This window comes from Herbaspirillum sp. VT-16-41, from assembly GCF_001994935.1.
GTDB classification, from domain to species: Bacteria; Pseudomonadota; Gammaproteobacteria; order Burkholderiales; family Burkholderiaceae_D; genus Herbaspirillum; species Herbaspirillum frisingense.
Map to the genome: position 1 here is coordinate 1 of NZ_MUXB01000020.1, position 54,203 is coordinate 54,203.

Below are 54,203 nucleotides of genomic sequence, written 5' to 3' on the forward strand. Positions count from 1 at the left end.
CCTCGCGAGTTCAGACGGGCTGCAGCATCAGTAACTTAACGATGTCTGAGTGTCCTGAATTGCGGGGGCAACTACAGGGCTTTTTTATTTCTGGTGCTCACATGATCGTCGACATGGGTTTGAATAGTCCGCTGGGTTTGTCGGACACCTGGACGGAATGGTGCGATGTCGAGATCACGAAGGATGGCAGTGACCGGCCTGTGAGCATCGTTGCAACTCGTTCGGATGGCGCGGTCTACACCAAAACCATCGTCTACAGCACCGGCAAGACGAACGTCTCCAAGTGGACGAGGACCGCATGAACATCCTTTCGGCATTAATTCAGGCGTCAATCTGGGGTGGTTCATCTTCTGCGTCCGTTTCCCCCAGCAGTCTTTTCGAAATCAGTGATTGGATCAACAACACTGATCGCCCGAATTTCAAGGTGGGCATGCATGGTGGAAAGCATGACGTCATGCCTCACCGCCCCCAGCGCGTTCGCAGCCTGGGTAACTGGCGCTCCAAGGCGGACGTGTACAACGCCACTGGCGCCTATGTGGATGTGGCGCAAAGCACTCCCTTGTATGGCGCCGTTGGGGGCGCGGAAGTGCAGTTGACCCTTGCTACTGGGAACAGCGCATCAGTTGCCTTTGATGCCACTCAGGTTAAGGGCGCCGGTAACGAAATTGACGTCTCCAATGCAGTCATCGGTTTCGTGTTCCGAGGCATCCTCAATACGAACCTGTACGTTGGCACCTTCAACATCCAGCTGTTCGACACAGGAAGCCCCGCGGCTGTCCCGGCAAGCTATCTGCAGTCCAATAGTACCGGTTTCGAAATGCAGAACTGGAGTACCAACGAAGGGGTTACGGAGGGTCGCGCTCAGCGCCTGGGCATCGATATCAACCAGTTCACCATGACAGGCACGGTTGATAAGACCAAGATCAAGTGGGGTCGCGTCAACCTGGGCGCGTCTGGCGGCACGATCACGATTGCGCCGCTGGGCATTGATGTGGTGCAGCGCGCCAGCACCAAGGGCCGGGTTAGCTTCTCGTTCGATGATGGTGGTTACTCGCAGTATACTTTCCTGGCGCCTCTGTTCCAGCGCTACGGCATGCGTGCCACGGCATATCTGTCGCCCCTGGCCACCATTCTGGGAACTACGAATGCCAACTATCAGACCGTGCAGCAGGTCATCAACCTGCTCGAGCGGTTCAGCTGGCAGATCGGCAGCCAGGGCTTCACCACCGAAGCCGCGACAATTCTGGGCTGGACGAATGATCAGCTCATGGCCGAAGGCAACAAGCTGCGCGCTATGCATGCGGCGCTGGGCGTCTGGGGTGGTATTGACGGCAGCTATTTCGGCGGCGTGAACCATGGCAAGGTCGGTGTCTATGATGCGCTCTTCCGTCGGCATTTCCGCACCATGCGCAGCTTCCGCAATGGTCGAGCATTCGCTGCGGGAGCTATGACACCCATCGGCGAGACGCTGCCATTCGGTGATCCGTCGATCATCCGGGCGTTTAACTTCAGCTCTGGTTATGCCACGGGCGACGCTTACACCATGTGGAAGGGCCTTGTTGACCAGGCCATTGCCAACAAGGGCGTGGCGTTCTTTGCAGGTCATAGCGAATTCACTTCGACCGCGTCCACCCTGTATCCCGACCTGGTCAATCTGTTGTCGTACTGCGAGCAGCAGGTCGCGGCCGGTAACCTGGAATGCAACACCGTCGGGGAGCTTGTGTCGCTGGTCAACACCTATGCGTGAAGTCGAGGGAGCGCGATGGCCAAGCTAACGATGCTGAAGCCTCGCTTGCTCCCGACTTCGACAAGCCGTGTCCCCGTGCAACAAACTGCTGTAGGTGGCACACCGCGGATTCGCGGTCGGCAGTGGATGAAGATGAAGACCGATGCCTTGGTTGCGTCAGATGGCTGGTGTGTCATGTGTCTGGCTGAAGGCATAGAAACTCTTGCTGTTGAGGTGGATCACCGAGATCCGCTGTGGCGAGGCGGCTCCAATGATCAGGGCAATCTCCAAGGTTTGTGCAAGGATCACCATGACGAAAAGACGGCGCGTGAGGCTGCCGAGCGGGCCAGGGGAGGCTGACGCGAGGTCAGCTCCCACCGGGGGTATCGAAAGTTGACGAGGCGAATCCTCGGAAACCGCATTCCCTCCCACGCGCAGAAAAAATCCCCTTTTAGGAGTTTTGTTAATGGCTTTAACAGCTAAGAAAAAGCTGTTTGCCGATGCGGTAATACGCGGGAAGTCCAATAAGGACGCGGCTATCGAGGCCGGTTACAGTGCCGCGACTGCCTCGGCAGCAGGCTCGCGACTTGTTAAAGACCCCGCTGTCGCTGAATATCTGAAAAAGTGCCAAGCGGAAACTAAAGAGGCGCCGCCCAAGCCGGCGGCTAGCTCTTTTGATATCAATCGGGCGCTGCAATACAGTGACCCTCAAGCGTTCTTGTTGGCAACAATGAATGATCCGCTGACCGAGGGTAAGCTGCGCGTCGATGCGGCCAAAGCGCTGATGCCTTTCATGCATCAGAGGTTGGGGGAGGGCGGGAAAAAGGATGCGAAGGACGAGGCGGCGAAGAAGGCGGCCAGCAAGTTCGGCGCGCTGCCTCCACCCCTGAGGCTGGTCAATAAGAGCTAGTAGAAACAATAGACGGAAACTCCGATGCCTGCTTGGTCCACTGCCTGCCCAGACTGGGGCGCAAAACTGAAGGGCGGCGCGTCGATCATTCCGCCGCCCATTTTCCCGGAAGAGGCTGAGCGAGCACTTGCGATCTTCAAGCAGCTCAAGATTGTGGATGCGCCAGGCTCCCCAACGTTTGGAGAGGCGGCCGCGCAATGGGTATTTGATCTGGTTGCATCTGTTTTCGGCGCGTATGACCCTGAGAGTGGTCGCCGGCTGATTACGGAGTGGTTCGTTTGCATCCCCAAGAAGAACAGTAAGTCCAGTTTGGCGGCGGGCATCATGATGACCGCATTGATTCTGAATTGGCGTCTATCCGCCGAATACACCATCTTGGCCCCGACCATCGAGGTGGCTAATAACAGCTTCGCGCCAAGCCGAGACATGGTGAAGCACGAGGAGGAGCTTGATGATCTCTTCCAGGTCCAGACGCATATCAAGACGATCACGCACCGCACTACCGATGCGACGCTGAAGGTTGTTGCTGCAGATGCAAATACGGTTGGCGGCAAAAAGAGTGTTGGTACGCTGATCGACGAGTTGCACCTTTTCGGCGAACAGGCTGACGCGGAGCAGATGTTCCGTGAAGCTATAGGTGGCTTGGCGTCGCGTCCGGAGGGGTTCGTGATCTACCTCACGACCCAGTCGGCAGAGCCGCCGGCCGGTGTGTTTCGCGAGAAGTTGCAGTATGCGCGGGATGTGCGTGATGGAAAGATTCATGACCCTCGGTTCCAGCCGGTGATTTTTGAGCATCCGCCAGAAATGGTGGCTTCGAAGGCCCATCTGCTCAAGGAAAATCTGGCGCTGGTCAATCCGAATCTTGGCTATTCGGTAGATGAGGAATTTCTCTACCGGGAATACGACAAGTCCAAGGCTGGGAGTGAAGAGTCGTTTCGGGGCTTCCTTGCGAAGCATGGCAACGTCGAAATCGGCCTGGCGCTGCGGTCGGACCGCTGGTCAGGCGCTGACCAGTGGGAGGCGCAGGCCAAGCTGCCAGGTCTACAACTGCGCGACCTGCTGGAAGAATGTGAGGTCATCGATGTCGGCGTCGATGGCGGCGGTAATGATGACTGGCTTGGGCTTGCGGTCGCTGGCCGGCATAAGAACACCCGGGAATGGTTGCTATGGACGCACGCCTGGGTCAATCCACCGGCTCTGGAGCTTCGGAAGTCCGAGGTGCCGGCTTGGCGGGACTATGCGAAGTTGGGCGAGCTGACGATTTGCGATTCGGTCGGGCCTGACGTCATCGCGATGGCGGAAATGGTCGCATCCATTGAGCAAGCCGGCCTCCTGGATAAGGTAGGTGTGGACCCTGGCGGTATGGGTGGCATTCTGGACGCGCTGATCGAGGCTGAGGTGCCGCAGGACAAGATCGTAGGTATTTCGCAGGGCTGGAAGCTTGGCGGCGCCATCAAGACCACGGAGCGCAAGCTGGCCGAGGGCGTGCTGGTGCATGGCGGCCAGAAGATGATGAATTACTGCGTCAGCAATGCCAAGGTGGAGCCGAAGGGGAACGCCATTCTGATCACCAAGCAGGCATCTGGTACCGCGAAGATCGATCCCTTGATGGCCACTTTCAACGCAATTTCTCTGTTGTCGCTGAATCCAGCGCCGGCAATCAACACAATCTACGAGCGGCGCGGCATTCGCTACGTGTAAGGAATCCATGGATCTGTTCAAAATTTTTCGCTCGGCGAGTTCGAGCGGGGGAGCAGTGCGCCCACGCGCCGAAGATCCATCGGGCGGACTGGTCTTCAATGGGCTGAATGACCCGGCATTTCTGGAATATGTGAGGGGTGCGCAGGCGGCCGGCGGCCCTGGCGCACTGAAGGCGCTGCGCAATATGGCGGTACTCCGCTGCGTCACGCTGATTTCGGAAGCTATCGGCATGCTGCCGTTCAATCTGATGTACAGCGACCCGGGGAAGGGTAATGCGACGGATCACCCGGCCTTCCGCCTCCTCAAATATCGCCCGAACAGCTGGCAGACGCCGCTGGAATTCAAGCGGCTGATGGAGTTTCACCTGATGTTCAAGGGCAATGCCTATGCCCGCGTCATCAAGTCGGGGTCTCGGCCCATCGCCTTGATCCCGATGCATCCGGATCGAGTGGATCCGCAGCTGTCCGACACCTGGGAAATGACGTATGTCTTCACCAGGAATGACGGGCAGCGCATTGTTCTTCCGGCCAGCGAGGTCTTCCACCTTCGCGACCTGAGCGAGGACGGAATTAAGGGGCAATCCCGCGTCCGCCTGGCTGGCGGCGCAATCGATCTGGCCTTGAAAGCAGAGGAAGCCGCGTCCCGCACCTTCGAATCTGGCGTCATGGCAGGCGGCGCTTTGGAATTCCCGCATGAGTTGTCGGACCGGGCTTATACCCGCCTCAAGGATTCCATGCGCGAGGAGCATAGCGGCGCCGAAAACTCCGGGAAATTCATGATCCTGGAAGGAGGCGGCAAGGCTGGCAAGTTCTCGGACACGGCATCGGCAGCCCAGCATGTCGAGAACCGCGGCATGCAGATCGAAGAGGTCGCCCGCGCTTTCGGTGTGCCTCGCCCGCTGATGATGATGGATGACACCGCCTGGGGCAGCGGCATCGAGCAGCTGGCCATCTTCTTCGTGCAATACGCACTGGCCTTCCGGTTCACGAACTGGGAGCAGTCGGCCGCCCGCGTACTGCTGACCGAGTCCGAACTGGATCAGGTGCAGTTCAAGTTCAACGAGCGCGCTCTTCTGCGCGGGACGTTGGAAGCGCAGGCGAACTTCTTCACCAAGGCGCTGGGCGCAGGCGGTCAGGCGCCCTGGATGACGCAAAACGAGGTGAGAAAGCTCAGCGACCTGCCCGAGTCGGACGAACCACAAGCCACTTCCCTGAAGAATCAAATGTCAAAGGCACCCAACAATGAGCCACCTAAAGCTTCCTGAAATCAAGGCCGACCACCGGCTGAGCGGTGAATTCGAAATGCCGGACGATGCGCTGGAGCGCTGGGACCCCGAGATCCGTGCCGCTAAGGAAGATGCCGACACGTCGATTTCCATCTATGGTGCCATCGGAGATACCTGGGACGGCAACGGCGTGACCGCTCGCCGCATCTCGGCCGCACTGCGCACCATTGGCGAGCGTGATGTTACGGTCAACGTGAATTCGCCGGGCGGCGACTTTTTCGAAGGCGTGGCGATTTACAACCTCTTGCGCGAGCACAAAGCGAAGGTGACCGTCAATGTGCTGGGCCTGGCCGCCTCCGCCGGCTCCATCATCGCCATGGCGGGTGACGAGATCAGGATGGGTGAGGGGACTCACCTGATGATCCACAACGCCTGGGCGGTGGTGGTCGGCAATCGCCACGATCTGGCTGATTCAGCCGAAGTCATGGCGACGTTCGACGCTTCCATGGCGAGCTTGTACGCCGCCCGCACCGGTCTCTCGTCGAAGACGGTAGCCGACATGATGGATAAGGAAACCTGGCTGACGCCGGCAGACGCGATCCGGGACGGTTTTGCGACAGGCATGTTGTCGGCCGCCGATATCAAGGCGGACCCCAAGGCCAATGGCCGCCAGCATGCCAAAGCACTTATCGAAAAGGCCATGGCCAAGGCCGGCTACTCCCGCTCCGTCCGCAAGGACGTTTTCAAGAACCTGTTTTCCGGCACGCCTGGCGCTGCCGACCCACCGGCCACGCCCAGCGCTGGCACCAATGAAATGGCAGCGCTGCTGCAATCCACCATCAACACATTGAAAGGTCAATGATGCAACAATCGAACATCATCACCCGTCGTCGCGGCATCATGGGCGTGCGCGCTGACACCGGCTCCCTGCCGCCTGAGCTGCGCCAGTCCGTGGAGGCCATGAACAAGGCTTTCTCGGACTTCAAGGCCGAGCACACCAAGCAGCTGGACGACATCCGCAAGGGCCTGCCGTCGGCTGACCAGACCGCCAAGGTCGAAAAGATCGGCGCCTTCATGGACGAGCTGCAGAAGCAAATCGCAGATGCCCATACCAAGATCGCCGCTTCCCAGATGAACGGTGGCGAAAAGAAGCTGCGCGACGCCGAATATACCGGCGCTTTCCAGGCCCACATGCGCTCCGGTGATGTCCAGGCTGCTCTGAGCAAGGGCTCGGCGGAAGACGGCGGCTACACCACGCCCATCGAATGGGATCGCACCATCATCGACAAGCTGGTTCTGATTTCGCCCATGCGAGGACTCGCATCGGTCATGAGCACATCCAAGGCCGGTTTCAGCAAGCTGTTCAACATGCACGGTACGGGCAGTGGCTGGGTCGGTGAGACTGCCGCCCGCCCCGAGACCAACAGCCCGAAATTCAAGTCGCTGACCTTCTCGCACGGCGAAATCTATGCCAATCCGTCGGCCACCCAGCAGCTGCTGGACGATTCCGAGATCGATATCGAGAAATGGCTGGCGGGCGAAGTTGAGACCGAGTTCGCCAAGCAGGAAGGCGCGGCCTTCGTCTCGGGCGACGGCACCAACAAGCCCAATGGCGTACTGACCTACGTGACCGGTGGCACCAACGCCGCCTTGCACCCGCTGGGCGCTATCGGCCTGGTCAACAGCGGCTCGGCCGCCGCCCTGACTTCGGACGGCATCATCGACCTGATCTACAGCCTGCCCTCGGCGTTCGCTGGCAATGCCAGCTTCATCATGAATCGCAATACCCAGGGCGCCATCCGCAAGCTGAAGGATGGTCAGGGTAACTACCTGTGGCAGCCGTCCTACATCGCCGGCCAACCAGCGACCCTGAATGGTTACCCGCTGGTCGAGGTGCCGGATATGCCGAACATCGCCGCCAATGCCGTGCCGATCCTGTTCGGTGACTTCAAGCAGGGTTACCAGATCATTGACCGTATCGGCATCCGCGTGCTCCGCGATCCGTACACCAACAAGCCCTATGTGCAGTTCTACACCACCAAGCGCGTGGGCGGCGGCCTGCTCAACCCTGAGCCGCTGAAGGGCCTGAAGGTCTCGGCCTAATCAGGTCAGGGTCAATCTGAGGGGGAGGGCGCGATTCGCGCTCTTCCTCTTTCATAGGAGAAATGTATGAGCTTGCGAGTTTTTGCGAAGGCATTCGAAGGCGTGCGCGATGGGGAAATCTATCCGTCGCAGTTCTCTAAGGGCGATGAGTGCCCGCCCGAGCTGGTGGCGGGGGCGCTTGCTCTCGGCGCCTTGGAGCGCGCCATTGATGAAATGACCGTCCCACAGCTGAAGGCGGCGCTGGATGATCTGAAGATCACCTATGCCCAGAACGCCAAGAAGGAAGAGCTGGTCGAGCAGTTGAAGGCGGCCGAGCAATCGAAGGCGGCAGAGGCGAACTGATGGGCCTGGTCAGCAGGGACATTGCGCTCCAGCATTGCAAGGCAGATTCGGGCGCCGAAGATGAGCTGATGGATATTTACCTGGCTGCAGCGGAGCAGGCGGCTGCGGATTATCTGAATCGGCAAATTTTCGCGGACCAGGCTGCGCTTGATGCTGCGGTAGCGGCCGGCACCGGTGGCGTCGAGCCCATCGTGGTGGATGCAGCCATCAAGGCCGCGATCTTGCTGACCTGCGGGCACTTGTACGCCAATCGGGAGGATGTGGTGATTGGTGCGAGCGCAGTGGCTCTTCCCAACGGTGTGCAAGCCCTGTTGCGCCCGAAACGTAACAACATGGGGCCATAGCATGCGCGCCGGAAAGCTGAATCAGCGCATCACCATCCAGTCGCGCTCTGCTGCCAATGACAGCGTCGGCCAGCGGGTTCTCGTGTGGGGCGAATTCGCCAGGATCTGGTCGGACGTGCGCCTGCAGAATGGCAAGGGAGTTGTCACGGCTGGGAGGGAGGCCGGGGTGATCGCTGGAAGCATGCGTATCCGCCCGCGCAGCGACCTCACCACTGACATGCGCGTGCTCTGGGGCGGCCAAATTTTCGATATCAAGGCTATCGTGCCTTTCCCGGATGGCATGAGGGACTGCATGGACTTGGTCGTCGAGTCGGGAGCAAACAATGGCTGATTTCTCAGGAATGGCAGAACTGGAGGCGGCTATCGCAGCCAAGATCCGTCAGGCGCAGGCCGCGCTACCGGAGTTGGTCAAGGCTGGTGCCGCGCCTATCTTTCAAGAAATCGACAAGCGCATGCCACGGGATACCGGGGCTACCGAGCACGCGCTGGAGACCACTGTCGTGGTCTCCGGTCAGGCTGCAACGGCAACGGTGCAAGTGCGGGATTCCGCCGTCGGCGAGGTCAATGAGGCCGCCGTCTTCCTGGAGTTCGGCACCAGCAAGATGCCGGCAGAGCCCTCGTTTCGCCCTGGCTTCAGTGCCGGAAAGGACGCTGCAGTGCAGGCAGCATCCGCCACATTGAAGGTAGCGCTGGAAAAATGACCCTCGAAGAAACCATTGTCGCCGCTATCCAGACTGTTCCAGCCTTGGCTGCGCAGCCGATCCGCCCGAATGCGGCCGATGATGCCGATCGGGCGCCGTATGTCATCTACCGGCAGGTCGGAGGCCGTCGCGAACAGGTTCTGCGCGGAGATTGCGGCCTTGCCAATCCCCGAGTGCAGATCGATGTGTATGCGGAGACTGCTTTGCAGGCAGCCTCCCTTAAAAAGGCGATCCGTACCGCGATCCTCGATACGCCAGCGCTCAGCGCAACCCTGATTGACGAGGGCAGCGGTGAAGACCCTGCCTCAAAGCTTCAAAGACAGCGCCAGGACTTCTCGTTCTGGTTCCAAGACCCCAATTGAAAGGAAAGCCATGATTTTGAACCGCGATTCGCTGCTGGAAATGTTCAAGGCCAAGACCGTTACCGTCGATATCGAGCCCGGCCAATCGGTCACCCTGCGGGAATTGACTGTGCGCCAGATTGAGCAGGCCCGCGAAGAGCAGAAGGCAGCGGAGGCCGACAAGCAAAAGCCTGCTGCGCCGTTCGGCCTGCGCCTGCTGTCCTGGTCCCTGGCGGATGCCGAGGGTAATCGGATGCTGGAATCGGCTGACATTGAGCAGCTGCAGCAGAGCGGTAACCAGCATATCGAGCATCTGGTCGGCAAGGTGCTGGAATTGAATGGCTTCTTGAAGGTGCCGGAAAAAAACTCCGAAGCGACGAAGACCGTCGCTTCCAATGCCGACTAGCACTCGCCCTCGGCATGTCGCTCGGCCAAGTGGCGGCGATGCCCTCCAGTGAATACGAAACCTGGCGAGAGTTCTATGAAATCGAGCCGTGGGGGCTGGCGGTTCACGACAGCTTAGCCGCCGGCCTGGCCACTTTGCTTGCGAATGTGCATCGCGATCCCAAGGCGCGGCCGAAGCCGTTCCAGCTCCAGGAGTTCCGGTTGTTCAACGAGCCGGCTCCAGAGGCGGAGGGGGTTGTATCCACTTCTGAGGGCCTGCTGGCGTCTCCCGAGCAGCATTCGGACATGGTGTTGGCGCTCTTCGCCGGCATGAACGTCATCCGCGCATAGTTTTATCTGTTTTTCTCAATCGGGCTACCTGTTGCGGTGGCCCTTTTCTTTTTAGGAGTCCTCATGACGTCCACCGCAATTTCCGCTCAAGGCACCAAGCTGGAAACCGAAACCGGCTCTGGCGGAGCCAAGAACATCACCGGCATCCAGCCCGGTTTCCCCACCATCATCACCATTGCCGCACACGGCTTCAACGGCGGCGATGTGTTGGCGCTGGCCGGCATCACCGGCAGCATTTCCGCGAAGCTCAATGGCCTGTCCTTCCCAGCCACGAACAAGACCACCAACACCTTCGCGGTGCAAGTCGATACCACCGGCCTGGTCTACACCAATGGTGGTACCGCGACCCCTTCGACCTACACCGAGGTCATCAATGTCAAGTCGTTCAATGGCTTCGACGGCGCTGCCAGCGAAACCGACGTCACGAACCTGCGTAGCGTGGCCAAGGAAATCATGATCGGCCTGCAGGACTTCGGGAAACTGAGCCTGAACATCAATCCCGATTTCGCTGATCCGGGGCAGAGCGCAATGCGCGCAGCACGTGCCGCCAGCCTCAAGCGCTGGTTCAAGTTGACCCTCCCGAACGGCTACATCGCCGCCTTCCAGGCCTTCGTGAAATCGATGCCCTGGCAAGGCGGCGTGGACGCTGCCGTCGAAGGCACCTGCGAGCTGCGCATTTCGGGTGATGTGACCATCACCGCACCGTAATAAACCGGGCCTGCCTTGCGCAGGCCGCAACCTTCAAGGAATCGTGATGAGTGGATCGCTTGGAAATTTGCAGATCAGCGTCACTGCAAATATTGCGGGCCTGACCTCCAATATGGATCAGGCCGCACGGGTTTCCAAGGCGTCCATGGTGGCGTCGGCGGCATCGGTCAACGACTTCCGGACCAGCGTGCAGCAGGCCGCAAACGACTCGCAGCTTGCTGCGCAGAGCATTGCCTCCAATATGGAGGCGGCCAATGACGCCATCATTTCCAATTCGCAGAAGTCTGCGGCGGCGATCCAGAGTGTCGCTGATACGGCGAATAAGGCTGATTTTCAACCGATGAGCGACCGCTTGGCGGAGGCGGTCGGGCGCGGCATCGGCGCCGGCATCGTTGCGGCCGAAAAGGGCTGGGACACCTTCGTCGAGTATTCCAAAACAAAGGCCGTGATTGTCGGCCTGGCCGTGAGCGCGGCCTTTGCCGCAGTGGGCCTTGGCGCGATCTACACCGCGTATAAAGTGATTTCCGGCTCTCTTGGCTTCATTACCGGGCTGCTAACCGGTGACAGCTACAAGAGCGACAACATCGACGCCCTGATCGAGGCAAACAATCAGGTCAAGGAAATCCAGAAATCCCTTGCGCTGACCGCGCAGGAGGCTGCGGCCACGAATGCAGCGCTGGCTGCGCTCGGCGTGGACAAGTCCGCTTACATCAGCACTTTCCAGGCTGCAGCCGATGCGGTCCACGAGAACACGGACGAACTGGATCGGCTGGGCGTGGCGTACAAGGATGCGCAGGGAAAGCTGCTGCCCTTGTCGGACGTCATCAAGAACGCGAATGATGTCCTGGCCAGCTATACCGAAGGCTGGGATAGGAACAAGGCGGCGACCGCAATCGGCCTGGGTAGTGCGGCTGATGTGGCGGCGGCTGCGACCGTGACAGCGGAGAAAATCGAGGAGGCGCGCAATCGCCTGAACGATTACAACCTCGGCATCGGCACGGAGTCTCAAGCAGCCGTCAAGGCCTACGAAGATGCCATGCGTGCCTTCAACCGGGAAACCGAGTTGACCTCGCAGGGCTTCAAGCGGGCGGTGGCTGACAACATCATGCCGTTGTTGACCGACCTGGCGGAGTTCTTCAAAGAGGGCTTCCCTAGCGCGGTCAATGCGTTCCGCTATTCCATTGCGACCGTCACGACCCTCTTCTATGGCCTGAAAGAGGCCATTTACATCGTCGCCGAGTCGATTCTGGGCAGTATCGATGCTATTGCGAGGGGTGTGACCGGCTTGGCGGTGGCCGCAGCCAAGGCCCTGACCGGTGACTTCTCCGGCGCGCAAGAGGCAATGGTCTCTGGCTGGAACGAAGCCAAGGACCGAATGGCGCAGATCGGCGCCAACATTGTCGCGCAGCATCAGCACAATGCGGCAGCAGTGCGCCAGGCGTGGGCGATGGATGACCGTGCAGCGCCGGCAGCGGCGGCCGCCAAGGGTAAGAGTTGGGTTCCTCGTCCGGATGATCAGGGTGCGACGGAGGCGCGTGCCGCCGTCGATCCGTTCGACAAGGAAATCATGAATCTAGACCGGACAAAGGCCAGTCTTGATTATGTGATTGCCAACTTTGATAAATTCTCGGGGAAGGTGAAGGAATCGAAGGCCGCGATGGCGGAATTCGATGTGACCCTCGGCAAGTATTCTGACAAGCAGCGGGAATCGGAAAAATTTGCCCCCCTCACGCCAGAGCAGAAGGCCCAGTACATCGAGAAAAGCAAGCTGATTGACGAGGCGGTGCAGAAAGAGCGCCAGCTGCAGGTCCTTCGCCAGTTCGACAAGTCGGCCGACGAGCTGGTTTTCCGGGAAAAGCAGAACCTTGATGCACGGCGCCAGGATATCGATCTGATGGGGCGGAGTCAGCTGGAAATTGCGAAGCTGACCGAGGCGCGGCGCATCGACGCCGAAGTTCAGGCACTGATCTACAAGACTCAGCTGGATCTCGGCAAGGAAGGGCTCACTATCACGCAGCAGCAGATCGATTCGATCAACCAGCGTGCAGAAGCCGCGAAGGCGGCGAGCCTTGAACTTATCGAGAAACAGGACCAGAAGGCGCGAGATCCATGGTTTAACGCCACGGAGTCGGTTCGAAAATATGGCGAGGAGGCTGCTAACGTCGGCGCGCAGATCGGTAGCGCAATGACGAATGCCGCTAAAACCATGGAAGACGCCTTCGTTAAATTCGCCACGACCGGCAAATTTTCCTTCTCCAGTCTGGCCAATTCCGTCATTGCGGACATCCTGAGAATGCAGGCGCGGGCTGCGGTATCCGGCGTCATGGGCTATCTCACCAGCATTGCTGGTGCATATTTCGGCGGGCCGTCCGCAGCTGCGGCGGCCCCTGGTGCCGGCGATATCCTGGGTGGCGCCATTCAGTTTGCGGCCAATGGGGGGTATATCAGCGGCCCTGGCACGGGGACATCGGACGATATTCCGGCCCGCCTGTCTGACGGCGAGTTCGTCGTCAACGCAGCGGCGACCGCTCGCAACCGATCCTTGCTGGAAGCGATTAACTCTGGACGTCGTTCCACTGGTGAACTTCGCTTTGCTGCTGGAGGATATGTGGGTTCGGGCTCTGCTTCTCAGGTAGGCGGAAGCGCACCAAATGTGCAGATCGTCAACCAATCAGGTACTCAGCTGGACGCATCTGCTCAGATGGATGGCAGTGGAAATCTGATTGTCACCTTAACGAAGTTGGTATCGCAGTCCATTGCTAATGACATCCTCAGTGGTACGGGTGATGTAAATCGCTCGCTGAAGAGCCGCTATAACCTCAAGGCACCTTCCGCATGACAACTACATTTCCCGATTACGCAAAGATCCAGGTCGATACCTTCCAGGAATCTCCTGGCTCGGTCATGAAGCGAACGGCAATGGATCGTGGGGTGCCAAAACAGCGGCGCGTGCAAAGTGATGTGCTGGTGACGGTCTCATTCTCTGTATTTCTGACAAGCCTGGAGGATCAGCAGGGATTCGAGGATTGGTACTACGGTGATGCCGGGATGGGGACGGTGTGGTTTGACTGGCTAGATCCACGCACGAACATTATTCGTAGCGTGCGCGTGGTCGCGGATTCACTCGGTCCACTGAAGCAGCTCCAGCCATTGGCGATTGGTCTGGGTAGCCGGTCTATTCAGCTTGAGTATGTGAAAAACCTATGACTTCGGCTAATTTTTTGGCGGGCCGGCAACGGGTCGATGATCGGAGCGGAATTCTTCAGTTTCTCGCGCTTGAACATCCCAGTTTCAGTGCGCCGGTCTACTTGGTCAACGATACACGCGATTGGGTGAGCAATGGACGTACCTATACCAGCTATCCATTTCGCTTCAGCTACCCACAGGACAGCGCTGACGAGGCCCCGCAGGCCAAGATCGAAATCGACAACGTCGGTCAAGATTTGGTGGGAGAGCTGGAGGCTCTGCCTCCTGGTGCTTGGCTTAGCGCCACAGCGTCCATCGCTGATCGCGCTACCCCTGATGTCATTGACTGGAGCTGGAAGGTGCCGCTGGTCTCTATTTCTGTTACGCCAGCATTGATCACCGGAACACTTTCTGTGGACTGGCTGTTGCGACAGAAGGCGGTGCGCCTGGTTCATGATCCGAGTACCTCACCGGGGATTTTCTAATGGTCGCCGCACGCGATCTTGACCGCTATATAGGTCGGCCCTATGACGCTCAGACGTTTGACTGCGCCGACCTGGCTGTGCTCGTTCAGCGCGAGTTATTCGGTCGGCAGATCACGCTGCCTGCCGATCGTCTGCGTCGACATGCCCAGGTTGCCAGTCTGGCGCGCTATCGGGATGCCTTGGCAGTAGTGATTGGCCCAGAGGAGATCAGCGACGGGGATGCCGTGCTGATGAAAGGCGACTCACTACACATTGGCACATTGTTCTACCTCGCCGGCTCCTGGCGCGTGCTGCACAACAGCCACGCCCTGGGCGGCGTATGGCTACACAAACTCGCGGATCTGCGTTTGTTTGGCCTGTTTATCGAGGGTTTCTATAGATGGAAGTAATCGACTCTGTCGGCAACGTGATATGCCGGTTGGATGACCGGGAGCAGACGTCTGCACTGAGCACCGGTCTTATCGTTACTCCACACCCGGTGACGCTGGATGGCCAGCGGATTGCCGCAGAATCGCTGCTGCACGGGGAAACCCTGTTGGCCTTTCTGGAGCGTGTCGCGCCGGACGTTGTCGCAGGAAACTGGGCTGTAGCGATCAATGGTAGCGAAGTGCCGGCAAGATTTTGGTCTCTTACCCGTCCGAAGGCGGGCGTGATTATTTCTTGTCGCCGTCTGGTGCGCCAGGATGTGCTGAAGATAGGCGCACTGATAGCAATCTCGTATTTCACGCTCGGCGCAGGCGGATTGGGTGCCGGTGGCCTCTTCGCAAGCGGAGGTCTGATTGGTGGCGGCTTCTTGGCTGCAGCTGGCGCTTTCATTGCGGGGACGATGCTGGTCAACAAAATGCTCGGCCCGAAACAGCCGGATGCTGCGACGTTGCAGAGCCAGGCGGCAGGTAAGACGTACAGTCTTTCCGGTGGAAGTAACCAGCGTCGTCCCTATGAGCCGCTGGGGCTGCTGTTTGGGGAGGTGCGAGTTTCTCCTGATTTCTCTTCGCAGCCCTTTGGCTGGTTTGAGGGAAAAGAGCAGTACCTCTATGAGAACCTGCATGGGGGTATCAATTGCGGTTCGGTCTCGGATGTGCGGATCGGCAAGACACCGCTGACCAGCTATTCGGATTGGGATTCGGCGGCCACAGGGTTCTCCGCCATGCCTGATCAGCCACTGTTGAACTGGGCGAACGTGGACACGATTGCCGGCGCGCGCCTGACCGGTGGCCCGGATCTGGGTGGGTGGCAGGACTACACACCCGGAGAATGGGTAACTCGCACTACTTCGGCCGGAACGGTCTTCATTCAGGTGGATATAGAAGGCTCGCTCTATTTCACCGCTGACAACGGCAGTGGGGAGGAGCGCACTGCAGATATCGAGGTTCAGCACAGGCTACTTCCTGATGGAGATTGGGAGTTGCTGGAATTGAAGCGCTATCGTAGTTCCAGGACAGATCCAATCCGCGATACGCTGAATTACAACCTGGCCGAAGGCCAGCATGAGATCCGGATCAGGAAAAACACGACCGATAAGAATATGGGGCGTGAGCAGAATACCTTTGCCTGGTCTTATTTGAAGAGCATCCAGCGTGACGGGGGTTACTACACCGGTATCGGTCGCTTCGGACTGAAGATTCGGGCGTCCGGGCAGATCAATGGCACGCTGGACACGGTGAATTGGTTGGCGCGGGCGAAGGCTGTTTCGCTTTGGAACGGCTCAGCCTGGGTGACGGCCGCCACCCGGGCAGAGGGTCTGAACAACCCGGGTGCTTTGATGTTGCAGTACATACGCGGTATCTACGACAGCGAAGGCCGGCTACAGGCCGGCATGGGTCTTTCGGATGACATGATCGATCTCGAATCCCTCCAGGGCTTCATGGTCCGCTGTGCGGCAATGAGATTTACGTTTGACTGGTATGTGGATCAGACGACATCGCACCAGGAGGTGCTGAGCAATATGGCGGCCGCCGGGATGGGGAGCGTTGCCTGGCCTCGCGGAAAGCTCGGTGTGATCTGGTTTCAGGAGAATGAGCCGGTTAGCGGTGTGGTTAATATGGCGACCATGACGGCAGGCTCGTTCAAGATCGACTACCTGACGCTCGATACCGCCGATGGCTTGGAGTATCAGTATTTTGATCGCGCCCAGGACTTCACCTGGGTTCCTGTTCGCGTGAAGTCACCAGGCGTAGATGTGCCTCTCAACCCGTCCAAGATCACCTCGGTTGGCGTGACAGAGGAGGTGCATGCGGCACTTCTGGCCCGCTTTCACATGGCGCAGAGCATCTATCAGCGCAAGTCAATTTCTTTTACGACTGACCTTGAGCACCTGACCTATCAGCGAGGTTCGGTGTTGATGCTGAGCCACGACGTGACGCAATGGGGCTATGGCGGACGCCTTCAAGATGCTCGTACTGAGGCTGGCCTGGTGCATCTGACGCTTGACGACTTTCTGCCTAGCGGTGGCGGTGGGTATATCGGATTGCGGCTGCTGGGTGATCGGAGCTATACCGTCTTTGCAGTGCAGGCGCTGTCGGAGGAAAGCCGGGAGATCGTTTTAGCCACCGCCTGGCCTGAGCTCCTTCCATTTCCGGGGACTGGCGGGAGCGCTGTTCACGATGTGATCTGGATCTACGATTTCAAGACGACACCAGGCTATCGCGTTCGGGTGACGGAGGTTCAGCCGGATGCGGACTTGGCGACCGCGTCCGTCACATGCGTTCCAGAGGGGCCAGAGTTCTGGAACTACGTACTCAACGGCACCTATGAGCCACCTCCAAATCAGTCCCTCCTGCAAGGATTGCCACAGGTCCAGAGGGCGCAGATATCGGAGCAGTTGGACCGGCAGGGAAATACCTTCGCTCTGACACTGACGGCCACGCTCGATATTGTCGGCAGCTTTGCCAGGGCTGAGATATGGGGAGGCCTCGGTGGGGCCAGCGCTGTATTGCTGGGCTCCACAGAAAACCGGGAATTCAAGTTTGCGGCAGGCCTGGATGACAAGTGGGATCTGACGATTCGACCATTCGATGGCCTGGGAAGATTGGGCAAGCCTCTGCAGGTGCATTACGAGGTGGTTGGCCTGCGCTACCCGCCCAGCGATGTGTCGTGGCTATCGATCAACGGAAATACGTTGACATGGCAGACCGTTAGTGATGCTGATCTCGCCGGCTACGTCATCCGATTCCATTACGGATACAACCGATCGTGGGGCGATGCCAATCCGCTGCATGAGGGCATCGTGACGGCAACGCCTTACACGCCGGACGTCACGCCGCAAGGCCCGGTGACCCTGATGATTCGCTCGATTGATACGACGGGCAATCTTTCGGTTGGAACGGCTTACCTGCAAACCGGTTTCGGTGACCCGATAGTGGCCAATGTCGTCCAGACCGTCGATTTTGCCGCCTTGGGATTTCCGGGCGTCGTCATCGGTGGTTCGGTTGAGGGTGGCCATCTCAAGGCCAACGGCACCAGCGTGTTCTTCGGCAACGACCTTGGCAGCTTCTACAGCCAGATGGGTGACACGGAGTTTTATCAGGATCAGTTCGAAAAGCTGGTCTACGAGACTTCGTCCTTCACTCCGGTGGTGCAGGCACTTGGTTCGAATATGACGCTGGATTGCGATCTGCTGGGCGGCGCTCGCTCTATCGAATATCGCGCATTTGACGGCGAGTCGTTCTATGGGGTCGATCCTACCGCGCTGTTTTATTCGAAGGCCGACAGCGAAACGTTCTATCCAGCGCCGCCGGATTATCAGCCCTGGCCCGGTGCCGTGCAGCTGCAGGCGCTCAGCTACCAATTCCGCTTGACGGTGGAGCAGGGCGGCACGCGCGGCGAGATTGATGCCTGCGCGGCAGTGATTGACGTGCCGGATATCGAGGAGAGTTTCAGCCTCATTGATATTCCCGCGGGCGGTGTGCGGCTGCCGATCCGGAAGAAGTACATGGCGATCACCAACGTGCAACTGACATTGCACTCCGATAGTTCGGACGTCGCACAGATCAAGTGGATCGACAAGAACCCTGTACTGGGACCGCTGGTGGTTGCCTTAACCAGCGCTGGTGTCCCGACGGCAGGGAAGGGCGATGCCCGAATCCAGGGATATTAAACATCGAGGGAAATATGACAGCACTACCAGCAAAGAATATCTTGGACGGCTCCAAGGTGCCGGCTACATCGACGGCGGAGATGAAGGCAGCGCTAGGGCAGATCCGCGACTACCTCGCGGCTCTGCTAGGTGATGACAGTGATAACACGGCGGCAGCGCGCAATTTGCTTGGCGTGACAGCCTTGCTCGACGCAAAGCTGGCTACGACCGGTGGCACGCTTTCGGGCGCGCTGGTACTGCCGCCCGGTACTGTGTCGGCACCAGGCCTGCGGGTCGGCGCTAGCGCCAATACAGGGGTGTACTCGCCCAGTAGTGGACAGATTGCCTTGGCAAGCAGCGGAGTCCAGGGAATGGTGCTGGATAGCGGCGGACGGGTACGTAAGCCGACAAATCCGCATACGCGCTTCTATCGAACAGGCGATGGCGTCAACTATGTCACGACCAATCAGGGCGGGCATTTCAACGCATCGACCGGGCTTTTTACTTGCCCAGTGGACGGCGTTTATCTCGTCACCGCGATTGTTGTGGGTGACGGTGTCGGCCGAACACTGGTCAATCTTCGGGTGAACGGTGCGACGCCCGCCGGCTTTACCGGGGCAGAAATCATCGATACGACCGACAGCAGCTTTTCAACTTCGCTCAACGTCGGTAGCTCGGTAGCACTTTCGCTGGCGGCCAACGACACGATCAGCATGAACCTTGGCGCTCTAGCGGCCGCCACCCAAGTAATTTTATCCATCACCTACCAGGGGTAAGCACATGAAATATAGCGTTGAACTGAATGAGGCTCAGGCCAAGGCGCTGGCCACCGTCGCGTTGAATCCGGCTGACTGGATTCAAAATGCCGCCTCGGAGCGGGCGCGGGTCGCCTACGACGAAATCTGTCGCAATGAGATTGATCGTCTACTGGCTGCTGGCCAGCCGATCCCGCCCACCAAAGACGAAATCGTGTTGGGCGCGCCGGTGGAATCGGCCGCAGAGCGTCAGGCTCGCCTGGACGCGGAGGCTGGGGCTGCAGCTGGCCAGGATGTAGCGGCGCAAGAAGCAAGCGCATAGTTCACGACCGCAGGAGCAAATCGTGTGCGGACACCTGCACATGTCATAGGGCCGCCGGAATGGCGGTTTTTTTATGGGGGGCTCAATGCCAGAACCAACAACCAGCGCGGCGACGGGGTACGCCGTGGCTGTGGGAACGGTCACGCTGACCGGATCGTTTCTCGGGCTGCAGTATGACCTGCTGCTGGCCGGGATCTTCGGGGGCTGCGTGGCGCTGTCCTTCACGCGGCAGACGCCGCTGCTGCGGATGGCCATCACGCTGATCACCAGTGCGCTGGTGGGCGCGTATGTCACGCCCATTGCCGTGGCCTGGGCGGCGCAGTCGTCCTATTTCGATTGGACGGCCAAGATCCCAGAGCAGATGCGGTTCTTCAGCGCGTTCTCCATCGGAGTCTGTTCGCAGACCTTGGTGCCGCTGGCGCTGCAGCAACTGAAAATTCGATTCGGAGGGGGCAATCCACAACCGGGAGCCTCCCAATGAGCAACTACTTGCTGATCATCAATCTCGTCGCCGCCGGCCTGGTGCTGGCGCGGGCCGTATGTGCGCTCAACGAGATGACCGCCGGTGCCGAGCACCATCTGGACCGGCTTTTCATTTCGCTGGTCGCGGCCGGCGAGAGCGGCATCCTGCTGGGGCCGCTGTTCGGCCACATCATGGCGCCGGCACTGGCCCATGTGGTGCTGAACGTCGGCGTCGCCGGCCTCTATGCAGTCCCCTGGCTGTACGTTGCGGCGCGCCAGCGCCTGTGGAGAAAAGCAAATGGATAACCGAAAGGCATTCCTTGACACCTTGGCCTTCAGCGAAATCGGCGCCGCCCTGCTGAAGGTCTCGGACAATGGCTACAACGTCATCGTTGGATCGACACCATCAAAGCCGATCCTGTTCGACAGTTACGCCGACCATCCGCGGCGCCTGATTGTGCTCAATCCGACACTGTCCTCAACCGCTGCCGGCCGCTACCAGCTGCTGGCTCGCTGGTTTGATGCCTACAAGAAGCTGCTCAACCTACCCGACTTCTCGCCGGCCAGCCAGGATGTCATCGCGCTGCAGCAGATCAAGGAGCAGGGTGCCCTCGCTGACGTGGACTCCGGGCGCTTCGATGTCGCCGTCGGCAAGGTGCGGAACATCTGGGCTTCGCTGCCGGGCGCGGGCTATGGACAGCGCGAAAACAAGCTGGAGATCCTGCGGGCGCACTTCGCGGCCTTCGGCGGGGTGCTGGCATGAGCGTCCTGGCACTGCTGCGCATCGTCCCATCGTGGTGCTACTGGATTCTGGCGGTGGTGGCGCTGTGCTTGGGCTGCGAGATCCACGGCGCCGGCCGCGTGCAGGCGAAGTGGGACCTGCAGGAGGCAAGTCGGAAAGCCGCGGAAGCGCAGGAGGTGAAAAGCCGAGAGGCCGAAAACCAAGCTTTGAAGGCGCAGTTCGCGGCCGACAGGGCTCTCATGAAGAAAGACTACGATGCGAAACTTTCTGACTATGCTGATCGCCTTGCTCGCTCTGAGCGGCTGCGCCTCGGCGCCGCCTGGTGCGACGGAGCAACTCCCGGAGCGGGAGCGATTTCAGGCGCCCCCGGAAGCAATGCGGCCGATACCGACCCTGGAATGGTTGGAGCAGACCTTCAACGAGCTATTGACCGCTTCAAAGAGCGCATTGCAGCCGGGTTCGAAACTGGACGACTTGCTCAACAAGTGATCATCAAGAACGGCTTGGCGCCCGCGCCGTGACCTATACCCCGAGCTTCCCACGTGGAGGCTTGGGGCTTTTTTGTTTGCAGTTCCTTTTCAGAGGGCTAGCGGAAGCTATACGCCGCAAATTGCTTTATGGGCAGAGTTTACTTTTTAAATAAAGCCCTGACCGCCTGTCGCACTGATGAAAGTAGATGGGAACCTGAAGATCTGAGAGGGGGCATTCGACCAGATTTCCTTCCAGAGATAATGCATCCTACAGGCATGACGATGAATGCTAGTCCCCACGCCATAACTACAGCGCCCATGACATGCAGGGCCAAGTCTGCGAAAGGACGCAGCCAATTTTTGCTGTAGATCCCGAGAGTCACCACAGCGATGGTCGCCTCGAAATTCCAAAGGCTATACATCGCGCAGGCTCGCCAGATTGAATATGTTTTGGTAGCGCCTGATTGAGGTACGTACTTCGCCTCTTTCACATAAAGTGCTTTGATGTTTCTTCCATCAACTGAGAGCACATCTTCGTTTTGCCTGAGTATTTGGATGTCGTTCGCGAATCGTCCAGTGAACTCTCCACGACATCCCTTCCAAGTCAGATACAGAGTAGGCCACGCGCATTTTTTGAACTCGACACCACAGCCGGGTTGGAATACGACGACTTGCAATTTTCCTAAATCGGTATTAATGCCAAGGTTGTAGTTGTTCTGGTGTCCCACCACGTAGACACAGCCATTTGCATTTCCCCACACCGACCGACTGTCCGAAATCGTTTTCAGATTGCTCGTGAAGTGGTAATAATTGCCTGTCCCATCGTCACGCAATTCGGGTTTTGTATAAAGCCACCCCATAGATTTCCCCCTTTTTTTAAATCTTATTTCGTGGGAATTTATTATATTTCCTTTGGGTAATTTTTTCCACCCACTTCCGCCTGCGCGGGGCGCGGCAATTCGCCACAAAGAAACAAATGGCCAGTGGCCGAAAACCTGTTGCAGGTATGTCTTACCCAATCCAAGGCGCTTAACTGCATTTAGCCGCTTCCGGACGGCGCAAATATTGCGCCCCGAGCTTCCTGATGGCGGCTCGGGGCTTTACTTCCCAGCCAAGACCTAGCTTTCTCCCGAGATTGAACAGATCAAATTTGGCTGAGAGACGAAGATCGTTCTGAGTCCATTCGACCCGTCATTGATCCGGAACTCAGTCGTTCCGTTGCTAAGCATCACAGTTCTGATGGAGGAGTTGGCGGTGTCTTTTACCGTGACGACTCCCTGCTGGTTGATGCAACTCAATTGGCAGCCAGAGGATGAACAGCTCCGTGTTACGTCGCTCACAGGCGGTGCAATGTTGTTCTGAGCAAAGGCGCTTGACGCAGCAACAGTGAAGATCATTCCACACATGAAGTATTTCATTTGAGCTCTTTTTATTGCGGATCGGAAACTAAATGTAGCAGATTTTTCTTTTGATACTCAGTTGGCGGTCAAATTTGGGCAAATAAGCGAAACCCATTCTCCGAGAATGGGATGGCGAATATCTCTTGTGATAGTGCCTGAAAGAGCTTCGGTTTGATGTGGGTAGCATTGCGGGTAAAGGCTACGTCGTTGGATGGGGAGCCATATCCACCGCGACTTTCCGGCGGAATAGAAACTGGCCCCCTCTCCGCCAGGTTTTACTAAGCCCTTGATTATTCAAGGGCTTTTTTATTGCCTTCACGGCACGAATGATGAGTGTGCCAGGCCTGTGTCCTCCGCATTCCCATATCCCTTCGTTGCGTGGATTCCTCTTGAGAGGATCGCCTCGGATGGCTTTGCGTGATGCCTGTAAGCTTGGTCATCGACGCGAGATCGCTTGTTACAATACCGCTGCAATCCTGAGACTCATCAAAAACGGTTTGCAAATCAGGATTCGATCCAACAAGTGGTAATCGCGCATCCTCGGGGATCTTCCGCGGGATAGCTCACTCAGCACCGATAATCAACAAGCATGGAATCAAATACAAGCCTCGAAGCAGTGGAGGATAGCCCGCCGTTTATCGAGCAAGTCTTCGATGTGCTTCTCTTCGACATTGCTTTCTGCAAGCTTGAGCCGGGCGAGAGAATTCGTCAGTCGGTATTGGCGAGCCAGCTCAAGGTTTCTCGCCAACCCATCAGCCATGCCTTGCAGCTGCTCAAACATGAGGGCTTGCTGCAGGATTCTGGTCGTCAAGGACTTCAGGTCACACCGATTGAACCGGAGTACATGCGCTTGCTATTTCAGGCGCGCAGACCGCTGGAGGCAAGCGCCGCGGCGCTGGCGGCCCAACGTGTTGCAGATCATCGTGCGAGTGACGAGGAGTGCGAATTCCTGCGGCGGATGCTCGTCGCCGGTCAAGATAAGGTGAGAGCACATGCGCCGGCGCCGGAGATTGCCATGGCGGAGTTCCAGTTTCATGTCGCGCTTTACAGGCTGTCCGGAAATACGGTGATCGAGCAGATGATGAATGGTCGTTGGGCTCACATCATGCGGGCCTTGATCACCATCCATGCCAGGGCGGATATCCTGGTTGCGTGGGAAGAGCATGCTGCCATCGCAGATTGTGTTTTGCGTGGTTCCGTTCTGGAGGCTTCGGAACTGGTATCGAGGCACGTGCAGCGGGGTGGCATTGCGCTGTGCAAGCACCTTGAAGAGGTTCTTGCACAGCCCTCTCATCTCTGAAAGTCTTGGTATTGGTCGCCTCAGGATGATTGTCCTGATCCCTGAAGATCGCGGAACCGCGAACACAAATCTCGCCGCTTCCTGATGGATTGGGACGCTATTGGCTGTCCTCTGGATCCGCGATCTTCATCCGCGCCTGGTCGAGTTAGCCGAGCTTGCCGGAATAGGTCTCCAGGACCGCCCATGCTTCCGCGCCGAACTTCTTCTTCCACTCGGTGTAAAAGCCAGCCTCCGCGAGTTTTTTCCTGAAAGGTGCCGGATCGGGCTTATTGAATTTGAGTCCCTTTTGTTCGAGCTCTTTCATGAGCGTGATGGCCAGCTTCTCGCTGTCGGCACGCTGTGCGATTGCAGCAGCATTCATGTTCTTCGCGACGACTTCGCGGAGATCTTGCGGAAGCCCCTGCCAGGCGCGACCGTTTGCCAGTAACCAATAGCCATCCCAGACATGGGAAGTCTGCGAGCAGAATTTTTGCACCTCATATAGCTTGGCTGTCGCAACGATAGGGAGGGGGTTCTCCTGGGCTTCCACGATTCTGGTTTGAAGTGCGGAATACAACTCGCTGAAGTTGATCGGCGTAGGCGCGGCTCCCAGCGACTTGAAGAGTGATACCAGCAGCGGGCTGACCGGCACGCGAATGCGTGCTTTCTGCAGATCGGTGGGGCTGCTGATCGGGAATTGTGAGGTGATCTCGCGGAAACCGTTGTCCCAGACCTTGTCCATGACCACCAGTCCGGTCGCCTTGATTTTGTCCCGGATCAGATCGCCGACACCGCCATCCATGGCCTTCCAGACAGAGGGGTAATCGGAGAACGCAAAGCCTACGCTGTTCAGCGATGCCATTGGAACCATCGTCGCCAGGATCACGCCGGGCAACGTAAGGAAATCCATTCCGCCACTGCGCACCTGGCTGAGCATTTCGGTATCACCGCCCAGCTGGCCATTGGGGAAAATGCGCATTTCCACTTTCCCGCCGGTGTCCGATTTCACCCGCTCGGCCGCCTCCATCAGGCGTAGGTAGATTGGATGGCTGACCGGTACGTTTGTCCCGACCTTGAAAGAGTAGGTGGGGCCGGCGGCATATAGAGGTGCTGCGGCGATGCCGGAAAGCCCGAGCGCGGCGCCCGCGGCGATGATGGTGCGACGTTTTTGATCCATGATTGTCTCCGTATTATTTTAGCTGGTTGCCATTTTTCAAGCGCAGCGTGCTGTCAGTCCGCCGTCGACCACGAGACTCGTTCCCGTGATGTATTTGGATTCATCAGAGGCGAGGAATAGTGCTGCATAAGCCGTATCCCATCCATCGCCCATCTTTCCCATTGGGACTTGCTTATCTCTTTTGTCGATCATCTCGTCGACATTGCCGCCGTAGGTTTCTTTAAGCGGTTCCTGGATCAGTGGCGTATTCATGAATCCCGGCAGGATGCAATTTGCCCGTAACCCTTGTGGGGCGTACTGCACGGCAATGTTCTGGGTCATCGCAATCATTGCTGCCTTGGCGGCGCTGTATGCCAGGTAGGGAAAGCCGATCCAGCGAATTGCAGCAATTGAGGCAATGTTCACAATCGAACCGCCGCCTGCCTCAAGCAAGTGCGGGATGACGTGCTTGCAGGTTAGAAAGACACTCGACTGGTTGATTGCGATCACCCGATTCCAGGACTCCTCTTCAGTCTCGATCGGACCACCGACTTCGACGATGCCCACGTTGTTATGCAAGACATCGACGCGGCCGAATTGCCTGACGCATCGCTCTGCCATTTCCTTGACGTCTTCGGAACTGGCGACGTTAGCCCGGGCGGCGACGCACTTCCCCCCTTCGGCAGAAATCAGCTCGGCCGTCTCCTGTGCGGCTTCCATTCGATTGTCTACGGCGAGCACCGACGCCCCGTGCCGGGCGTACAGCACCGCAGCGGCTTTTCCATTTCCCCAGCCTGGCCCGGACGAGCCGGCTCCAGTGACAATGACCACCTTGCCCTTCATTCTTGACGACATACAAATCCTTTGGCTCTTGCGGTTTCGTAAGACGGCGAGGCGACCTCCTGCATGCCGCTTCGCCGATATCTCGGGGCTCTCTCTGCCAGCCCAATCGGGTCTTCCGGCCTCAGGCCGTCACTTCCCTGGCAAGAAACTCCTCGAAGTCCTTGGGAGATGTTTTTTGGACAGGCGTGAAATCGCGGTGAGCAATGAAGTCCGGGCGAGTCGGCTTGACGATCGCGTTGGAGAGTGCAGACAGGGTCAGATAGGCGATGCGGCGAGGGTAGGGCGTGATATTTCCGGCGGAGCCATGCACGATGTTGGCGTGGAACATCAGCACTCCGCCCTTCTTGCCGGTCGGGGTCACGATGCCGTTTCGTTCAACCAGATCGGTAACCGTCTTGTTGTCCAGGGTCCAGAGCGGATAGGACGTGGTCTTGACGTCGTGAGACGACTCCAGTGCTCCCGCCTTGTGGCTTCGTGGAACGACCATCAGGGGACCATTGATCGGCATGACATCATCCAGAAACACGGCGATGTTCATCGCGCGAGGTTCCGGCATTCCATCGTCCTTATGCCATGTGGGGAAATCCTGGTGCCATTGCCATACGTCGCCCGTGAACGCGGCTTTCGCATTGATCTTGAATTGATGGAGATAGCAGCGCTCGCCAAACAATTGCTCGACGGGGGTGACCAGGCGCTCGTCAGATGCAAGCAGCTTGCACGCCTCGCTGTATTGCTGGCAGGCGAAGGCCATCCGGGGGGCGCCGTCCTTTTCGCGCCAGACTTCGGCGCGATGTTGAGCAAAGACATCGCTGGCCGCCGCGCGAAGCGCTTCCACCTGCTCCACGGGGAAGCACTCCGGTAAAAAGATGTAGCCCAGTTCGTCAAACTCGGCGAGTTGTTGTTTGGTCAGTTGCATGTCGTGTCTCCATTTTTTAAGAAAAAGCGACCCCGTGACCCGGTGTAATCGAGCCAGTCAGTCGTTGCTGTGAATACCGAAACTAGGGCCTGCTCACATTTAATCTACGAGTGCGAGAGGTCGCCAAGCGTTGTCTGCCTAGGCGCAGCGACGCGCCGTAGTGGTGCTACGGCAAGGAGCTGCAACAACGGCAGGCGACGCTTGGCGGCCTCTCCCGGAGGGTTGGTCCCAGAAGGCGCGCTGGCGGCGTTGCACGTCAGGGCTGGTGGCACCACCACCAGCCCTGACGCGCGCCTTGCCACCACGCCTTCTGGGGCCAACGCATCTCGCAGATTAAATGTGAGCAGGCCCTAATCGGCGGATTCCGTAAACTTCGTAAGTCGTCGGTACATGTCGTTACTCGCCCTCTGCATGTGACGCGCGGCCAAATCGCTTCCTTCGAGGACGTTTCCCGACAGGAGGTATTCGGTCAGTTCCTCATGCTCTTCCCACGCTCTGCCCGGGGTTTCCGGCTCATCCAATACGATGAGCATGGATCGCATCAGGTGCGCCCAGCGCGTATTCATCATTTGCTCGATGACGTGATTTCCGGAGAGGCGATAGATGGCGCGATGGAATTCCAGATCTGCTCTCACCAGGTTCGCCAGTGGCTCGCCGCTTGCATAAGCTCTTTTCCCTTCCATGAGCGCAGCCTTGAGCGCCATGACCTGTTCGGGCGTGGCGATCCTGTCGGCCACGCGTTGTGCGGCAAGCCCGGCAACAGTGACTTCCAGCGCCTTCCTGGCCTGATACATCTGTTTCATGTAATCCGGATCGATAGGGGACACGACCAGTCCTTGCCGTCCCGAATCCTGCACCAGGCCTTCGTGTTTAAGGAGCTGTAGTGCGTGACTTATCGGTTGCCGGGACACGCTCAGTTCCGCCGCCAACTCGGCTTGCCGAATTCGTTGCCCGGGCTTCAGCGTTCCGAGGGCGATCGAGGTCAGCAACTGCTCGAATACCTGATCAATGAACGGGGAGGTGTCTTCGATCATCATGATTATTGAATTCCGTATTCCGAACTCGAATAATAGGCAGCGGTTTTTGGACTGTCAACGATTGTTGGCGCGAAAAACGCCATAATTAAGGGGTAAGCAGCGGATGGGTCTTGAATTGTATTGCACGGCTCGGATGTAAAAACTTCATCAGACTCCAGTTTTATTGCTATTCTAATAAATATTTCTTAGCTGTTTCGAGTCAAATACTTCAATTAATGCAATTGAGTCGCCAAAATGGAATTCTGAATTTAGCGGAATTACTCGGCGTAGTGCCTGGATTCGGCTGGCACCTTTCAAAGGTGGATATGCGAAACGGCTTAATTTTTGACAAGGAGGAGATTGACGATGGAGAGCGAAGAACAAAGGAGGGTCGTGGAACATTGCGTCGCCACGGTCATGCAGCTGGCGATTGATGCGGAAACAGCGCTGATTCAGAGGCTGATTGATGACGCCCTGCGGGCAGGTGATGGATGTGCAGACAATGAAAACCGAACAAGGGCGATGCTCGGAGCGTCGCTGCGGGCCAAGGCGAACTTGTTGGCAGTTGCCGAACCGGAGATTGCGGAAATGCTGATGCGGGCACATCAGGCGACACAAATCTTGCCGGCACGCCTTAATCGCTGAGGTCAAGGCCTCCTCCCCCATCGCCAACCCCGATGGGGTTTCATGGTCCACCTTGTCCAGCTGCTCTTGGCGTAGTTGCGGTTCTTGGCCCGGATCGCCCCCCCCTCAGGGTGCGACCACCAGCTGTTCCCAGGTGCGATGTACGTGGCGGCGCAGATAGCTGCCGAGTTTTTCAGCATCGCGGCCGCTCAGCAGTTCGACGATCACCTCATGTTCGTCGACGGCGGTATGCCAGATTTCCGAGGTCACGCTGCCCTGGTAGCGGTAGCGGTACAGTTGCCGGTTGAGTTGGCCATGCACATCGCTGAGCGTCTGGTTGCGGGCCGCCGTGACGATGCCGCGGTGGATCCGCTGGTTCAGCTGGAAGTAGGCCATCCGGTCGCGTCGCTCGTAGGCGGCCAGCATTTCATGATGCAGTGCGCGTATCTCACCAATCTCCGCATCGGTGGCCAGCTTGCAGGCACGGATCGCAGCGAACTCCTCAATCACGCCCAGCACGTCCAGCTTTTCCTCGATCTGTTCCGGCGTCAGCTCGGCGACAACCGCGCCACGGTTGGGTAGCAGTCGTACCAGGCCGTCGCTGGCCAGGATCTTGAGTGCATCCCGCAGGGGTGTGCGCGAAACCTGCAACTGCTCGGCCAGCGTACGTTCGCGCAGAGGCGTGCCGGGGCGCAGTTCGTCGGTGACGATCAGGGTGCGCAGACGCTCGGCCAGCTGTTCGGAGAGCAGCTCCTGCGCGCCGTCCAGCGCAGGTTCTTCGGATGGTGCCGGTTCCAGTCTTGCTTCCTGCGTCATTTCTTTCCTTGCATGCCTGTATTGCTGCTCGATGAGCGAGAGCTGCGTCGAGCATGTTGTTGATTTTGGTATTCCATTTTATATAAAAATTTAGTCATATAAATCAACAGCTTAAATTTAAAAATAAAAAATAAGTCGTTCTTTTTGAATTTTGGTATACCATTTGATGGCCGGTTTAGCCCCGGTCACCGCACTTTTCACTGAAAAAACATACTCCAAGCGGGAGACAGACAATGCCTATCACCGATGCCGCCACGCTGCGGCCAAGCCATCACCGCATCTTTTCGTCAGGGTCCTCCCGCGCCAGCGGCAGCCACGTCCTTCATGCCGGTCCGTTTCCGTCCTGCGCCGACCACAGCTGAGGCCGGCGCCATGCGCGCACAAGCGCAACGCAACGATTCCTGAACCCACGAAAAGAAAGCAACCCATGCATCCCGATGTCTATCAACTGGTCAGCCCGGTGCTGGCGATTTTATTACTGATTCTGCTCATTACGCGCCTGCGGTTTCATCCTTTTCTGGCACTGATCCTGTCGGCCGGCTTCCTCGGCATCGTCAGCGGCGTGTCGCCGGTGGATACCGTCAAGAGCTTCCAGAAGGGATTTGGGGGCATCCTGAGTTCGGTCGGCCTGGTGGTCGGCCTGGGCAGCATGCTGGGCGGCCTGCTGCTGGAGTCTGGCGGCGCCGACAAGATCGCCAACGCCTTCGTCGGCATGGGCTCCAGACGCTGGATTCCCACCACCATCTGCGCCGCTGCACTGCTGATCGGACTGCCCCACCTGTTCGACGTCAGTTTTGTCATGCTGGTGCCGCTGGCCTTCGTCATCGCCCGTCGCACCAATAACTACATTCTTCGCATCGGCGTGCCGCTGGCGGCCGGCCTGTATGTTTCGCACGGCCTGCTGCCCCCGCACCCGTCGCCCACGCTGGCCATGGCCGCCTATCACGCCGATGCCGGCAAGACCATCTTCTACGGTTTCCTGATCGCGGTGCCGATGGCGATCATCTCCGGCCCCTTGTTCACTTCCTTCATCATGCGCTGGTTCCCGGCCTCGGGCGGCTTTGGCGAGGATGCCGCGCCGGCTGCCAATCCGGTGACCGAGTCGGATGGCCGTCGCCTGCCTTCGCTGCCGCTGGTGCTGGTCGCCGTGCTGCTGCCGCCAGGCCTGATGATGCTGCGTACCTTCGGTCGCGACCTGTTCGACAAGCACAGCCCACTTCACACCTGGCTAGAATTCGTCGGCGACCCGATTGTGTCGCTGCTCATCGCCGTGCTGTTCGCGATCTACGCGCTGGGCATCCGTAGCGGGTTCTCGCTGACCCAGATCCAGAAACTGCTGGGCAAGAGCCTGGGCCCGGCGGCCGGCGTGATCCTCATCCTCGGTGCCGGCGGCGGCCTCAAGGAAATGCTGGTGGCCACCCACGTCAGCGACCTGATCGCGCACTGGGCGGTGACCTGGCAGATCAACCCGCTGATTCTCGGCTGGGCCATCGCCGCCCTGATCCGCGTGGCGATCGGGTCAGCCACCGTGGCCACCGTCACCGCTGCCGGCATCGTGGCGCCACTGGCCGCAGCCGATCCCAACGTCAGCCTTGAACTGCTGGTGTTGGCCACCAGCTCCGGCGGCCTGATGCTGTCGCACCTGAATGACTCCGGCTTCTGGCTGTTCAAGGAGTACTTCAAGCTGAGCGTCTCGGAAACGCTCAAGAGCTGGACCCTGCTGGTATCGCTGCAATCGCTGATCGGCCTGGCCGGCGTGCTGATTCTCAACGCCTTGATCCATTGATCCACCGTTCAATCGCAACAGAAGGAAAGACATGAACTACGAAACCCTCTTCCAGGAACTTCAGGGCCGTACCATCAGCATCGCGCTGACCGGGGCCAAGGGCGGCTTCGGCCGTTCGTTGCTGGTGCAGTGCCGCCACATCAAGAGCATCCGCGTGGCTGCCTTGTGCGACCTCGACCTCGACGGCACCCGTGACATGCTGCTGGGCCTGGGTTATGCGGCCGACGCGCTGGCTGTCTGCGCCGATGCCGCGCAGGTGCGCGCCGCCAATGCCGCCGGCAAGATCGCGCTGATCAGCGACTATCGCCTGCTCGACGACGCCACGCTGGACATCGTGGTGGAAGCCACCGGCAACCCCGATATCAGCGCCCAGATCGCCATCAACGCCATCCACCGCGGTGTGCATGTTGCCATGGTCAGCAAGGAGACCGACGCCGTGGTGGGGCCCTACCTGAACCGACTGGCCTGCGAGCGCAAAGTGGTCTATACGACTGCGGACGGCGACCAGCCAAGCAACCTGATCGGCCTGGTCACCTGGGCTCGCGTACTGGGCTTCGAGGTGGTGGCTGCCGGCAAGTCCAGCGAATACGACTACGTCTTCGATCCGGTCTCCGGCCAGCTGGAGTACATGGAGACACCGCATGCGATAGCCGCCTTGAGTTCGCTCCTGACCCTGGGCGAGGATGTGCCCGGCCGCCTGCAACAGCGACGCGATGCCATCAGCGCCTTGCCGCAGAGCGCTACGCCCGACTATTGCGAGATGAACGTGGTGTCCAACTCAACCGGCCTGACGCCGGCCTGCGATGCCATGAGCTATCCGCTGTGCCGCATTGCCGAACTGGCTGACGTCTTCATTCCGCGCGCGGATGGCGGCATCCTTGATCGCGAGGGCGTGGTCGATGTCTTCAACTGCCTGCGCTTGCCGGACGAAGCCAGCTTTGGGGGCGGCGTGTTCGTGGTGGTGCGCTGCACCGATGCCGAAGTGTGGGAAACCCTCCGCCAGAAGGGCCACGTGGTCGGCCGCAACGGCAAGTACGCCGCGATCTACCTGCCGTATCACCTGATGGGCCTGGAAACACCGATCAGTCTGTTCTCTGCCGTGCTGCAGGGGCGTGCCTCGGGCAGCCCGACGCAACAGGTGCATGCGGTGATGGCGGCCCAGGCGCAACGCGCCTTCAAGGCCGGAGAAGTGCTGAAGATGGGCGGTCACCACCACAACATCGAGGGCATGAAGCCCTTGCTGCTGCCGGCTGCACAGGCGCACCGCGTGCATGCGCCGTTCTACCTGGCGGCCAACCGCCGGTTGAAGGTCGACCTGGCCGCAGGCGACATCGTCAGTCTGGATATGCTGGAGTTCGGCCAGAGCACGCTGTATTCGGCATGGCAGGCACTGGACTGAACAAGGTGGCAAGCAGCGTAGGCCGCTTCGGCGGTGTGGGCTGCTTGCCCCTGGCAGCAGCAGTTTTTTTGACAGACCCCGCTGGTCTAGGCTGCCGGCTTGCCGATATCCGGATTTCCACTCGCATCAAGCTGTACCTGGCGTACCGTGTGAATGATTTCCTCCAGCGGGCTGGGCTTCCACAGGAACGCTGAAAACAACTTCAGCGTAGTCCGGGAGTCCGTCAGTGGCGTGGCGCTCAGCAAGACGATAGGGATGTGCCGATAACGGCCATCCGCCCTGAGCGCTGTGGCGAACGTCAGCCCATCCATGACCGGCATGCGCAGGTCCGTCAGGATGACGTCGACCCGCTGGCCCTCCATGACCGCCAATGCTTCAGCGCATTGTCCGGCCTGGAGCACGTTATAGCCCTCCATCTCGAACACATCGGCGAGCAGGGACCTGACATACACATTGTCTTCGATCACCAGGATGGTAGCGGCAGCCGACTTCGGGTTCATGACAAGCCTACGAGCGAAATTGAATAAGACATATCTGCGCGGACCGAGGCATGGCTTGCCCATGCACCTCCTGCACGATGGCGCGAATCAATGGAAAGTCGTCGCTCTGTGCGCATTGAAGCCGGCGCGTCCCGCCAGCTCATCATGCTCCTCGATGAAGAGCAGGAATTCCATGTGATTTCTGGCATTGACCCAGGTATCCATTGCCCGCGCATTCGGAATTGCCGATGAGCTGATGTGTTCGCCGATCAGGCCGCCGACCCAGCGCCGGATTTCGGCGCACTCCGCTCCCGCAGCATGCATCGCGATGAGGCAATTCCTGGTAGCCGCCCGGACCAGATCTCCTACGATCAGGTTGGCGCCAGCCATCTCCGCCAGTCTGGTCACGATCAACATGTACCGGCTGGCGATGTCTTGCGCATGACTATTTAGCATTTTTTCTTCCATGGGCGTCGTTATACGCCCCTGGAGAATTCATGCCATCAGGATAATCCTTAGCGCCTGCACAACATCGATCCTGCCCCTTCGCCCCCTCTGGGTGTTGCAGCTCAGGTAATTTCTGATACGTGATCCTTAACGGACAGTAAATAATGTTCCCATTGGACGTCACCGTGGAAGGGGGGTAGTTATGGACGTTTGTGCTATCAAGGTGGCGTCGAGATCGGCCAAGCGGTTCGTCATTGTCGTGTGTCTCATCATCGTCGGTCTGGAAGGCTGGTCCAGCTGGCACGAGCGCCGAACGGTGATCGAGGACTCGTTCCGGTCGACGGCCAACATGGCCGTGGCGCTTTCGCAGCATGCGGACCAGGCGCTGGACGAAGTCGATATCGTGCTCAAGGCCGCGCTGGAGCAGTCGATCAGTACCGGCAAATCAGCGGCCGACAGGACCCGGCTGCACAACTTCCTGGTCCAGAACGTCAGTGATGTCCCGCAACTGGCGGGGCTGTTCATCTATGACGAGAAGGGGGCCTGGGTCGCAACGTCGCAACCGATCCTTGAAACCCGGTTCAATAACAGCGACCGCGACTATTTCATCCACCACAAGGAGCAGCGCTTGAATACCGCCTTCATCGGCAAGCCTGTGCGCAGCAAGTCGACCGGCCATTGGGTGCTGACGATGAGCAGGCGCATCGACAAGCCCGATGGAAGCTTTGGGGGTGTCGTACTGGCGACGCTGGACATCAACTTCTTCGAGCGTTTTTATCACCAGTTCGATATCGGGAAGAAGGGGGCCATCCTGTTCGGCACCAATGCGGCCACCGTCCTCTATCGGCGCCCGCTGCTGGCCGATTCGATGGGCAAGTCTTTGACCGATTCCCCCTTGTTCCAGCAGCACGTCAAGCTGGCCGATTCCGGTGCGGTCGAGATTCGCTCGACCCAGGATGGCGTGGTGCGGATCAACAGTTTCAAGCACCTGACCAATTACCCGCTTTTCATGATCGTGGCGGTGTCGAAGGACGAAGTGCTCCATAACTGGACGCGTCATGCCATTGAAAAGGCCGTCGGTATCAGCTTCCTGCTCCTGGCCGTCTGCTATGGCGGCAGCAAGATGGTGACCCAGGTTGCCCTGCGTGAGCGCGCACAGGCCGAGGCCGTCACAGCCCAGGAGAATCTGGAAAAGATGTTCCAGCTGCTGCAGGTGCAGTCGCGCCGGGATGGGCTGACCGGCGCCATCAACCGGCGCTATTTCGACGAGTTGCTGGAGCTGGAAGTGGCGCGCTTCGGCCGTTCAGGTGGAGCGCTCTCGTTGCTCATGATCGATGTCGATCACTTCAAGAAATACAACGACAGCTACGGACATGTCGCGGGGGACCAGTGTCTGCAGAAAGTGGCCGCTGCCATCGCCGAGGCGGCCAGGCGCGAAGTCGATGTGGTGGCCCGCTACGGTGGTGAAGAATTCGCCGTCCTGCTGCCGGCATGCGGCCGGGCGGGCGCAACCGTTGTCGCCAAAAGAATTTGCGCCGCCGTCAGGGCACTGGCCATTACCCACCCCTCCAGTGAAGACGGCGTGGTTGGCGTGAGCGTCGGCATCAGCTCGATCGAGTCGGACAAGGGCTTCACATTCCAGCCCCGGGAAATCGTGGAGGTCGCAGACAAGGCGCTCTATGTCGCCAAGGAAAACGGGCGTGGAAGGGCGGTCTACCGGGAGTTCACCTACCGCCCGCCAGTGCTGGTCTGGTCGGCCTAGAGATGGCCCGATCCCGCGTGTTTCACCTGTAACTTTTCTGCGGCCCGATGCAACCGGGCCGTAACCAGCGCAGGCCAAGATGACTAGAACTCATTTCATAAATAGGCGCGAGTGCGAGCGAGTCCCGTTTGGGATGAAGTGCCAGGCGCGAATTTGGGTCAAGACTGGGCGTCTTGACCCAAATTCGTAACGCAGCAATTCGCCCAAACGGGCCGCTCCCTCCGGGTTCTGTCCAGAAAGGGCGCTGGCCGCGTTGCGCTCCTTGCGTGTGGCACCGCCACACGACGCGTCGCGCGCCTTGCCAGCGCCCTTTCTGGGCAGAACGCATCTCACGACTATTTATGAAATGAGTTCTACCTATCGAAACCCCAGTCATCGGAGAACACCATGCGCTTCTACCTCTTCTACTTCGTCGCCGTCGTCAGCCTGATGGCAAGCACCGTGGCCGAAGCGGCTACCGCCGGCCAATATCACAGCCCGGATGAATGGTGGTTCTTCCAGGTCATGGGCGCCCTCGGCGGCTTCTCGTTCTAACTGATCAGACAAGGAGAACATCATGGCCGCAGCACTGCTCCACCTCGCCAGCGAGATCTACACCCGGTTCGCACCCGCCCTCCAGGAGATGGTCGCGCATACGTTTTGAACGCGATTCGATGCAAGTTGGGCAGCCTGCCTCCGGGGCGACCAGACACCCGTATCAGATGTCCAGCTGGAACTGCACCGGTTGCGCCTGTTCGGCAGCACCTGGCTTGAGCAGGCCGCTTGCCTTGACTCCCAGCAGGCGGATGGATTGGTCGAAAACGATGCGCTTGAGGCAATTGCCGGCGGCCTTCCTGATCTCCCGTGCATCGGCCGTCGCCGCCGCCAGCGTGGCATCGCGGGTCACGGTTGAGAAATCCTTGAAGCGCAGCTTGATCCCGACCTTGCGGCAGAGGTAGCCTTTGCGGTCCAGATCGGCCGCCACCTGTTCGCACAGTCGCGTGAAGATCGCCCCCAGTTCATTGCGGTCGCGGACGGCATCGAGATCACGTTCGAAGGTGGTCTCGCGGCTCATGGACACTGGTTCGGACTCGGTGACCACCGGTCGATCATCGATGCCATGAGAGACGCGATACAGCCAGGCGCCATAGCTGCGGCCGAAATTCTCCACCAGCCAGTCTTCCCGGCAGGCGGCCAGTTCGCCGATGGTCCGGATAGCCAGCGTATCGAGCTTCTTGGCCGACTTGGGACCGATGCCGTTGATCTTGCTCACCGGCATGGGCCAGATGCGATCCGGGATGTCCTCCATCGTCACGATGGTGAAGCCGTCCGGCTTCTGGATATCGGAGCACAGTTTGGCCAGCAGCTTGTTGGGGGCAATGCCGACCGAACAGGTCAGTTGGGTGGCCTCAAAGACCGAGCGCTTGAACATCGCGACGATGTCTTCCGATGTTGCCTCCAGCAAGGAGATGTCGGTATAGATTTCATCGATGCCGACATCCTGGATGGTGGGGCTGATGGCCCTGATGGCGTCCTTGAAACGGCGGGAATAATGGCGATACAGCTCGAAATTGACCGGCAACAGGATGGCCTCCGGCGCCAGACGCGCCGCGCGCATGGTGGGCATGCTGGAATGTACGCCCAGCGCACGGGCCTCGTAGGTCGCCGTGGTCAGCACCCCCCGGCCGACATAATCCTTGAGCCTGGCGAATTCCAGCGTGCCATCCTCCAGCGCCTTGGGCGCGTGCGTCTGTCGCCCGCCGACGACCATGGGCAGGCCGCGCAGTTGTGGATAACGCGAAAGTTCGCAAGACGCAAAGAATGCATCCATGTCGATATGAGCTATGCGCCGCGCAGGGGACATGTTCTTCAGGGACCGAACTGCCAGGATTCGGGGTGGGGAAAGCCGGAAAAGGGGAGATTGTATCCAGAATCCGCTATTTCCTGGGAAAGCAGACGGATCCCATTCTGCTGGTCCGGTTGATCGTAACCGAACCGCGGCGGGTTTGATCGCGCCGGGCTTGATGGTGATATCGCGGGGGAATACTTGAAGGAGCCGGGTCGCGGGCTGATCCGACGGCAGGGGGGGGCGAGCGCCCTCGACTCCGAATGCCAGCCCCACCTGGCGTCAGGGCTTGGGCGTTTCAGGCTTGCCTGCCAGGGCGCCTTCCTCGACCAGTACACCACCCCGACCGCTACGCTGGATCCCGGCCGGGGCATGCAGGGGCGGTTGCCCGCCCAGCGTACCTTCATGGCCTTTCTCTTCCTTCTCGAACTGCGTTACCGTCGGCGCCTCACCGGGGCGCACTGGTTGGTCTGTGCCCGCGTTGGCGGGATCACGTTGATTTTCTGGCCGATTTTCAAGCTGATTCATCGCTGCTCTCCTCAAGATAGTCCAGAGCGTTCACGATAGCGCCAGCGACCCACCGCGTGCATCAGGCAGGCTCGCAATCCCGCGTCAGCCAAGGCCTGACAAGGCTCATCATGGGGCAGCGTCTTGTTCCATTGCTCGTGTGCGTATCGTTTGCATGGCACGCAGCAGGAGCTCGCGCTCACTGGCGCTCAGCGCCTGCAGCAGATAGGCCTCGCGTTCTTCGACCATCGGCACGATCTTGCGGTAGAGCCTGCGCGCCTGGGCGGTCGGCTTGACGATGCGAGCACGGGCATCCTCCGGGCTGGGTTCGCGCAGGATCAGGCCTGCCGTTTCCATCCGGCCCAAGGCACGGCTGACCTGCATCTTGTCCAGTGAGGTATGGGGCACCAGATCACTGGCCTGCATCTGGCCCTGTTCGGCCAATGCGGCCAGGATGCGCCACTCGTCGCGGCTCAGGCCGAAGCGGTCGGCGTAGACCGAGGCGACCGAGCGACTGACGGCCTCGGCCAGTTGCGCCAGCTGGTAGGGAAAGAATGCTTGCAGTTTCATTCCGACATGGTAACAGACGTTACCAAACCGCCAAAGCCGGGCAGAGCTTGATGCAGATCAATTCCCGCTGCGAAGCTTGTCCATCGGTAGCGCCTGCGCGTTGACCGCACTCCTCATGCATCCATATAGTAACAATCGTTACTAATAAGGGCCGCGCCCTACCGAGGAGATCCACCATGCATATCGATCGTATCCACCACGTCGCCTACCGCTGCAAGGACGCCAGGCAGACCGTGGAGTGGTATGGAAAATACCTGAACATGAATTTCATCCTGGCCATTGCCGAAGACCAGGTGCCCTCGACCAAGGCGCCCGATCCCTACATGCATGTGTTCCTGGATGCCGGCCAGGGCAATGTGCTGGCCTTCTTCGAGATTCCCACCTCGCCGCCCATGGGGCGCGATGTCAATACACCCGCCTGGGTCCAGCACATCGCCTTCAAGGTCGACAGCGAAGTCACGCTGCGTGAGGTCATGCAGCGGCTGCAGGCCGATGGCATCGAGGTGGTCGGTATCACCGATCACACCATCTTCAAGTCCATCTATTTCTTCGATCCCAATGGTCATCGGGTCGAACTGGCCGCCGACTGCGCGACGCCGGAACAGTTGCAGCGGCTGGACGCGGTGAAGTGGGACATGCTGGAAGAGTGGTCGCGCACCCGTCGCGCGCCCCGCCATGCCGCATGGATGCATGCGGATGAATTCAGTGAGCAGGCCCGCTGAAGCAAGCGGTCGTGACAACAATATTCCAAGGAGACTTCTGTGCAGAGCACCTATACCTACCCACGCTTTACCTATCGGCAATCCGACGAGCAACGCGACGGCAAGTCGCAGCTTCATCCCGTGGTCATCATCGGCGCCGGGCCGATCGGCCTGACCGCCGCTCTGGAATGCGCCGCGCGCGGCCTGCCGGTGGTGGTGCTGGATGACAACGACACCGTCAGCATCGGTTCACGCGCGGTCTGCTATGCGCAGCGCCCGCTGGAGATATGGGACCGGCTGGGCGTGGCCAGGCGCATGGTGGACAAGGGCGTGAGCTGGCAGGTGGGCAAGGTGTTCTTCGAGGACCGCCAGGTCTATCGCTTCGACCTGCAGCCCGAGGCGGGGCACAAGATGCCCGCCATGATCAATCTCCAGCAATACTATCTGGAGCAATACATGGTCGAAGCCTGCCAGGCCCATCCCCTGATCGAGCTGCGCTGGAAGCACAAGGTACTCAACCTGAAGCAGGACGATCACTGCGCCACGCTGTCGCTGGAGACACCGGACGGCTTCTACCACACCCAGGCGGAATGGATCATCGCCTGCGACGGTGCCAATAGCGATACCCGCAGGATGGTCGGCGCAGCGTTCAGCGGGCAATTCTTCCAGGACCGCTTCCTGATTGCCGACGTCATCATGAAGGCCGGCTTCCCCGCCGAACGCTGGTTCTGGTTCGACCCGCCTTTCCATCGCGGCCAGAGCGTGCTCTTGCACAAGCAGTGCGACAACGTCTGGCGCATCGATTTCCAGTTGGGCTGGGATGCTGATCCGGAAGAAGAGAAGAAGCCCGAAAAGGTGATTCCTCGCATCCAGGCCATGCTGGGCAAGGACGCGGAGTTTGAACTGGAATGGGTCTCCGTGTACCAGTTCGCCTGCCGTCGCATCGACAACATGCGCTACCAGCGCGTGCTCTTTGCCGGTGACGCCGCGCATCAGGTCTCGCCCTTCGGCGCCCGTGGCGCCAATACCGGAGTACAGGATATCGACAACCTGGTCTGGAAACTCAAGCTGGTCATCGATGGCCATGCCCCGGTCAGCTTCATCGACAGCTACCACGAGGAGCGCGCCTGGGCGGCCGATGACAACCTGCGGCAATCGACCCGCTCGACTGACTTCATCACCCCCAAGAGCCCGGTGAGCAAGCTTCTGCGTGACGCCGTCCTGAGTCTGGCCGAGACCGAGGCGTTTGCGCGCACCCTGGTCAACAGCGGCCGTCTGTCCACGCCCACACCCTACCGCGACTCGTCCCTCAATACCCCCGACAGCGCTTTCTTCAGCGCACACATGGCCCCCGGCACTCCCTGCGCCGACGCCCCCATCCTGCGCGATGGTCGCCCCGGGTGGCTGCTGGAAGAACTGGGCGAGGGCTTTACCATCCTGGTGTTTGCGGCCGAGGCGCCGGATCTGGTCATTGACGTTCCCGGCGTCGAGGTCAGGATCAAGACCATTGCCGCACCCGGTTCAGGCGCCGACCTGATCGACCTCGAAGGCCTGGCCGCCCGTCGGTATGCAGCCCGTGCCGGCAGCACCTACCTGATCCGTCCGGACCAGCACGTGGCGGCCCGCTGGCACCAGGCCGATGCTGCCGCGATCACGGCGGCCCTTGCGCGCTGCGTCTGTCATTGTGTGGCGTAGCTGGCGGCGCTCTGGCGCTGGCGCTTGAGGTGGTACATGCCCTGGTCGGCGCGCGCCAGCAGTGCGTCGATGCTGCTGCCATCATCCGGGTAGCGGGCGTGGCCCAGGCTGGCGCTGATGCACAGCGCATCGGCGCCGATCTGGAAGGGCTGCGACAGCGCCTGATGCAGCTTGTCACGGATGATGCCGATGTCGCCGGCGGATACGATCTCAGTGAGCACCACGAATTCATCGCCGCCGATACGCGCAATGGTATCGGCGTGGCGCAGACTGTCTGACAGGCGGCTGGCGATCTGCATCAACAGCAGGTCGCCCGCCGCATGACCGTAGCGGTCATTGACCGTCTTGAACCCGTCCAGGTCCAGGAACAGCAGGGCGAACGCACCCTGTTCGCGCTCGGCGCGGGTGAGGGCGGAGCTGATCCGCTCTTCCAGCAGCAGACGGTTGGGCAGGCCGGTGAGGCCATCGTAGAGCGCTTGCCGGCGCAGGCTTTCATTGAGCGCGCAGGCCTGTCCCAATTGTTCGCTGAGATGCCGGCAGCGACGACGCGCATGCCGCAGCAGGCCGCCGAAGATGCCCATGGCACCCAGGCAGGCGCCGCTGACGGCCAGTTGCCCGATCAGGGCCAGTTCGCTGTTATCCATCCCAAACATAGAAGACCGCACCTTCCTTCATTGCGACGCACATGAATCCCCGGCCATAGATGTTCCTGATCTCGAACCGGGTGTGGACGAGTTGCGCCAGCTTCTTCCGGATGCGATAGATGATGGTATCGATGCGATGAGGATCGAAAATCTCCGCCGTGATGTTGAGCGCATGCAGCAACTGTTCCGAACTGACCGGAAAGTGCGGACTGAGAAACAGCGTGGTCAGGATCGCGCATTCCTTGTCGCTCAGCGCCAGTCGCTCGTTATGCGGGCTGACCAGTGTCCCCTGGCGGCGGTACAGGCTCCAGGCTTCGGGAGGACCACTGGTGGGCGCATGCCGGATATGCAGGCGTCGCATGAAAGAACGTATCGTCGCCAGCAATACGGAATCCCTGACCGGCTTGTGCAGGAAGTAGTCGGCGCCGTCATGCAGTGCGTTTTCATGCGCCGCTTCACTGCCGTTGTCGGCAATGACGACGATGCCCAGCAGCGGGAATTTCTGGCGCAGGTCCGCCACCAGTGGACGCAAGCCGCTGGTGATCCGGTGCGTCTCGAGAATGAGGATGGCCGGTTTTTTTTTTGAACCTCGCCCTCCAGCTGCGACAGTGCCGCTACCGGCCTGACCGGAAGTCCACTCGCTTCAAGGACCTTCAGCACGCTCCCCGGTCCCGTGTCTGGATGCTCTACGATTAACACTGCCACGTCGACTCACATCCCCAAAATGAAACAGCCCTGATCTGTTATAGCGCTCTCAACGGATGAGTCTGATTATTGGTTACGTTATACCCGCTTTTGTAAGGGGGGAGATTCACAGAAAATCTCTTGAAAATTGCCATTTTGCAATAAATTGCCTTCTCATGATCATGCCCGATGCAATGGCTTGCAGGCCTGACGAAGCTCAAGACGGCGTGTGGGTGGGAGGGGGAGGGGGAGGGGGATGCGCCGGTGAGCCGGACGCCCGGGGCATGACGTCATGCCCGCAGGAGAGCGGACATGCGCGCAAGGAAGAGGGGAGAGCGGGTGCGGGTGGTGCAGCGCGGTGGCCTTGCGGACCACCGGCTGCGGTCATTCATTCATGCATTCATTCGATGTCCCGACCGAAATACTGGGCCACGTCGCCCTCGGTCCAATCCTTGATGACGTCGCGCTCCAGCAGCACGCGATACTCGGAACGGACCTCGCCCGCTCCCAGCTGGATCGTGCGATTTTCCAGCGTGTAGACGGTCTGGTGGATGCGGGTGGTCATCGAGACATGCCGGATGACAGCGCCGATTTCCGGCTCCTGCCGGTCGTCGTTGGCGGGAATGTCCATGGCGCGTCCTATTTCATCTGCGCGCGCCGGGACAGGATCTTCTCGATCTTCTCCTTCAGCGTGGCGGCGTTGAATGGTTTGACGATGTAGCCGTCGGCCCCTTCCTGGGCAGCCATGACGATGTTCTCCTTCTTGGCCTCGGCGGTGATCATCAGCACCGGCAGGTGAGCCAGCGCGGGTGAGGAGCGAATCTTCTTGAGTAGCGTCAGACCGTCCATGACAGGCATGTTCCAGTCGGTGAGCACGAAGGTGATATTGGAGGCGCCAGACTCCAGGATCTTCAGCGCCGTGGAACCATCGTCGGCTTCCACGATCTTGGTGTATTCCAGTTCCTTGAGCAGACCGCTGACAATGCGGCGCATGGTCGAAAAATCGTCGACGACGAGAAAATGCTGATCTGTATCTGCCATGTGACTTGTGCCTTGAGCGGTGACGTATCTCCCCTCAGGTCAGCAAGATGCATGCCGGCAGGTGCAGCCGGCCAGACACCCGCGTCATCTCGACGATTCGGATGGGCGGTCACGGTCGTGCCAGCAAGTGCAGCCGTCGCCATGGCCGGTGGGCCAGAGGGGGAGGGACGACGAGGCCTTTGTTATATCAGAAGTCAATTGGCCACCAAACCTGTGCGTAAGCGGGAAAGTGCCCGCTTTTTCCCCTTTACCAATCCGCTCGCATCGGCGTGCAATGCAAACCGTCGCTCCATGCACTGGGAGGTGTCTATCATGAAAGACGGTGTGTAATGCAAGCCGGCAGTCAAATCCGGCAGTTGTGCAAACGCGAATCCCTCCGGCTCAGTGCTTGCGCGGCATTGATGGGGTCGACCGAGCGCCAGGCCCATGAGCCGATAAGGTCGGACTCTACCCCTCTGTTCGGGATAGGGGGCGGTCGGCGTCCGACGTATCATCGCCTGCGCGCCGACGTGACCCCACCGGCCCATTCCAATCCACACCAAGACTCACATGAATCCTCTCCGTCGTCTCCGCCTGGGTACGCGCCTGGGTGCCGGCTTTGCCGTTCTTCTCGCGTTGCTCGTCATCATCACCCTGGTCGGTGTCGTCCGCATGTCATCGCTGGACAACACCGCCAGCGAATTGAGCAGTCGCATCTATCCCAAGGTCAATGCTGCCCAGAAGATGCAGTACCTGATGATGGACATCGCCCGTTCGGCGCGCAACATCATCATCCTGAACGACCAGGCCCAGATGGCGAGCAACAAGCAATCCATCGACAAGGACCTGGTGGAATTCCAGAAGGCGCTGGACTATCTGCGCAGCAATGCCGTGACTGAGGAAGGCAAGCGTCTGATCAATGCGGTCGACGAAGCCGGCAAGAACTACTTTGCCTTCACAGCTGATGTGGTGAGCCTGGGCCTGAAAGACCAGGGTGAAGAAGGGCAGCGCCTGCTGTTCGGTCCGCGCTACAAGACCCAGGGTGAGTTGCTGGAAGCCTTGCGCCAGCTGGTGGGGCGGTACGAGGAGCAGATGCGCGAGGCGACCACCGCCGCGCACGCCACCTATGTGAATTCGGCGGCCGTCCTGATCATCTCGGCGGTCATTGCGATCCTGATCGGCCTGATCGCCGCCTTCATGATCAGTCGTTCCATCACCGTGCCGATGGCCGATGCCCTGGACGCTGCGCGCAAGGTGGCCAACGGCGACCTGACCAAGCACATCGATGATCGTGCTCCCGATGAAACCGGTGAACTGCTCGGCGCCTTGCGCGAGATGAATCATTCATTGGTCGATATCGTCGCCAGCGTGCGCACCGGTGCCGACACCATCGCCACCGCTTCACAGGAGATCGCGGCGGGCAACCAGGATCTTTCCTCGCGTACCGAACACCAGGCCAGTTCGCTGGAAGAGACCGCCTCGTCCATGGAGGAACTGACCTCCACCGTGCAGCAGAACAGCGCCAATGCCCGCCAGGCCGCCGAGATGGCGCAGGCCGCATCAAACATCGCCGGCCAGGGCGGCGAGATCGTGGGGCAAGTGGTGGCGACGATGGACGACATCGACGCCTCCGCGCGCAAGATCGTCGACATCATCGGCGTGATCGATGGCATCGCTTTCCAGACCAACATCCTGGCCTTGAATGCGGCAGTAGAAGCTGCTCGCGCTGGCGAGCAGGGGCGCGGCTTTGCCGTGGTGGCTACCGAGGTGCGCAGCCTGGCACAGCGATCGGCTGCGGCTGCCAAGGAGATCAAGGTACTCATCGGCAATTCGGTGGAGAAGGTCGATTCGGGCGCGCAGCTGGTCAAGCAGGCCGGACAGACCATGCAGGAAATCGTGCAGAGCGTGGCCCAGGTCAATACCATCATCGGACAGATCAGTGCCGCAGGAGAAGAACAGCGCGCCGGTATCGAGCAGGTCCATCAAGCAGTGACGGCCATGGACGAAGTCACGCAACAGAATGCGGCGCTGGTCGAACAGGCCGCCGCCGCGTCACGCGCCATGCAGGGGCAGGCCGGTGAGCTGGCCGAGCAGGTCAGCATCTTCCGACTGCCGGTACAGGGCGCTGCGCCGATGCGTTGATACGTTGATGCGTTGATTGGTCTTGGTCGATGTCTCCCGTGTTGATCGCGGGAGGGATCTGGACCAATAAAAAACGGCTGCCTGAATGAAGACGGGCAGCCGTTTTTTTTGCGCGCTCGTGAGGAATGACGAGAATGTCGCCATGCACCCGGGGTGGGGCGCTTGGAGGGGCGCAGAGGGATGTGAAGACTGGCGCGACCGGAACCGGTCGCGACCAGGTCGGGGCGTCTCCGCCCGGCCTTACTCTTCGCCGCGTGCGGCCAGATCGATGGCGCGCACGATGGCCACGGCTTTTTCGATCACTTCTGCCTGGCTGCTCACGCGCATGCTTTTCTTGAGATGGTGGATGTCATCCCGGGTCTTGCGGCTCACCGGAACGTTGAGGAAGCCGTCGGGCTCGACCAGAAAGCGAGGCGGCGTCGCGGTAACGGTTTCAGGTGTCTTGGAACGTCTGGGCATGGATCTCTCCCTTTTGATTGGTCTGGATGACGGCAGCGGAGTGCCTGCGGCAATATAACTGCGAACTGAAAAATATTAGAACTTATTTTTTGGATTTTACGTTTTTTCCTCGTCTTCTCCTAATTGGCGAGAATGCGAGGCTGATCTATAGCGCTATCGCAACATCGCAGGAAACAGAAAAGACCAGGCTTGCTGCAACTGCGTCATGAAGATGATTTTCATTACCGTGGCAGCGCTCGGGCCAGCCTGAAACTTTAGTTTTCGGATGATCAGGTGCTTGCCCGTGTTGGACTACTCCTAGGTGGAATCGGCTGTACCGGGCAGCTTTTGTCAGGAAAGGATGGGCGCTTGCTGAAATTGCGGAAACCTAATATTTTTTCCTGACCTGCAGCTGTTTTTTGCCTGACCCGGACTTCACGAGAAGGGTGGGGCGAATCCGGATCGCAGGCAAGAGCGGGCATGGTAATTGCATCAGTACGGAGGCGTCCTGTGCGCTGCCCGATAGGGGTGGATGCGCATCGCAGGGGACGGGACATCGGGGTATTTTCTAAGTTAGACATCGCCTGCATCGCCACGAGTGATACCGAAACAGGCGCCCCCTGTTTGCCCGTCAGCATGGATCATCAATTCAACGACAACAAGGGAACCACCATGAAGTTCGTCAAGACCGTAATCGCTGCATCCCTGGGCCTGATGGCCGGTTTGGCCGGATCGGCCCATGCCGACAACCTGGCCGACATCCAGAAGGCCGGGGTGGTGAAGATCGGCGTGCCACAGGACTTCGCGCCCTATGGCTCGGTCAATTCCGACTTGCAGCTGCAGGGGCTGGACATTGAAGTGGCCAAGCTGGTGGCCAAGGGCATGGGTGTCAAGGCCGAGCTGGTGCCGGTCCCCATCTCCAGCCGCATGGCCTTCCTGCAGACCCACAAGATCGACCTGATCATCTCGACCCTGGGCAAGAATGCCGAGCGCGAAAAGGTGATCGATTTCTCGCAGGGCTATGCGCCCTACAACAACAGCGTCTTTGGCGTGGCCGCCATCAAGGTGGCCGGTCCGGCTGACCTGGCCAACCAGACCGTGGGCGTGGCGCGCTCCACCTTCGAAGACCTGATGCTCACCGACAGCGTCCCCAAGAGCACCGTCATCAAGCGCTATGAAGACAACAACGGCCTGATCTCGGCCTACGTCTCGGGCCAGGTCCAGATCGTCGGTACCGGCGACTTCGTGGCCTATGCGCTGGCCGAGAAGACACCCAACAACAAGCCGCTGCTCAAGTACATCATCAATGTCTCGACCTGTTATGTCGGCATGAACAAGGGCGAGCCCGCACTCATGGCCAAGGTCAACGAGGCCCTGACCGCCTCCAAGAAGAGTGGCGAGCTCAATGGCATCGTCAAGAAGTGGCTCAACGTGCCGCTGCCGGAAAAGATCGCCACCACCTACCAGTAAGAAGCATGATCCGGTCCGCATCGCGGGCCGGTACTGGTCCTCTGCACTGCGCGCTGCGTCCTGCGGCGCTGCTCTCCCCACTCCTCACTCTGTACCTTTCCACCTGCCGCCCAGCCCAGGCTGCGTCCCCGGCCGCTGCCATCGCAGGCGGGTACGTTTCTTGCTGGAAAAATGACAAGCGGCAACCTCGGGGGCGGCCGCATGCACCATTACTGGGGAATCATCATGAAGGTCTTTGGGAACCTGCGTATCGGCAGCCGTCTGGCTGGCGGTTTCGCGCTGGTATTGGCGTTGTCCATCCTGATCATGGGCATTGGCGTCTGGCGCCTGCAGGTGGTCAGCAATGTCACGCAAGAGATGGTCAGCCAGTCGGTGCGCAAGGAGCGCCTGATCTCGGGCTGGTATGGCAACCTGCGCGCAGCCATCCTGCGCACCATCGCCATGTCGCGCAGCACCGACCTCACGCTCAACAATTATTTCCTCAACGAGGAACTGGCTTCGGTCAAGGAGAGTGCCGATCTGCAGAAGGAACTGGTGCCGATGTTCGACACCGCCAATGAAAAGGCGCTCTACGCCGAGATCGAGGGCATGCAGAAAGACTACAAGGCGATCACCCTGAAGATGATGGACCTCAAGTCCACCGGCGAACAGGACGCTGCCAACAGCGTGCTGATCCAGGAGTTCATGCCGCTGTCCAAGAAATACCAGGTCGCCATGCGCAAGCTGCAGCAGGCCGAGCAGGCCGAGATCGATGACGCGGCCGCCAACATCGTCGCGCTGGCCGCGCGCAGTCGCATCCTGTTGATGGTGCTGGAGGCGGCCGCGCTGGTCTTTGGCGTGCTGTGCGCCTGGCTGCTTACGCGCAGCATCGTGCGTCCGCTCAAGCAGGCCGTGGGCCTCTCGCAGCGGGTGGCCGCAGGTGACCTGACGGCGCAGATCAGCGTCACCTCACGCGATGAGGTCGGCCAGTTGCTGGCCTCGCTGCAGGACATGAACACGCGCCTGCGTGACCTGGTCGCGCGGGTGCGGCATGGCACCGACGCCATTGCCACGGCATCCGGCGAAATCGCCGAGGGTAACCAGGACCTGTCGGCCCGCACCGAGCAGCAGGCCGGTGCGCTGGAGCAGACCGCCTCGGCCATGGAAGAACTGATTTCCACCGTCCGCACCAATGCCGACAATGCCCAGCAGGCCAGCCGCCTGGCGGCCTCGGCTGCCGGCATCGCCGGCGAGGGCGGGGTGGTGGTGGGGCGTGTGGTCGATACGATGGACGCGATCAACGGCGCGTCGCGCAAGATCGTGGACATCATCAGCGTGATCGACAGCATTGCCTTCCAGACCAATATCCTGGCCTTGAATGCCGCCGTGGAAGCGGCGCGCGCCGGCGAGCAGGGGCGTGGCTTTGCCGTGGTCGCCTCGGAAGTGCGCAGCCTGGCGCAACGTTCGGCGGCAGCGGCCAAGGAGATCAAGTCACTCATCGACGATTCGGTGGACAAGGTCAGTGCCGGCAGCACGCTGGTGGAACAGGCCGGTGCCACCATGTCGCGCGTGGTCCAGAGCGTGGAGCAGGTCAATGCCATCGTCAACGAGATCAGCGTGGCCAGTACCGAGCAGAGCGAAGGTATCCAGCTGGTCAATGACGCCGTCGCGCAACTGGACGACATGACCCAGCAGAACGCCGCACTGGTGGAACAGGCAGCAGCTGCTGCGGCTTCCATGCGGGGTCAGGCGGGGGAATTGACGGAACTGGTCAGCGTGTTCCAGGTAGAGGGGCAGGCGGTGATCACGCCAGCGGGTGGGGCTGATGAGTCCGACGAGCCTGGCGCTTCTGCCGGAGGTCGCCGGCTTGCCTTGTTCTCCCGTCGTCGGCCGCTGCTGACGGCGTGAGAGATGCAAGCCAGGGTAAAGCCGATGATGCAAGGGAGGTAGAACATCGCAGGGCCTGACGGGACGCCCTCACGGTCGTCCCGTCGCCTGCCGTGGTGGCTTGCTCTTACTGGAAGGTCGTTGCCATCTTGGTCGGCAGCGGCACATTGAGCCACTTCTGCACGATGCCATTGAGTTCGCCGCTCTTCTTGGCGGCGGTCAGCACGTCATTGACCTTGGCCAGCAGGGCGGCTTCGCCCTTGTTGAGGCCCACGCTGCAGCTGGACTCATTGATGATGTACTTGAGCACGGGCTTGTTGTCCGGCGCTTTCTCGGCCAGTGCATAGGCCACGAAGTCACCGGTTCCCACCAGTTGCACCTGGCCCGAGACATAGGCCGAGATCATGGCGTTGTTGTCTTCGTAGCGCTTGATGGTGGCGCTCTTGGGGGCAGTGTCGGTCAACTGCAGGTCCTGGAAGGTGCCGCGTGCCACGCCCACGGTCTTGCCGGCCAGGTCGGCCGGGCCGGTGACCTTCACTGCGGCCACGCCGAAGACGCTGTTGTTGTACGGCGCATAGGCTTGCGAGAAATCGATGACCTTTTCACGCTCGGCATTCTTGCCCAGCGTCGAGATGACCAGATCGGCCTTGTGCGTCTGCAGGTAGGCGATGCGATTGGCGCTGGCCACCGGAACCAGCTGCACCTTCACGCCCATTTTCTGCGCGATCAGTTTGGCCACATCGATGTCCAGGCCCTGCAATTGCAGGTCGGCGTTGACCGAGCCGAAGGGAGCGAAATCCTGCGGCACGGCGATGCGCACGGTGCCCGACTTCTGGATATCGGCCAGTGCGTCGGCGTGGGCGGTATTGACGGCCAGTGACAGCAGGGCCAGGGAAACGGCCAGGGCCGGTTTTGCAAACTTCATGGAAACCCCTTGAAAAATAGATGCGTCTGGAGCTTTCCCAATTGCAATGAGCGTGCCAGACGCTATGGACAGGTAATCGGCCGGAATTGAATCGGTAATCGACCCGGAAGCGGCTGATCGGGGATGATACGCCAGGATGCCCTTCCTGGGCGGGTGTTCATGGGGCATGGAAGGGACGAACTTGGGGCGGGGGTTCACCAAGTTCGGGCTTGTCTCATTGATTGATAATCGACAGATAAGCGACCGCCCAGGGGCGGAAATCCAAAAAATTCCGAATGCCGGATGAAAATGCCCCGCTTTTGCCAGCTGCCTTGCCTGTTCGACTAGGATGGCGCCTGTTCTTTCGCGAAGTTTCTGTTTAACGGAAACTGTTTGGCGGTATAAAATCATCCTAAAAATGATCCTTTCATTTTCTTGCGCAGATACTGAATCTCTGTTCCATAGCTTGCCGGTCAAGCGATTCAGGAATATCGAACGCGTGGCGCGCCGCAAACTTCTGATGATTCACGCTGCTTCTGCATTGTCGGTGCTACAGGTGCCTCCAGGTAATCATCTTGAATCATTGCGCGGAAACCGGAAGGGGCAATACAGCATTCGCATCAGCGGCCAGTGGCGAATTTGTTTTCGTTGGACCGCTGAAGGCGTACACGACGTTGAAATCGTCGATTACCACTAGGAGTGCACGATGACGAAGAAACTGGACGAAATTCATCCAGGTGAAATCCTGCTGAAAGAATTCATCAAGCCCATGGGGATGACGGCGGCGCGCGTGGCGGCCGATATCGACGTGCCGGTGTCGCGTATCAGTGAAATCGTACGTGGCAAGCGGCCTGTCACTGTTGATACGGCGGTACGCCTGGGCGTCTACTTCAGGATGGATCCCAAATTCTGGCTCAACCTGCAGGCCGAATACGATTTGCGGATCGCTCAACGTGAACTGCTGCCGATCATCAAGACTCGTATCCGTCCCATGATGGTGTCCGGTGCGTGAGCCGAACACCTCGCTGCCCGCTGCGAGCGGATTTGTTTGATATGCCGCAAGGTTGACGGGCGGGGCGGCTCCTACCATAGATTCATTTGAAATGAACCTTATGGAGGAGGCGCATGAAATCGGTCCACAGGCTCTGGCGTTGGCTGGGGCTTATCTTTGTCCTGTCGTTCGGGATATTGGGTTTTCTCGGCTACCAGATCCATCTGCAGGCGCCGCCCATTCCCAAGACCGTGATGTCGTCCGAGGGCGAACTGCTCTACACGGGCGAGCAAATCCAGGCCGGGCAACGGGCCTGGCTGTCTGCCGGTGGCCAGCAGATCGGTACCGTCTGGGGCCATGGTGCCTACGTCGCGCCGGACTGGTCGGCTGACTGGCTGCACCGTGAAGCGCTGGCGCTGCGGGAATTATTGCTTGAGCAGCGCGGCGCAGGGCTTGTCGGCACGCAGGCAGCTTCTACATCATCTCCGACGTCTTCATCCGCAGCTGCCCTTGATGCTGCAGTGCGCGATGAAATGCGCCATAACGGCTACGATGCGGCCACCCAGGTACTGACCGTCTCCCGCCAGCGGGCACAGGCCATCCAGGCCACGGCGGCGCATTACGAGGGCCTGTTCGGCAGCGACCCGGCGCTGCAGCCGCTGCGCGAACAATACGCCATGGTGGCCGGCAGTCTGCCCGAGGCCAACGATCGCCGGGCGCTGGGCGCGTTCTTTTTCTGGTCTTCCTGGGCTGCTGCGACCGACCGGCCTGGTCAAACCGGTCTTTCCTATACCAGCAACTGGCCGCATGAACCGCTGGTGGGCAACAAGATGAGTGTGTCCGCCGCCATGTGGTCCATGGCCAGCATCGTACTGCTCATTGCCGGGATTGCTGCCATGGTGTGGTTCCATGGTGGCCAGAAGCACGCAGAGCAGAGCGTGTTGCCCAAGGTCGATCCCTTCCTCGATGTGGTGGCCACGCCGTCCATGAAGGCCACGCGCAAATATTTCTTTGCCGTCATCGGCCTGCTCCTGCTGCAGATCGGCATGGGCGCCATCACGGCCCACTATGCGGTGGAAGGCGAAGCCTTCTTCGGCATCCCGCTGGCGCAACTGCTGCCTTATGTTGTCAGTCGCACGGTCCACACACAGGTCGGCATCTTCTGGATCGCCACGGCCTGGCTGGCCACGGGCCTGTATATCGCGCCCTTGCTGTCGGGGCGGGAGCCGCGATTCCAGAAACTTGGTGTCGATGTGCTGTTCTGGGCGCTGATCGCCATCGTGGTCGGCTCGACCGCTACCGGCTGGATCGGCAGCCTGCAGCACGCCGGGGTCGACTTCAGCTTCTGGATCGGCAACCAGGGTCTGGAGTACACCAGCATGGGCCGGGTCTGGCAGATCCTGTTGTTCGTCGGTCTGCTGTTCTGGCTCCTGCTGCTGGGACGCGCGCTGTGGCCGGCCTTGAAGACGCCCTCCGAGAGCCGCGGCCTGATCGCCATGGTGTTCCTGTCGGCTACCTGCATCGGCGGTTTCTACGCCAGTTCCCTGATGTGGGGGCAACATACCCATTACTCGATGATCGAATACTGGCGCTGGTGGCTGGTCCACCTCTGGGTGGAAGGTTTCTTCGAGGTATTCGCTACCGCGGTGGTCGCCCTGATCTTCACCCGTCTGGGCCTGGTGCAGACCGCCAGCGCCAACCGCGCCATCGTTGCCGAGACCATTGTCTTCCTGTTCGGCGGCATCCTGGGGACCCTGCATCACCTGTACTTCACCGGTACGCCGACCTCGGTGATCGCCGTGGGCGCGGTGTTTTCCGCACTTGAGGTCGTGCCGCTGGCCATGATTGGCCTGGAGGCGGTACAGACCTATCGGCGCGCCCAGGGGGCCGCCTGGATGCGCGCCTACAAGTGGCCCATCCTGTGTTTCGTGGCGGTCGGTTTCTGGAATACCGTAGGCGCCGGCGTGCTCGGTTTCGCCATCAATCCGCCAGCCTCGCTGTACTACGTGCAAGGGCTGAACATGACCCCGGCACACGGCCACGCGGCCCTGTTCGGTGTCTACGGCATGCTGGGCATCGGGCTCATGCTGTTCTGCCTGCGTGGCCTGTATGCACGGGAGCGGCACGCCGATGGGTGGCTCAAGCCCGCCTATCTGTGCCTGAACATCGGCCTGGCGATGATGGTCTTCATGTCCTTGCTGCCGGCCGGCATCTACCAGGCCTGGGCCAGCATCGACCGCGGCATGTGGTTTGCACGCTCACCCGAGGTGCTGCATTCCAGAGTCATGGAAACACTGGTCTGGCTGCGTGTGCCAGGTGACATCGTCTTTGCCGCAGGTGGGCTGATGCTGGCATGCTACGCCATCGGCCTGCTGCGTCGGCCCGGCCGTCATGCTGCCAGGAGCGCCGCGGCGGTCCCCGTGAAAAAAGCTTGAGACATCATCAGGAGCATTGCCCATGAAACTGACCCAGTTCACCGACTACAGCCTGCGCGTGCTGATGTACCTGGCCGCGCAACCGGAGCGGCGTGCGACCATCGCCGAGATTGCCACCACCTTCGCCATTTCCGAAAGCCATTTGACCAAGGTCGTGCATTTCCTCGCGCAGCAGGGCTGGCTGGCCACCATCAGGGGCAAGGGCGGTGGAATGAGCCTGGCGGTGCCGCCGGCCGGGATCGTGATCGGCCAGGTCGTACGTGCCACCGAAGGGCCGGCCGTTCCGGCAGAGTGCTTCGGTCCGCATCCGGATCATTGCGTGATCGTCGATGCCTGCCGGCTCAAGGCGGCGCTGCAGAAGGCGGCCCAGGCCTTCTATGCCGTGCTGGATGAATACACCCTGGCCGACATCACACGCAACCGCAACGTGTTGGTCCAACTACTTCAACTCCCGCCGGTGCGTGCGGCCTGAGGGCCGCTGTCCGGCGTCACCTTTTTCGCTTGCCATGGCTGCCATCACCGATGATTCCGCTCCATTCCCTTACGACGGTCCGCACGCTCTGCAAGACCCGATACAGCAGGCCCTGACACGCGTGGTGGACCCCGAGCTGTCGCTGTCCGTCGTCGATGTCGGACTGATCTACAGTGTGCGCGTGGCCGATGGTATGGCGCATGTCGAGCTGACGATGACCAGCCCGGCCTGTCCCTTGTCGGAGGTCGTGCTCGATGATGTCCGCACAGAGATGCTCAAGGTACTCCCCGCCAGCCATGGGCTGGATATCCAGCTGGTCTGGGAGCCGCCCTGGGAGCCGGCCCGGATGAGCGCCAGGGCACGTCATCTCATGGGGTGGTGAGATGCCCTCCGCGGTCGTGATTGCGCGCTTCAGCGTTGCCATCGCCCTGGTCGGCATGCTGGTGTGCGCGGTACTGGGCGGGCTGCTGCGGGCCGGTTCGCTGCCCCTTTTGCCTTACGGCAGTCAGCTGATCGGGCAAAGCGCCGGCTTGCATGCCGTACTGATGCTGCCGGTCTTTCTGGGGAGCGTCATCGCCATCGA

The 54,203-nt window shown here is 59.8% G+C and carries 61 protein-coding genes (1 of these 61 running past the window's edge); 44 read left to right on the forward strand and 17 right to left on the reverse strand.

The genetic code is table 11. The annotated features are described in order from the left end of the window. The 27 genes from BTM36_RS01830 to BTM36_RS01960 form a co-directional block, all read left to right on the forward strand. The coding region (locus BTM36_RS01830) for a hypothetical protein (protein ID WP_217349524.1) at positions 1-302 on the forward strand (302 nt) is incomplete at its 5' end. Beyond that, entirely contained in the window at positions 299-1,747 is a 1,449-nt protein-coding gene (locus tag BTM36_RS01835; protein ID WP_139347021.1) for a hypothetical protein, read from the forward strand. The genes BTM36_RS01830 and BTM36_RS01835, both read left to right, overlap by 4 nt. Before the next feature lie 132 nt (positions 1,748-1,879). Next, positions 1,880-2,086 carry an HNH endonuclease signature motif containing protein gene (locus BTM36_RS28670; RefSeq protein ID WP_217349525.1) on the forward strand — a complete coding sequence of 69 codons (207 nt, stop codon included), beginning with the start codon at positions 1,880-1,882 and terminating at the stop codon, positions 2,084-2,086. A 106-nt stretch (positions 2,087-2,192) separates the two neighbouring features. After that, on the forward strand, positions 2,193-2,636 hold the full coding sequence (locus BTM36_RS01845) for a terminase small subunit (RefSeq protein ID WP_077234979.1): 444 nt from the start codon (positions 2,193-2,195) through the stop codon (positions 2,634-2,636). Positions 2,637-2,660: 24 nt separating this feature from the next. After that, complete coding sequence (locus BTM36_RS01850; RefSeq protein WP_077234980.1) at positions 2,661-4,337, forward strand: terminase large subunit; 1,677 nt, start codon at positions 2,661-2,663, stop codon at positions 4,335-4,337. Positions 4,338-4,344: 7 nt separating this feature from the next. Further along, positions 4,345-5,601 carry a phage portal protein gene (locus BTM36_RS01855; protein WP_077234981.1) on the forward strand — a complete coding sequence of 419 codons (1,257 nt, stop codon included), beginning with the start codon at positions 4,345-4,347 and terminating at the stop codon, positions 5,599-5,601. Then, positions 5,579-6,424 (forward strand): head maturation protease, ClpP-related, encoded by an 846-nt coding sequence (locus BTM36_RS01860; protein WP_077234982.1) that lies wholly within the window; start codon positions 5,579-5,581, stop codon positions 6,422-6,424. Before BTM36_RS01855 ends, BTM36_RS01860 begins: the two co-directional genes overlap by 23 nt. After that, the gene (locus BTM36_RS01865; protein WP_077234983.1) at positions 6,421-7,665 is read left to right on the forward strand and encodes a phage major capsid protein; all 1,245 of its coding nucleotides are present in this window, start codon (positions 6,421-6,423) and stop codon (positions 7,663-7,665) included. Before BTM36_RS01860 ends, BTM36_RS01865 begins: the two co-directional genes overlap by 4 nt. Before the next feature lie 66 nt (positions 7,666-7,731). Next, on the forward strand, positions 7,732-8,007 hold the full coding sequence (locus BTM36_RS01870; protein ID WP_077234984.1) for a HeH/LEM domain-containing protein: 276 nt from the start codon (positions 7,732-7,734) through the stop codon (positions 8,005-8,007). Then, a complete protein-coding gene (locus BTM36_RS01875; protein ID WP_077234985.1) occupies positions 8,007-8,351 on the forward strand; it encodes a head-tail connector protein in 345 nt (114 codons plus the stop codon). The genes BTM36_RS01870 and BTM36_RS01875 overlap by 1 nt, the downstream gene beginning before the upstream one ends. 1 nt (position 8,352) lies before the next feature. Then, positions 8,353-8,682, forward strand: a complete 330-nt coding sequence (locus BTM36_RS01880; protein ID WP_077234986.1) for a phage head closure protein — start codon at positions 8,353-8,355, stop codon at positions 8,680-8,682. Beyond that, entirely contained in the window at positions 8,675-9,052 is a 378-nt protein-coding gene (locus BTM36_RS01885) for an HK97-gp10 family putative phage morphogenesis protein (RefSeq protein ID WP_077234987.1), read from the forward strand. The genes BTM36_RS01880 and BTM36_RS01885 overlap by 8 nt, the downstream gene beginning before the upstream one ends. After that, positions 9,049-9,414, forward strand: a complete 366-nt coding sequence (locus BTM36_RS01890) for a DUF3168 domain-containing protein (protein WP_077234988.1) — start codon at positions 9,049-9,051, stop codon at positions 9,412-9,414. The genes BTM36_RS01885 and BTM36_RS01890 overlap by 4 nt, the downstream gene beginning before the upstream one ends. Continuing rightward, entirely contained in the window at positions 9,344-9,799 is a 456-nt protein-coding gene (locus tag BTM36_RS01895; RefSeq protein WP_139347022.1) for a hypothetical protein, read from the forward strand. Before BTM36_RS01890 ends, BTM36_RS01895 begins: the two co-directional genes overlap by 71 nt. Before the next feature lie 14 nt (positions 9,800-9,813). Next, entirely contained in the window at positions 9,814-10,128 is a 315-nt protein-coding gene (locus BTM36_RS01900) for a hypothetical protein (protein WP_077234990.1), read from the forward strand. 63 nt (positions 10,129-10,191) lie between these two features. Further along, positions 10,192-10,836, forward strand: coding sequence for a phage tail tube protein (locus tag BTM36_RS01905; protein WP_077234991.1), 645 nt, complete (start codon positions 10,192-10,194; stop codon positions 10,834-10,836). A gap of 46 nt (positions 10,837-10,882) precedes the next feature. Next, the gene (locus tag BTM36_RS01910) at positions 10,883-13,675 is read left to right on the forward strand and encodes a phage tail tape measure C-terminal domain-containing protein (RefSeq protein ID WP_077234992.1); all 2,793 of its coding nucleotides are present in this window, start codon (positions 10,883-10,885) and stop codon (positions 13,673-13,675) included. Beyond that, positions 13,672-14,043, forward strand: coding sequence for a hypothetical protein (locus BTM36_RS01915; protein WP_077234993.1), 372 nt, complete (start codon positions 13,672-13,674; stop codon positions 14,041-14,043). The genes BTM36_RS01910 and BTM36_RS01915 overlap by 4 nt, the downstream gene beginning before the upstream one ends. Then, complete coding sequence (locus BTM36_RS01920) at positions 14,040-14,507, forward strand: DUF1833 family protein (RefSeq protein WP_077234994.1); 468 nt, start codon at positions 14,040-14,042, stop codon at positions 14,505-14,507. The genes BTM36_RS01915 and BTM36_RS01920 overlap by 4 nt, the downstream gene beginning before the upstream one ends. Beyond that, on the forward strand, positions 14,507-14,896 hold the full coding sequence (locus BTM36_RS01925) for a hypothetical protein (RefSeq protein ID WP_077234995.1): 390 nt from the start codon (positions 14,507-14,509) through the stop codon (positions 14,894-14,896). The genes BTM36_RS01920 and BTM36_RS01925 overlap by 1 nt, the downstream gene beginning before the upstream one ends. Then, the gene (locus tag BTM36_RS01930) at positions 14,887-18,603 is read left to right on the forward strand and encodes a host specificity factor TipJ family phage tail protein (RefSeq protein WP_077234996.1); all 3,717 of its coding nucleotides are present in this window, start codon (positions 14,887-14,889) and stop codon (positions 18,601-18,603) included. Before BTM36_RS01925 ends, BTM36_RS01930 begins: the two co-directional genes overlap by 10 nt. Before the next feature lie 41 nt (positions 18,604-18,644). After that, positions 18,645-19,358 carry a hypothetical protein gene (locus tag BTM36_RS01935; protein WP_077234997.1) on the forward strand — a complete coding sequence of 238 codons (714 nt, stop codon included), beginning with the start codon at positions 18,645-18,647 and terminating at the stop codon, positions 19,356-19,358. Between the two features lie 4 nt (positions 19,359-19,362). Next, positions 19,363-19,659, forward strand: coding sequence for a hypothetical protein (locus tag BTM36_RS01940; protein ID WP_077234998.1), 297 nt, complete (start codon positions 19,363-19,365; stop codon positions 19,657-19,659). Positions 19,660-19,744: 85 nt separating this feature from the next. Next, positions 19,745-20,140, forward strand: coding sequence for a restriction endonuclease (locus tag BTM36_RS01945; protein ID WP_254426886.1), 396 nt, complete (start codon positions 19,745-19,747; stop codon positions 20,138-20,140). Next, entirely contained in the window at positions 20,137-20,427 is a 291-nt protein-coding gene (locus tag BTM36_RS01950; protein WP_077235000.1) for a hypothetical protein, read from the forward strand. The genes BTM36_RS01945 and BTM36_RS01950 overlap by 4 nt, the downstream gene beginning before the upstream one ends. Beyond that, positions 20,420-20,884 carry a glycoside hydrolase family 104 protein gene (locus tag BTM36_RS01955; RefSeq protein ID WP_077235001.1) on the forward strand — a complete coding sequence of 155 codons (465 nt, stop codon included), beginning with the start codon at positions 20,420-20,422 and terminating at the stop codon, positions 20,882-20,884. The genes BTM36_RS01950 and BTM36_RS01955 overlap by 8 nt, the downstream gene beginning before the upstream one ends. Continuing rightward, the gene (locus BTM36_RS01960) at positions 20,881-21,384 is read left to right on the forward strand and encodes a hypothetical protein (RefSeq protein ID WP_077235002.1); all 504 of its coding nucleotides are present in this window, start codon (positions 20,881-20,883) and stop codon (positions 21,382-21,384) included. Before BTM36_RS01955 ends, BTM36_RS01960 begins: the two co-directional genes overlap by 4 nt. Before the next feature lie 107 nt (positions 21,385-21,491). On the opposite strand, the gene BTM36_RS27545 is transcribed toward BTM36_RS01960, so the two are convergent. Further along, the gene (locus BTM36_RS27545; protein WP_139347023.1) at positions 21,492-22,193 is read right to left on the reverse strand and encodes a hypothetical protein; all 702 of its coding nucleotides are present in this window, start codon (positions 22,191-22,193) and stop codon (positions 21,492-21,494) included. Positions 22,194-23,322: 1,129 nt separating this feature from the next. Between BTM36_RS27545 and BTM36_RS01965 the strand changes: the two genes are divergently transcribed. Next, positions 23,323-24,033 (forward strand): GntR family transcriptional regulator, encoded by a 711-nt coding sequence (locus BTM36_RS01965; RefSeq protein ID WP_254426887.1) that lies wholly within the window; start codon positions 23,323-23,325, stop codon positions 24,031-24,033. 145 nt (positions 24,034-24,178) lie between these two features. Here the strand turns inward: BTM36_RS01965 and BTM36_RS01970 are convergent, their stop codons facing one another. From BTM36_RS01970 to BTM36_RS01985, 4 genes are all read right to left on the reverse strand, one after another. Then, complete coding sequence (locus BTM36_RS01970) at positions 24,179-25,189, reverse strand: TRAP transporter substrate-binding protein (protein WP_006462453.1); 1,011 nt, start codon at positions 25,187-25,189, stop codon at positions 24,179-24,181. Between the two features lie 36 nt (positions 25,190-25,225). Continuing rightward, positions 25,226-26,023, reverse strand: a complete 798-nt coding sequence (locus BTM36_RS01975) for an SDR family NAD(P)-dependent oxidoreductase (RefSeq protein ID WP_077235003.1) — start codon at positions 26,021-26,023, stop codon at positions 25,226-25,228. A gap of 109 nt (positions 26,024-26,132) precedes the next feature. Further along, entirely contained in the window at positions 26,133-26,927 is a 795-nt protein-coding gene (locus BTM36_RS01980) for a phytanoyl-CoA dioxygenase family protein (protein WP_077235004.1), read from the reverse strand. Between the two features lie 350 nt (positions 26,928-27,277). After that, positions 27,278-27,964 carry a GntR family transcriptional regulator gene (locus BTM36_RS01985; RefSeq protein ID WP_077235005.1) on the reverse strand — a complete coding sequence of 229 codons (687 nt, stop codon included), beginning with the start codon at positions 27,962-27,964 and terminating at the stop codon, positions 27,278-27,280. 345 nt (positions 27,965-28,309) lie between these two features. Here BTM36_RS01985 and BTM36_RS01990 point away from each other — a divergent pair, with 345 nt between their 5' ends. Further along, on the forward strand, positions 28,310-28,588 hold the full coding sequence (locus tag BTM36_RS01990; RefSeq protein ID WP_077235006.1) for a hypothetical protein: 279 nt from the start codon (positions 28,310-28,312) through the stop codon (positions 28,586-28,588). A 105-nt stretch (positions 28,589-28,693) separates the two neighbouring features. On the opposite strand, the gene BTM36_RS01995 is transcribed toward BTM36_RS01990, so the two are convergent. Beyond that, positions 28,694-29,383: a GntR family transcriptional regulator gene (locus tag BTM36_RS01995; protein WP_077235007.1), complete on the reverse strand. Its 690-nt coding sequence runs from the start codon at positions 29,381-29,383 to the stop codon at positions 28,694-28,696. Between the two features lie 427 nt (positions 29,384-29,810). On the opposite strand from BTM36_RS01995, the gene BTM36_RS02000 reads away from it, so the two are divergent. Next, the gene (locus BTM36_RS02000) at positions 29,811-31,169 is read left to right on the forward strand and encodes a gluconate:H+ symporter (protein ID WP_077235008.1); all 1,359 of its coding nucleotides are present in this window, start codon (positions 29,811-29,813) and stop codon (positions 31,167-31,169) included. A 31-nt stretch (positions 31,170-31,200) separates the two neighbouring features. Beyond that, positions 31,201-32,568, forward strand: coding sequence for an NAD(P)H-dependent oxidoreductase (locus BTM36_RS02005; RefSeq protein WP_077235009.1), 1,368 nt, complete (start codon positions 31,201-31,203; stop codon positions 32,566-32,568). An 86-nt stretch (positions 32,569-32,654) separates the two neighbouring features. Here BTM36_RS02005 and BTM36_RS02010 read toward each other — a convergent pair whose 3' ends face one another. Continuing rightward, positions 32,655-33,068, reverse strand: a complete 414-nt coding sequence (locus tag BTM36_RS02010) for a response regulator (protein WP_077235129.1) — start codon at positions 33,066-33,068, stop codon at positions 32,655-32,657. A gap of 87 nt (positions 33,069-33,155) precedes the next feature. Continuing rightward, on the reverse strand, positions 33,156-33,515 hold the full coding sequence (locus BTM36_RS02015) for a hypothetical protein (RefSeq protein WP_254426888.1): 360 nt from the start codon (positions 33,513-33,515) through the stop codon (positions 33,156-33,158). A gap of 181 nt (positions 33,516-33,696) precedes the next feature. On the opposite strand from BTM36_RS02015, the gene BTM36_RS02020 reads away from it, so the two are divergent. Both BTM36_RS02020 and BTM36_RS28250 read left to right on the forward strand, forming a co-directional pair. After that, the gene (locus BTM36_RS02020) at positions 33,697-35,256 is read left to right on the forward strand and encodes a sensor domain-containing diguanylate cyclase (RefSeq protein ID WP_077235010.1); all 1,560 of its coding nucleotides are present in this window, start codon (positions 33,697-33,699) and stop codon (positions 35,254-35,256) included. 387 nt (positions 35,257-35,643) lie between these two features. Further along, positions 35,644-35,790, forward strand: a complete 147-nt coding sequence (locus BTM36_RS28250; protein WP_158243267.1) for a hypothetical protein — start codon at positions 35,644-35,646, stop codon at positions 35,788-35,790. A 163-nt stretch (positions 35,791-35,953) separates the two neighbouring features. Here BTM36_RS28250 and dinB read toward each other — a convergent pair whose 3' ends face one another. The 3 genes from dinB to BTM36_RS02035 form a co-directional block, all read right to left on the reverse strand. After that, on the reverse strand, positions 35,954-37,066 hold the full coding sequence (gene dinB, locus BTM36_RS02025) for a DNA polymerase IV (RefSeq protein WP_254426889.1): 1,113 nt from the start codon (positions 37,064-37,066) through the stop codon (positions 35,954-35,956). Positions 37,067-37,363: 297 nt separating this feature from the next. Next, entirely contained in the window at positions 37,364-37,609 is a 246-nt protein-coding gene (locus BTM36_RS02030; protein WP_077235012.1) for a hypothetical protein, read from the reverse strand. Positions 37,610-37,717: 108 nt separating this feature from the next. Then, positions 37,718-38,158 carry a MarR family winged helix-turn-helix transcriptional regulator gene (locus tag BTM36_RS02035; RefSeq protein ID WP_077235013.1) on the reverse strand — a complete coding sequence of 147 codons (441 nt, stop codon included), beginning with the start codon at positions 38,156-38,158 and terminating at the stop codon, positions 37,718-37,720. A 176-nt stretch (positions 38,159-38,334) separates the two neighbouring features. Here BTM36_RS02035 and BTM36_RS02040 point away from each other — a divergent pair, with 176 nt between their 5' ends. After that, on the forward strand, positions 38,335-38,880 hold the full coding sequence (locus BTM36_RS02040; protein WP_077235014.1) for a VOC family protein: 546 nt from the start codon (positions 38,335-38,337) through the stop codon (positions 38,878-38,880). Between the two features lie 39 nt (positions 38,881-38,919). Then, a complete protein-coding gene (locus BTM36_RS02045; RefSeq protein WP_077235015.1) occupies positions 38,920-40,554 on the forward strand; it encodes an FAD-dependent oxidoreductase in 1,635 nt (544 codons plus the stop codon). Here the strand turns inward: BTM36_RS02045 and BTM36_RS02050 are convergent. From BTM36_RS02050 to BTM36_RS02065, 4 genes are all read right to left on the reverse strand, one after another. Then, positions 40,539-41,207, reverse strand: a complete 669-nt coding sequence (locus BTM36_RS02050; protein ID WP_234295987.1) for a GGDEF domain-containing protein — start codon at positions 41,205-41,207, stop codon at positions 40,539-40,541. The genes BTM36_RS02045 and BTM36_RS02050 overlap by 16 nt on opposite strands. Beyond that, positions 41,191-41,730 (reverse strand): response regulator transcription factor, encoded by a 540-nt coding sequence (locus tag BTM36_RS02055; protein WP_006462467.1) that lies wholly within the window; start codon positions 41,728-41,730, stop codon positions 41,191-41,193. The genes BTM36_RS02050 and BTM36_RS02055 overlap by 17 nt, the downstream gene beginning before the upstream one ends. 552 nt (positions 41,731-42,282) lie before the next feature. After that, positions 42,283-42,513, reverse strand: a complete 231-nt coding sequence (locus tag BTM36_RS02060; RefSeq protein ID WP_077235017.1) for a hypothetical protein — start codon at positions 42,511-42,513, stop codon at positions 42,283-42,285. Between the two features lie 8 nt (positions 42,514-42,521). Further along, positions 42,522-42,923, reverse strand: a complete 402-nt coding sequence (locus tag BTM36_RS02065; RefSeq protein WP_006462469.1) for a response regulator — start codon at positions 42,921-42,923, stop codon at positions 42,522-42,524. A gap of 549 nt (positions 42,924-43,472) precedes the next feature. Here BTM36_RS02065 and BTM36_RS02070 point away from each other — a divergent pair. Next, a complete protein-coding gene (locus BTM36_RS02070; RefSeq protein WP_077235018.1) occupies positions 43,473-45,044 on the forward strand; it encodes a methyl-accepting chemotaxis protein in 1,572 nt (523 codons plus the stop codon). Positions 45,045-45,284: 240 nt separating this feature from the next. Here BTM36_RS02070 and BTM36_RS02075 read toward each other — a convergent pair whose 3' ends face one another. Continuing rightward, positions 45,285-45,503 (reverse strand): hypothetical protein, encoded by a 219-nt coding sequence (locus tag BTM36_RS02075; protein ID WP_006462471.1) that lies wholly within the window; start codon positions 45,501-45,503, stop codon positions 45,285-45,287. Between the two features lie 651 nt (positions 45,504-46,154). Here BTM36_RS02075 and BTM36_RS02080 point away from each other — a divergent pair. Beyond that, complete coding sequence (locus BTM36_RS02080; RefSeq protein WP_039874743.1) at positions 46,155-46,952, forward strand: transporter substrate-binding domain-containing protein; 798 nt, start codon at positions 46,155-46,157, stop codon at positions 46,950-46,952. Positions 46,953-47,177: 225 nt separating this feature from the next. Further along, on the forward strand, positions 47,178-48,839 hold the full coding sequence (locus BTM36_RS02085; RefSeq protein WP_168189728.1) for a methyl-accepting chemotaxis protein: 1,662 nt from the start codon (positions 47,178-47,180) through the stop codon (positions 48,837-48,839). A 106-nt stretch (positions 48,840-48,945) separates the two neighbouring features. On the opposite strand, the gene BTM36_RS02090 is transcribed toward BTM36_RS02085, so the two are convergent. Then, positions 48,946-49,743 carry a transporter substrate-binding domain-containing protein gene (locus BTM36_RS02090; RefSeq protein ID WP_006462477.1) on the reverse strand — a complete coding sequence of 266 codons (798 nt, stop codon included), beginning with the start codon at positions 49,741-49,743 and terminating at the stop codon, positions 48,946-48,948. Between the two features lie 397 nt (positions 49,744-50,140). Here BTM36_RS02090 and BTM36_RS02095 point away from each other — a divergent pair, with 397 nt between their 5' ends. The 6 genes from BTM36_RS02095 to BTM36_RS02120 all read left to right on the forward strand — a co-directional run. After that, entirely contained in the window at positions 50,141-50,419 is a 279-nt protein-coding gene (locus BTM36_RS02095) for a type II toxin-antitoxin system RelE/ParE family toxin (protein WP_152486647.1), read from the forward strand. Positions 50,420-50,428: 9 nt separating this feature from the next. Continuing rightward, a complete protein-coding gene (locus BTM36_RS02100) occupies positions 50,429-50,734 on the forward strand; it encodes a HigA family addiction module antitoxin (RefSeq protein WP_077235020.1) in 306 nt (101 codons plus the stop codon). A 113-nt stretch (positions 50,735-50,847) separates the two neighbouring features. Next, the gene (locus BTM36_RS02105; RefSeq protein WP_077235021.1) at positions 50,848-53,148 is read left to right on the forward strand and encodes a nitric-oxide reductase large subunit; all 2,301 of its coding nucleotides are present in this window, start codon (positions 50,848-50,850) and stop codon (positions 53,146-53,148) included. Between the two features lie 22 nt (positions 53,149-53,170). Then, positions 53,171-53,620: an Rrf2 family transcriptional regulator gene (locus tag BTM36_RS02110; RefSeq protein ID WP_077235022.1), complete on the forward strand. Its 450-nt coding sequence runs from the start codon at positions 53,171-53,173 to the stop codon at positions 53,618-53,620. A gap of 34 nt (positions 53,621-53,654) precedes the next feature. Beyond that, on the forward strand, positions 53,655-54,002 hold the full coding sequence (locus BTM36_RS02115; RefSeq protein ID WP_077235023.1) for a metal-sulfur cluster assembly factor: 348 nt from the start codon (positions 53,655-53,657) through the stop codon (positions 54,000-54,002). A gap of 1 nt (position 54,003) precedes the next feature. Beyond that, on the forward strand, positions 54,004-54,203 hold the beginning of the coding sequence (locus BTM36_RS02120; RefSeq protein WP_077235024.1) for a hypothetical protein. Its footprint extends 943 nt past the window's final position; 200 of the gene's 1,143 nt are visible here — the first part of the coding sequence; its start codon is at positions 54,004-54,006; its stop codon lies off the right edge, out of view.

What these genes read in the sequence shown, in the direction of transcription:
- BTM36_RS01940 (WP_077234998.1), top strand. Translation starts at nt 19,363, where the DNA reads ATGAAATATAGCGTTGAACTGAATGAGGCTCAGGCCAAGGCGCTGGCC.
- BTM36_RS01860 (WP_077234982.1), top strand. Translation starts at nt 5,579, where the DNA reads ATGAGCCACCTAAAGCTTCCTGAAATCAAGGCCGACCACCGGCTGAGC.
- BTM36_RS01890 (WP_077234988.1), top strand. Translation starts at nt 9,049, where the DNA reads ATGACCCTCGAAGAAACCATTGTCGCCGCTATCCAGACTGTTCCAGCC.
- BTM36_RS01870 (WP_077234984.1), top strand. Translation starts at nt 7,732, where the DNA reads ATGAGCTTGCGAGTTTTTGCGAAGGCATTCGAAGGCGTGCGCGATGGG.
- BTM36_RS01880 (WP_077234986.1), top strand. Translation starts at nt 8,353, where the DNA reads ATGCGCGCCGGAAAGCTGAATCAGCGCATCACCATCCAGTCGCGCTCT.
- BTM36_RS02020 (WP_077235010.1), top strand. Translation starts at nt 33,697, where the DNA reads ATGGACGTTTGTGCTATCAAGGTGGCGTCGAGATCGGCCAAGCGGTTC.
- BTM36_RS01845 (WP_077234979.1), top strand. Translation starts at nt 2,193, where the DNA reads ATGGCTTTAACAGCTAAGAAAAAGCTGTTTGCCGATGCGGTAATACGC.
- BTM36_RS01915 (WP_077234993.1), top strand. Translation starts at nt 13,672, where the DNA reads ATGACAACTACATTTCCCGATTACGCAAAGATCCAGGTCGATACCTTC.
- BTM36_RS01885 (WP_077234987.1), top strand. Translation starts at nt 8,675, where the DNA reads ATGGCTGATTTCTCAGGAATGGCAGAACTGGAGGCGGCTATCGCAGCC.
- BTM36_RS01945 (WP_254426886.1), top strand. Translation starts at nt 19,745, where the DNA reads ATGCCAGAACCAACAACCAGCGCGGCGACGGGGTACGCCGTGGCTGTG.
- BTM36_RS01875 (WP_077234985.1), top strand. Translation starts at nt 8,007, where the DNA reads ATGGGCCTGGTCAGCAGGGACATTGCGCTCCAGCATTGCAAGGCAGAT.
- BTM36_RS02050 (WP_234295987.1), bottom strand. Translation starts at nt 41,207, where the DNA reads ATGTTTGGGATGGATAACAGCGAACTGGCCCTGATCGGGCAACTGGCC.
- dinB (WP_254426889.1), bottom strand. Translation starts at nt 37,066, where the DNA reads ATGGATGCATTCTTTGCGTCTTGCGAACTTTCGCGTTATCCACAACTG.
- BTM36_RS28670 (WP_217349525.1), top strand. Translation starts at nt 1,880, where the DNA reads ATGAAGACCGATGCCTTGGTTGCGTCAGATGGCTGGTGTGTCATGTGT.
- BTM36_RS01970 (WP_006462453.1), bottom strand. Translation starts at nt 25,189, where the DNA reads ATGGATCAAAAACGTCGCACCATCATCGCCGCGGGCGCCGCGCTCGGG.
- BTM36_RS02010 (WP_077235129.1), bottom strand. Translation starts at nt 33,068, where the DNA reads ATGAACCCGAAGTCGGCTGCCGCTACCATCCTGGTGATCGAAGACAAT.
- BTM36_RS02065 (WP_006462469.1), bottom strand. Translation starts at nt 42,923, where the DNA reads ATGGCAGATACAGATCAGCATTTTCTCGTCGTCGACGATTTTTCGACC.
- BTM36_RS27545 (WP_139347023.1), bottom strand. Translation starts at nt 22,193, where the DNA reads ATGGGGTGGCTTTATACAAAACCCGAATTGCGTGACGATGGGACAGGC.
- BTM36_RS02115 (WP_077235023.1), top strand. Translation starts at nt 53,655, where the DNA reads ATGGCTGCCATCACCGATGATTCCGCTCCATTCCCTTACGACGGTCCG.
- BTM36_RS01990 (WP_077235006.1), top strand. Translation starts at nt 28,310, where the DNA reads ATGGAGAGCGAAGAACAAAGGAGGGTCGTGGAACATTGCGTCGCCACG.
- BTM36_RS01980 (WP_077235004.1), bottom strand. Translation starts at nt 26,927, where the DNA reads ATGCAACTGACCAAACAACAACTCGCCGAGTTTGACGAACTGGGCTAC.
- BTM36_RS02095 (WP_152486647.1), top strand. Translation starts at nt 50,141, where the DNA reads ATGATCCTTTCATTTTCTTGCGCAGATACTGAATCTCTGTTCCATAGC.
- BTM36_RS02105 (WP_077235021.1), top strand. Translation starts at nt 50,848, where the DNA reads ATGAAATCGGTCCACAGGCTCTGGCGTTGGCTGGGGCTTATCTTTGTC.
- BTM36_RS01910 (WP_077234992.1), top strand. Translation starts at nt 10,883, where the DNA reads ATGAGTGGATCGCTTGGAAATTTGCAGATCAGCGTCACTGCAAATATT.
- BTM36_RS02040 (WP_077235014.1), top strand. Translation starts at nt 38,335, where the DNA reads ATGCATATCGATCGTATCCACCACGTCGCCTACCGCTGCAAGGACGCC.
- BTM36_RS01985 (WP_077235005.1), bottom strand. Translation starts at nt 27,964, where the DNA reads ATGATGATCGAAGACACCTCCCCGTTCATTGATCAGGTATTCGAGCAG.
- BTM36_RS02110 (WP_077235022.1), top strand. Translation starts at nt 53,171, where the DNA reads ATGAAACTGACCCAGTTCACCGACTACAGCCTGCGCGTGCTGATGTAC.
- BTM36_RS02090 (WP_006462477.1), bottom strand. Translation starts at nt 49,743, where the DNA reads ATGAAGTTTGCAAAACCGGCCCTGGCCGTTTCCCTGGCCCTGCTGTCA.
- BTM36_RS01905 (WP_077234991.1), top strand. Translation starts at nt 10,192, where the DNA reads ATGACGTCCACCGCAATTTCCGCTCAAGGCACCAAGCTGGAAACCGAA.
- BTM36_RS01965 (WP_254426887.1), top strand. Translation starts at nt 23,323, where the DNA reads ATGGAATCAAATACAAGCCTCGAAGCAGTGGAGGATAGCCCGCCGTTT.
- BTM36_RS01855 (WP_077234981.1), top strand. Translation starts at nt 4,345, where the DNA reads ATGGATCTGTTCAAAATTTTTCGCTCGGCGAGTTCGAGCGGGGGAGCA.
- BTM36_RS01865 (WP_077234983.1), top strand. Translation starts at nt 6,421, where the DNA reads ATGATGCAACAATCGAACATCATCACCCGTCGTCGCGGCATCATGGGC.
- BTM36_RS02035 (WP_077235013.1), bottom strand. Translation starts at nt 38,158, where the DNA reads ATGAAACTGCAAGCATTCTTTCCCTACCAGCTGGCGCAACTGGCCGAG.
- BTM36_RS02075 (WP_006462471.1), bottom strand. Translation starts at nt 45,503, where the DNA reads ATGCCCAGACGTTCCAAGACACCTGAAACCGTTACCGCGACGCCGCCT.
- BTM36_RS01960 (WP_077235002.1), top strand. Translation starts at nt 20,881, where the DNA reads ATGAGCGTCCTGGCACTGCTGCGCATCGTCCCATCGTGGTGCTACTGG.
- BTM36_RS02060 (WP_077235017.1), bottom strand. Translation starts at nt 42,513, where the DNA reads ATGGACATTCCCGCCAACGACGACCGGCAGGAGCCGGAAATCGGCGCT.
- BTM36_RS02015 (WP_254426888.1), bottom strand. Translation starts at nt 33,515, where the DNA reads ATGGAAGAAAAAATGCTAAATAGTCATGCGCAAGACATCGCCAGCCGG.
- BTM36_RS01900 (WP_077234990.1), top strand. Translation starts at nt 9,814, where the DNA reads ATGTCGCTCGGCCAAGTGGCGGCGATGCCCTCCAGTGAATACGAAACC.
- BTM36_RS01975 (WP_077235003.1), bottom strand. Translation starts at nt 26,023, where the DNA reads ATGTCGTCAAGAATGAAGGGCAAGGTGGTCATTGTCACTGGAGCCGGC.
- BTM36_RS02005 (WP_077235009.1), top strand. Translation starts at nt 31,201, where the DNA reads ATGAACTACGAAACCCTCTTCCAGGAACTTCAGGGCCGTACCATCAGC.
- BTM36_RS02080 (WP_039874743.1), top strand. Translation starts at nt 46,155, where the DNA reads ATGAAGTTCGTCAAGACCGTAATCGCTGCATCCCTGGGCCTGATGGCC.
- BTM36_RS02100 (WP_077235020.1), top strand. Translation starts at nt 50,429, where the DNA reads ATGACGAAGAAACTGGACGAAATTCATCCAGGTGAAATCCTGCTGAAA.
- BTM36_RS01930 (WP_077234996.1), top strand. Translation starts at nt 14,887, where the DNA reads ATGGAAGTAATCGACTCTGTCGGCAACGTGATATGCCGGTTGGATGAC.
- BTM36_RS02030 (WP_077235012.1), bottom strand. Translation starts at nt 37,609, where the DNA reads ATGAATCAGCTTGAAAATCGGCCAGAAAATCAACGTGATCCCGCCAAC.
- BTM36_RS01850 (WP_077234980.1), top strand. Translation starts at nt 2,661, where the DNA reads ATGCCTGCTTGGTCCACTGCCTGCCCAGACTGGGGCGCAAAACTGAAG.
- BTM36_RS01950 (WP_077235000.1), top strand. Translation starts at nt 20,137, where the DNA reads ATGAGCAACTACTTGCTGATCATCAATCTCGTCGCCGCCGGCCTGGTG.
- BTM36_RS02070 (WP_077235018.1), top strand. Translation starts at nt 43,473, where the DNA reads ATGAATCCTCTCCGTCGTCTCCGCCTGGGTACGCGCCTGGGTGCCGGC.
- BTM36_RS28250 (WP_158243267.1), top strand. Translation starts at nt 35,644, where the DNA reads ATGCGCTTCTACCTCTTCTACTTCGTCGCCGTCGTCAGCCTGATGGCA.
- BTM36_RS02085 (WP_168189728.1), top strand. Translation starts at nt 47,178, where the DNA reads ATGAAGGTCTTTGGGAACCTGCGTATCGGCAGCCGTCTGGCTGGCGGT.
- BTM36_RS01995 (WP_077235007.1), bottom strand. Translation starts at nt 29,383, where the DNA reads ATGACGCAGGAAGCAAGACTGGAACCGGCACCATCCGAAGAACCTGCG.
- BTM36_RS01955 (WP_077235001.1), top strand. Translation starts at nt 20,420, where the DNA reads ATGGATAACCGAAAGGCATTCCTTGACACCTTGGCCTTCAGCGAAATC.
- BTM36_RS02000 (WP_077235008.1), top strand. Translation starts at nt 29,811, where the DNA reads ATGCATCCCGATGTCTATCAACTGGTCAGCCCGGTGCTGGCGATTTTA.
- BTM36_RS01925 (WP_077234995.1), top strand. Translation starts at nt 14,507, where the DNA reads ATGGTCGCCGCACGCGATCTTGACCGCTATATAGGTCGGCCCTATGAC.
- BTM36_RS01920 (WP_077234994.1), top strand. Translation starts at nt 14,040, where the DNA reads ATGACTTCGGCTAATTTTTTGGCGGGCCGGCAACGGGTCGATGATCGG.
- BTM36_RS01835 (WP_139347021.1), top strand. Translation starts at nt 299, where the DNA reads ATGAACATCCTTTCGGCATTAATTCAGGCGTCAATCTGGGGTGGTTCA.